The following is a 57,671-nucleotide window of genomic DNA, read 5'->3' on the forward strand; positions in this document are numbered from 1 at the left end:
TCGTCGAGGAGCAGCAGGCGCTGTTCGAGGCGCTGCCGACCGACGACAAAGAGAAGCAGCTGTATGCCGACGTCACCACAAAGCTGACCGCCTATTTCGACGCGCGCAAGGAAATCGATGCCGCGCTTGAAGCAGGCGACTACGTGCTTGCGCAGTCGGTCTCGGACGAAAAGTCGCGCCCGCGCCGCCGCGACCTGTTCGCTGCACTGAAGGCGCTCAACGAGCACAGCGTCAACGTACTGAACGAAGAGATCGCCAATGCCGACGCCGGCTACCGCGCCAGTGCGCGCGCCATCGTCGCGGGCATGATAGGCCTGACGCTGCTGGCGATCGGCCTGGGCTGGATCATCGCGCGTGCCATCGTCAAGCCGGTCGACGAGGCCGTGCGGGTCGCCAACGACGTGTCCGCCGGCAAGCTGGACGGCCGCATCGACACGTCGCGCAAGGATGAGGTCGGCCAGTTGCTGTCCGCCATGCAGCGCATGCAGATGCAGGTCGTTTCGGTGATCGGCGCGCAGGGCGAAATGGCGCGCCGGCACGACGAAGGCCAGATCAGCTACCGCATCGACGACGGCGATTTCCCCGGCGAATACGGGCGCATGGTGCGCGACACCAATGCGCTGGTGGCACAGCACATCGGGGTGAAGATGCGCGCCGTGGATGTGATGCGCCGCTACGCCGTGGGCGACCTGTCGGTGGACATGGACCGCCTGCCGGGCGAGAAGGTGGTCATCACCGAAGCGATGGACATGTGCAAGGCCAATCTGTCCGCGATCAACGGCGAGATCAAGCGTCTGGCCAGCGCCGCCGCAGCCGGTGACTTCACCCACCGCGGCGACGCCGAGAAGTACCAGTACGACTTCCGCGACATGGTCGAAGGCCTGAACCGCCTGATGGAGACCACTGACGGCAACCTGGCGGACGTATCCGAGCTACTGCAGGCCATCGCACGGGGCGATCTGACCGCACGCATGGAAGGCGACTTCCACGGCGTCTTCGCCACCATGCGCGATGATGCCAACGCCACCGTCGCCCAGCTGACCGAGATCGTCGGCGGCATCCAGATGGCGGCCACCAGCATCAATACCGCCGCCGGTGAGATCGCCTCCGGCAACAACGACCTGTCGCGCCGTACAGAGCAGCAAGCTGCCAACCTGGAAGAAACCGCCGCCTCGATGGAGGAACTGACCTCCACCGTGCGCCAGAACGCCGAGTCCGCCCGCCAGGCCAACCAGTTGGCCATCGGTGCCGCCGGCGTGGCTTCACTCGGTGGCGATGTGGTCGGCCAGGTGGTCACCACGATGCGCGACATCGAGCAGTCCTCCAAGAAGATCGCCGAGATCATCTCGGTCATCGATGGCATCGCGTTCCAGACCAATATCCTGGCGCTCAATGCTGCCGTTGAAGCGGCACGCGCGGGCGAACAGGGCCGCGGCTTCGCCGTCGTCGCCTCCGAGGTCCGTACGCTGGCCCAGCGCTCGGCCAATGCCGCCAAGGAGATCAAGGGCCTGATCGAGAACTCGGTGGATCGCGTGGCCGACGGCTCGGCGCTGGTGAATCAGGCCGGCACGACGATGGGCGAGATCGTGGCCTCGGTGCAGCGCGTGACCGACATCATGGCCGAGATCTCCGCCGCCTCGCAGGAACAGTCGGCCGGCATCGAGCAGGTCAACCAGACCATCACCCAGATGGACGAGACCACCCAGCAGAACGCTGCACTGGTGGAGGAAGCCACCGCCGCCGCGCGTTCGATGGAAGAACAGGCCGGTGCACTGACCCAGAGCGTGTCGGTGTTCAAGCTGCATGCCACCGTCAGTGCCCCCGTCCGCCAGGCCATCGCGGCGGCCGCGGCACCGCGGCCGGTCGCACCACCGAAGGCCGTGGCCCGCAAGCCGGTCGCCCGCAAGCCCGAACCGGCACTCGCCGACGGGGACTGGCAGGAGTTCTGATCGCGCATCGGAACGCGCGACTGAAGCACCCCGCACGGCCCGGACTTCCCGGGCCGTGCCTGTCTGGGCTACCCCGTTCGCACAGGTATCCGCATTTACCGTTCGTCGGGGAAATCCCCACGGGGGCTCAATGACCGAACTGTGACGCCGATATCGGATCAGCTACCACCACAACCCGCCCTGCCCCCATGAATCGACTGAAGCGCCTTTCTCTCGGCAGCAAGCTCGCCCTCCAGGTCACCGTCGCCGTGGCCGTCGTCCTCACCCTCCTCGCCGCCGTCGTGCAGCGGCAATCCAGCCGCGCCATCGAGGCGCGTGCCCTGGCCGACCTCGACGTAGCCGCGCAGGTGATGCTGGAATCCATCGCCCTCTACGACAGCACCCTGACCGACGCCACGCAGCGGATGGCCATGAGTTTCCGCGCTGCCCTGCCTTCCGGCGACGTGTCGATCGATGCCGGCCGCACCACGCCGATCGGCGACTTCGAGGTTCCCGAACTGCGCTTCGGTGCGCAGCCGATCAACCTGGACTTCACCACCGTCGACCGCTTCACCGAAGCCACCGACGTGGTCGCGACCCTCTTCGTGCGCCAGGGCGACGATTTCATCCGTGCCACCACGTCGCTGCGCAACACCGAGGACGAACGCGTCATCGGCACCGCGCTGGACCACAAGCACCCGGCATACGCACTGATCCTCCAGGACAAGCCCTACACCGGCCGCGCGCGCCTCTTCGGCCGCGACTACATGACCCACTACGAGCCGCTGCAGGATGCGGAAGGCAACACCATCGGCATCCTGTTCGTCGGCCAGAACTACGGCGATGGCCTCGCGGCGCTGAAGGACAAGCTGCGCAACACGGCACTGGGCGAAGCGGGCTATTTCTTCGTGGTGGATATCGCTGAAGGCGAGCACCACGGCACGCTGGCCGCGCATCCCGCCAGCCAGGACGCGCTGTACTCCTCGGTGGTGGACGCCGGCTCCGTGCCGGAGATGAAGGCCCTGCTGGCGAAGGACCATGGTCACACGGTGCTCGACATCGCACCGAAGGCCGGCGAAGGCGCCGTGCCTGCACTGATCGCGGTGAAGCAGTTCGCCCCGTGGAAGTGGGCGCTGGTGGCCGTGGAGCCCCGCTCCACCGTGGTGGCCTCCAGCCACGCATTGACGGTCATCATTCTGCTGCTGTCGCTGCTGGCGCTGGCGGTCATCGCGACGCTGACCTGGCTCGGCGTGCGCCGCGTGGTCTCGCGTCCGCTGCGCGGTGCAGTCGCCATCGCCGAGGAGGTGGCCGCGGGCAAGCTGGACACTCGCATCGACACCTCACGCCACGACGAGGTCGGCCAACTGCTGTCGGCCATGCGCCATGTGCAGACCCAGGTCGTGTCGGTGATCGACGCACAGACCGAGATGACGCGCCGCCACGACGACGGCCAGATCAGCCACCGCATCGACGACAGCGCGTTCCCCGGCGAGTACGGCCGCATGGTGCGCGACACCAATGCGCTGGTCGCTTCGCACATCGCGGTGAAACTGCGCCTTGTCGAGGTGATGCAGCGTTACGCCATCGGCGACCTGTCGGTGGACATGGACCGTTTGCCCGGTGAAAAGGCGGTGCTGACGCAGACGATGGATGCCACCAAGGGCAGCCTGTCGGCCATCAATGGCGAGATCAAGCGACTGGCGCTGGCCGCCGCCTCGGGCGACTTCAGCCAGCGCGGCGACGTGGGCAAGTACCAGCACGATTTCCGCGAGATGATCGGGGGACTCAACCAGTTGATGGAGACCACCGACGGCAACCTCGCCGAGGTTTCCGAACTGCTGCAGGCCATCGCACGGGGCGACCTGACCGCACGCATGGAAGGCGACTTCCACGGCGTGTTCGCCACCATGCGCGACGATGCCAACGCCACCGTCGCCCAGCTGACCGAGATCGTCGGCGGCATCCAGATGGCGGCCACCAGCATCAACACCGCTGCAGGCGAGATCGCATCGGGCAACAACGACCTGTCGCGCCGTACAGAGCAGCAAGCCGCCAACCTGGAAGAAACCGCCGCCTCGATGGAGGAACTGACCTCCACCGTGCGCCAGAACGCCGAGTCGGCCCGCCAGGCCAACCAGCTGGCCATTGGTGCAGCATCGGTCGCTTCGCAGGGTGGCGAGGTGGTCGGTCGTGTGGTCACCACGATGACCGACATCGAGCAGTCCTCCAAGAAGATCGCCGAGATCATTTCGGTCATCGATGGCATCGCGTTCCAGACCAATATCCTGGCGCTCAATGCTGCCGTTGAAGCGGCACGCGCGGGCGAACAGGGCCGCGGCTTCGCGGTGGTCGCCTCCGAAGTGCGTACGCTGGCCCAGCGCAGCGCCAATGCTGCCAAGGAGATCAAGGGTCTGATCGAGACCTCAGTGGACAAGGTCGCCGGGGGCTCGGCGCTGGTGAACCAGGCCGGCACGACGATGGGCGAGATCGTGGCCTCGGTGCAGCGCGTGACCGACATCATGGCCGAGATCTCTGCGGCCTCGCAGGAACAGTCGGCCGGCATCGAGCAGGTCAACCAGACCATCACCCAGATGGACGAGACCACCCAACAGAACGCCGCACTGGTCGAAGAAGCTACCGCCGCCGCCCGCAGCATGGAAGAACAGGCCGGTGCACTGACCCAGAGCGTGTCGGTGTTCAAGCTGCAGGCCGCCTCCCGTGCCCCGGTGCGCCAGGCCCCGATGGCCGTCGCTGCATCGCGGCAGGTGGCGACACCGAAGGCCGCAGTCCGCAAGCAGCCCGCACGCAAACCGGAACCCGTGCTTGTCGAGGGAGATGGCGAGGGTTGGCAGGAGTTTTGAGCGGAGAATGCGGTCACCCTTCACCACGCACACGGCCCGGTACTCCCGGGCCGTGTGCGTTGATGGTCCTCCGCAGTCACCCCCTAAAGATGCTGCAACGCCCGCCGATACAGCCTGTGACGCCTTCCCTGCCCAGACGCTTTCCGACGCCCGCATGACCGAGCCCAGCGACGCCCCTCTGGCCGATCCCGTCAGGTACGACGAAGAAGAAAAGTACCTGGTGCATGGCGAATACGAGATCCGGCAGATCCTGCAATCGCTGATCGCCAGGCGCGCGCTCGTCAGTGGCTGCGCGATGCCACGCAACCACACCTTTCCCACCTCCATCATCGAAGTACTGGAGGACGAAGACGGCGTCCTGATCGACGGCAGCGCATCGGAGACCATCAACCGCAGCATCGAGGAAGCGCGCCACGTCTCCTGCGTCTCCCGGCTCGACCGCATCCACGTGCAGTTCAAGCTCCATGACCTGCAGCGCGTGCAGAAGGAAGGCCAGGTGGCCTTCCTGGCGCCGCTGCCGGACAGCATCCTGCGCCTGCAGCGTCGCGAGTTCTACCGCCTGCAGGTGCCGGTGACGCAGCCCATGGAGTGCGCCGTCGCCGAGCGTCACCCGGACGGCGAGACCACCTACCGCAACTATCGCGTGCTGGACATCAGCGGCGGCGGCATCGCGCTGGCCGTGCAGGCCGAAGAGCCGACGCTCCGCCCCTACAAGGAATTCCCCGGCAGCCTCCTGCACCTGCCCGACAGCGGCCCGCTGTGCATCCGCCTGATGGTCAAGAGCCTGCATCGCCAGCTCAACCAGAACGGTTCCGAAAGCTGGCGTGCCGGCTGCCAGTTCACCGACCTGCCGCGCGGGGGCGATGCGCTGATCCAGCGCTACATCTTCCGCCTCGAACGCCAGCGCAGCGCCCGCGAACGCGGCGCTGCGTGATCTGCGTCCGCCTTCCGGACGCCTTTCGTCGGTTCTGGCCGACACCCGCTCAACCTCCCCGCGCACGCGCCGATACCTCCCTGTAACGGTCCTGCATACCGGCGTCACGGCGATCCAAGGCCGTGCTTGCACTCGCAGGCATCGCCAAGCCGTACCGTCCAGTCCGCAAGAGGCCCGCATGTCATCCACTCCCTCCCGATCCTCCTCCCGCAGCATCGCCACGCGCGTGATGTACGGCACCGCCTTGGTGGCCCTGCTCGCCTTCGGCGTTGCCGCCGCGGCCAGCTACCTGCGCAGCAGCCAGTCCCTGCTGGCCGGTGCGCGGACCACGATGGAAGGGCTGGCGAACCAGGAGGCCCAGCGCATCTCGGGCGAACTCACCCGCGCCTTCGACGGCAACGATGCGCTTACGCATGCATTGCTCGCCCAGCGCGGGGGCGACGGCATCAGCCGCAGTGCCGCCAGCGCCATCTTCAAGCGCCAGCTGGAAGCGCACCCGGAATGGGTCGGCGTCGGCACGCTTTGGGAACCCGATGCCTTCGACGGCAAGGATGCGGACCACATCGGCACCGAAGGCCACGACGACACCGGCCGCTTCATGAGCTACTGGGCATGGAGCAACGGCGCCCCGCTGCTGGAAGCCCTGCGCGACTACGAAGTCCCCGGTGCCGGCGACTGGTACCGTCGCCCGCGCGAACTCAAGCGTCCGGTGGTCGCCGAGCCCTACGTCTACAAGATCGCCGGCAAGGACGTGCTGATGACCACGCTGTCCACGCCCATCCTGCAGGACGGCGACTACCTCGGCGTGATGACCGTGGACTTCGCGCTGCAATCGCTGCAGGAGCGCATCGCGAAGCTCACGCCGATGGATGCCGGCTTCGTGCGCCTGCTCACGCCGGCCGGCGTGGTCATCGCGGACAAGGATGCCGCCTCGGTCGGCAAGCCATATGCAGGCGCCCACGCTGCCGACGTCATCAAGCAGGTGGCCGCCGGCAAGCCGGTGTTCCGCGAGGCGACCGATGCCGCGGGTGAAACGATGATGGAAGCCTACGTGCCGCTGCAGATCGGCGCCGCGCAGGAGCGCTTCGCGCTGGGCGTGGTGGTGCCGCGCGCGGTGCTGATGCGCGAAGCGCGTGCCGTGCTGTGGACGGTGGTCGCCGTGGGCGCGCTGGGTGCTGTGTTGCTGTGCGGCGCCGTGTTCTGGCTGCTGCGTCGCCAGGTCGGTGTGCCGCTGGCCGGCGCCGTGCGCGTGGCCGACGATATCGCAAGCGGCAAGCTGGACAGCCAGATCGATGTCGGTCGCGACGACGAGATCGGCACCCTGATGAAGGCCATGCGCAGCATGCAGGGCAACCTGCGCGAGCGCATCGAGCGCGACGCCGTGGTGGCGAAGGAAAGCCTGCGCATCCGTACCGCGCTGGAGGATGTGACCACCAACGTCATGATCGCCGACGCCGACCGCACCATCGTCTATGCCAACCGACCACTGATGAAGATGCTGGCCGACGTGGAACAGGACCTTCGCCGCGACCTGCCCGCCTTCGATGTGCGTACGGTCATCGGCAGCAGCATCGACATCTTCCACAAGAAGCCCGAGCACCAGTCGCGCATGCTGGCCCAGCTGCAGGGCACGCATCGCGCGCAGATCAGCGTGGGCGGCCGCATCATGCAGCTGATCATCAACCCCGTGACCGACGGCAAAGGCCAGCGCATCGGCTACGTGGTCGAGTGGGCCGACCGCACCGCCGAAGTGATGGTGGAACAGGAAGTGACGCGCATCGTGCAGGCGGCCGCACAGGGTGACCTGAGCGGGCGCATCTCCGAGTCGGGCAAGCAGGGCTTCCTGCTGGCGCTGTCGCAACAGTTGAACGGCCTGCTGGTCGCCATCGCGGGCAGCGTGGACTCGGTCTCCGGCGTGCTGCAGTCGCTGTCCAAGGGCGACCTGACCGCGCGGATGGAAGGCGACTTCCACGGCGTGTTCGCCAGCATGCGCGACGATGCCAATGCCACCGTCGCCCAGCTGACCGACATCGTCGGCCGCATCCAGGACGCGTCCACCAGCATCAATACCGCGGCCGGCGAAATCGCATCAGGCAACAGCGACCTGTCACGCCGTACCGAGCAGCAGGCGGCCAACCTGGAAGAGACCGCCGCTTCGATGGAGGAACTGACCTCCACCGTGCGCCAGAACGCCGAGTCCGCCCGCCAGGCCAACCAGCTGGCCATCGGTGCCGCCGGAGTCGCCTCGCAGGGCGGTGAAGTGGTCAGCAAGGTCGTCAGCACCATGACCGACATCGAACAGTCGTCGAAGAAGATCGCCGAGATCATCTCGGTCATCGACGGCATCGCCTTCCAGACCAACATCCTGGCGCTCAATGCTGCAGTTGAAGCGGCACGCGCGGGCGAACAGGGTCGCGGCTTCGCGGTGGTCGCCTCCGAAGTACGCACCCTCGCCCAGCGTTCGGCCAATGCCGCCAAGGAGATCAAGGGCCTGATCGAAACATCGGTGGACAAGGTCACCGATGGTTCGGCGCTGGTGCACCAGGCCGGCGCGACCATGAGCGAGATCGTGGCCTCGGTGCAGCGCGTGACCGACATCATGGCCGAGATCTCCGCCGCCTCGCAGGAACAGAGCGCCGGCATCGAACAGGTCAACCAGACCATCACCCAGATGGACGAAACCACCCAGCAGAACGCGGCACTGGTGGAAGAAGCCACCGCCGCTGCCCGCAGCATGGAAGAACAGGCGCAGGCACTGGCCGAGGCGGTGTCCACCTTCCGCCTGGACGGCCATGGCCGTGTCGCGCGGCTGGTGCACGAACGCGTGACCCGCATCGCGGCCGGCACCGCGCCGCGGGGCGTTGCCGAACCGCATCCGTACTGAACCCCTAAAGAAACCCGTCCCGGGGCCGATCTAGGCCATGACCGGTTCCGTCCCGGGAACCCCGACACCTTCACCGGCTGCAACAGGAGCCCGACGAATGAGCGACAAGAAGACCCAGGCCGCGGCGAGCGCGGACGAGTTCCTCAGCTTCACCCTGGGGGACGAGCACTACGGCGTGGACATCCTGAAGGTCCAGGAAATCCGCGGCTACGATTCCGTGACCCGCCTGCCCGATGCCCCGGACTACATCAAGGGCGTCATCAACCTGCGCGGCACCATCGTGCCGGTGATCGACCTGCGCCTGAAGCTGCGCCTGAAGGATGCACGCTACGACGCCTTCACCGTGATGATCGTGCTGAACGTGGAGGACCGCGTGGTCGGCATCGTGGTGGACAGCGTGTCGGACGTGATCGCGCTCAGCGCCGAGCAGATCCGCCCCACGCCGGAATTCGGCGCCAGCGTCGATACCCGCTTCATCTCCGGCATCGGCACCGTCGATGAACGCATGTTGATCCTGCTGGACATCGAGACGCTCATCGACAGCGCCGACCTGGGCCAGCCGCTGCCGGAACAGGCCGCCGCCTGACGCATCGCCCTCGCGGTACGCAACGCGTGCATCCCCGGGGACCGCAGGCCGCAAGGCGTGCGGTCCCTTGCGTTTGGGCGGCCGCCGGCATCCGGACTCCCCGCCTTTCGTCGTAGGGGCGCGAAAAACCACTGAAATTCCGCCGACCCGGGCCGCTATCAACGGTGAGGGCAATCCGCCCCCGCAATCCGCATGCCCAGGCCACCCGGCCTGTCGCCAGAGACCCCGCCATGACGTTCAACGCCAAGATCGCCGCCCTGCTCTCCAACCTGCCGCTGAAGCGCAAGTTCCTCATCCAGACCGCGCTGGTCGCCATCGGCACCATCGCACTGGCCGTGGTGGCGGCGCGCATGCAGTACCTGGATCTCACCGGAACGCGGCAGGCCGGCCTGAAGGCGCAGACCGAGATGGCGCTGGGCGTGATCGAGGGGTATGCGAAGCAGGTGCAGGCCGGCACCCTGGATGAAGCCCAGGCGAAGGAAAGCGCGCTGGCCACGCTCGCCTCGATGCAGGCGAACAAGGGCGTGGACTACTTCTTCGTTACCGACGAAGCACCGACCATGCTGATGCACCCCACCCGTCCCGACCTGATCGGCAAGCCGCTGGACGACGTGCTGAGCCCGGATGGCAAGCGCATCTTCCCCGAGTTCGTCCGCGTGGCGCGCGCAGGCGGTGGCCATGTCGACTACAGCTGGGCCAAGGCGGGCGAGGAAGACCCCGTGCCGAAGACTTCCTATGCGGCGCTGTACCAGCCGTGGGGCTGGGTGATCGGCACCGGCGTCTACATCGACGACACCCAGGCGCAGGCACTGCAGTTCACCTTCATCATGACCATCGCCGGCGGCCTGCTGGTGCTGCTGAGCATGGCGATCGGCTGGGTGATCGGGCAGTCGGTGCTGGAACCGGTGGCGCGCGCCCTCTCCGCCATCCGCGGCGTCTCGCGTGGCGACCTCAGCGTCCGCACGGGCCACCACGGCCGCGACGAAGTGGGCCAGATGCTCAAGGCCACCGACGAAATGGTGCACATGCTGGAACGCTTCTCGCAGGAAACGCACGTGATGATCCGCCTGCACGAAGCCGACGACATCAGCCATCGCATGCCCGAGGATTTCCCCGGTGTGTACGGCGAGCTGGCGGGCGGCATCAACACCATGATGTTCGAGCACCTGGACGCCTTCCGCGATGCCATCGGCATCCTCGAGCGCTACGCCAACGGCGACCTGAGCCAGGATGCGCGCCGCCTTCCGGGCACGCGTGCGTTCCTGCATGAAGCGATGGACGCAGCCAAGCAGAGCCTGCTGGCCATCAATGCCGAGATCAAGCGCCTGGCGCAGGCCGCTGCGGCGGGCGATTTCAGCGCCCGCGGCGACGAGGCGCGCTTCCAGCACGACTTCCGCCAGATGGTGCAGGGCCTGAACGCGATGATGGCGATCAGCGACCGCAACCTGGCCCAGTTGTCCGCGCTGCTGCGTGCGATCGCCGATGGCGACCTGACCGCCCGGATGGAAGGCGACTTCCACGGCGTCTTCGCCACCATGCGCGATGACGCCAACGCCACCGTCGCCCAGCTGACCGAGATCGTCGGCGGCATCCAGATGGCGGCCACCAGCATCAACACGGCGGCCGGTGAGATCGCATCGGGCAACAACGACCTGTCGCGCCGTACCGAACAGCAGGCCGCCAACCTGGAAGAGACCGCCGCCTCGATGGAGGAACTGACCTCCACCGTGCGCCAGAACGCCGAGTCCGCCCGCCAGGCCAACCAGCTGGCCATCGGCGCCGCTGGTGTCGCCTCGCAGGGTGGCGAGGTGGTCGGTCGCGTAGTCATCACGATGACCGACATCGAACAGTCGTCGAAGAAGATCGCCGAAATCATCTCGGTCATCGACGGCATCGCATTCCAGACCAACATCCTGGCCCTGAACGCAGCCGTGGAAGCCGCCCGTGCCGGCGAACAGGGTCGCGGCTTCGCGGTGGTCGCTTCGGAAGTGCGGACGCTGGCCCAGCGCAGCGCCAATGCCGCCAAGGAAATCAAGGGCCTGATCGAGACCTCGGTGGACAAGGTAGCCGATGGCTCCAAGCTGGTGAACCAGGCGGGCGCGACGATGGGCGAGATCGTCGCCAGCGTGCAGCGCGTGACCGACATCATGGCCGAGATCTCGGCCGCCTCGCAGGAACAGTCGGCCGGCATCGAGCAGGTCAACCAGACCATCACCCAGATGGACGAGACCACCCAACAGAACGCCGCACTGGTCGAAGAAGCTACCGCCGCTGCCCGCAGCATGGAAGAACAGGCCGGTGCGCTGACCCAGAGCGTGTCGGTGTTCAAGCTGCAGGCCGCCTCCCGTGCCCCGGTGCGCCAGGCCCCTACGGCTGCCGCGGCATCGCGGCCGGTGGCGACGCCCAAGGCCGTGGCCCGCAAGCCGGTCGCCCGCAAGCCCGAACCGGCACTCGCCGATGGGGACTGGCAGGAGTTCTGAGCCGCCGGGCGCGCCCGGCGCGCGCCCTGTTCCGTGACCGCCTTCAAGTAACCCGGACTCCGGCCGATATGTCACCAGAAGGCCCTCTTCCCTGGCACCCGATGACCGTCGCACCCTCCGCCACCGACGACGCCAGCCGCTGCACGCAAGTGCGCCGCGAGGACACTGCATGCTTCGCCGCACGCTGACTTCGCTGACATCGGTGCGCGACACACAGGCGTCCACGGATCTCCCCACGGAGAGCCTCTGGCACGTGCTGGAACAGTCCGTCGACGCCGCGTTCGTCATCGACGGGCGCCACCGGGTGGTGCTGTTCAATCCGGCGGCGGAAGCCCTCTGGGGCTGCCTGCGCGAAGATGTGCATGGCATGCCGTTCACCCGGTTGCTGTCCAGCCCCCAGGCGGACAACACCGCCGACGCCGCGCTGGCGCAACTGCTCGGCAGCCATCGGGATGCTGTGCTGCATCGGCCCGACGGCAGCGAGGTCGCCTGTTCGGTCTCCATGTCGAAGGTGCAACTGGGCACGCAGGTCTTCCACACCGCCTTCGTGCGCGACACCAGCGACCAGAAGCGCCAGCTCGAGCGCCTGCGCCAGTTGTCGATCGTGGTGGACAAGAGCGACAACGCGATCTTCGTGAGCGCACCAGACCGCGAAGTGGTCTACGTCAACAGCGGCTTCACCCGCATGCTGGGTTACCGGCTTGAAGAGCTGCGCGGGATCAAGCCCTCGCAGCTGCTGTCCGGCGCGCATACCGACGCCACCCTGGACGATCGCATCAGCCAGGCGATGAAGGCCGGCGAAGGCCTGCAGACGGAAGTGCTGCTGTACACCAAGTCGGGCCGCCCGCTGTGGCTGTCGGCCGCGATCAACCCCGTGCACGACGAGGACGGGACACTGCTGGGCCTGGTCAGCGTGCTGAGCGACATCACCCAGACCAAGATGCACCAGGTGCTGCACAACAAGGTGCTGGATGCGCTGGTGCACGAATGGAGCGTGGCCGACGTGATGACGCTGATCTGCCGCGAGGTGGAGCACATCGCGCCGGAACTGACGGTCTCCATCATCACCGTGGACAACGAGGGGCTGATGCACGCCCTCGCCTCGCCCAGCCTGCCCGAAGCCTGGGCACGCAAGATCGACGGCATGGCGATCGGCCCGCGTGCCGGCGTGTGCGGTGCCGCCGCCTGGCGGGGCCGCGCGGTGCTGGTGAAGGACATCGCCAGCGATCCGCTGTGCGCCAACACCCGCCACCTCACCTCGCCGCTCGGGCTGCGCGCCTGCTGGACCCATCCGATCAAGTCGAGCAGCGGCCGCGTGCTGGGCACGCTGTCGTTCTACTACCGCGAGAACCGGGGCCCCGACGAGCTGCACGAACGCCTGGCCGATACCTGCCTGCATCTGTGCTCGCTGACCCTGGAGCGGGAGCAGACCAACGAACGCGTGCACCAGCTGGCGTTCTACGACACCCTGACCGGCCTGCCCAACCGCATCATGTTCAGCGCCAAGGCCGAACAGGCGCTGGCCAACGTCGCCCAGGTGAACGGCACCGCCGCGGTGCTCTTCATCGACCTGGACCGCTTCAAGCGCGTGAACGATGCGCAGGGGCACGCGGCCGGCGACGGCCTGCTGCGCGATGTCGCCGCGCGCCTGAGCGAGGAACTCGGCGGCATCAACATCGTCGGACGCCAGGCCGGCGACGAATTCGTCGCGGTGCTGCCGATGTGCAGCACCGAGCATGCCGGCAGCGTGGCCGAGCGCCTGCTGGGGGCCATCGCGGCGCCGACCGCCGCCGGCCTGATGACCCTGCACCCCAGTGCCAGCATCGGCGTGGCGATGTTCCCGGACGACGGCCGCGACATCGACCTGCTGGTGCGTCATGCCGACATGGCGATGTACCGCGCGAAAACCGATGGCGGCGGCAGCTTCCGCTTCTTCAGCGTCGACATGAACCGGCTGGCGCAGGAGCGCGTCTCGCTGGAGACCGCGCTGCGCGAGGCGCTGCGGCTGGACCAGCTGAAACTGCAGTACCAGCCCCAGGTCGGCGGCTGCGACGGCAGGCAGCTGTATGGCGTGGAAGCACTGTTGCGCTGGCACCACGCGGAGCTCGGCGTGATTCCGCCCGCGCGCTTCGTGCCGGTGGCCGAAGAATGCGGACTGATCGCCGATCTCAGCCTGTGGGTGCTGCGCCAGGCGTGTGCGCAGATGGCCGACTGGCAGCAGCGCGGCATCGACATCCCGCGCGTGTCGGTGAACGTCTCCGCGATCAATTTCCGCGATCCGGAGCTGTCCCTGCAGATCTCCGACCTGCTGGACGAGCATGGCCTGGAGCCGGGCGACCTGACGCTGGAGATCACCGAAAGCGTCATGCTGGACCCGGACCCGGACGTGCTCGAGAACATCGAGGCCATCTACGTGCTGGGCGTGCGGCTGTCGCTGGACGACTTCGGCACCGGCTACTCCAGCCTCAGCCACCTGCACCGCCTGCCCATCAGCGAACTCAAGCTGGACCAGAGCTTCGTGCGCGACATCGACACCAGCGCCATTGCGCGCACGCTGACCTCATCGGTGCTGCGCATCGGCGAAAGCCTGGGCATGAAGGTGGTCGCCGAAGGCGTGGAGACCGAATCGCAACACCGCTTCCTGACCGAGCAGCGCTTTCCCGTGCTGCAGGGGTATCTGTTCTCACCACCGCTGCCACCCGGTCCGCTGGAACAGTGGCTGGAAACACAGGGCTACACCGCAGCCCGCGAAGTCGAAACCGAAGCCGGCGCACCCGGGTAAGTGCAGCGCCGCGCGACCGGTGTTCGCCCCGACCCCCGGAAAGTGTGACCCAGCGCCCAGTCGCGCACACGGACGATCCCGCACCACGCCTTCGCCTCAAGTTTGGCCAAGGCGGGCCGATCTCAGGCAGTGAGTCGTTACCCCTCTTCTGTCCATCCGGAGTTACTGGAATGAAAATCGCATCCGCCCTGACCCTGTCCATCGCCGTCGTCGGCGCCGCCCTGCTGATGCCCGCGACGCCGGCCAACAGCCAGTCGCAGGTCGACAACGCGATCCCCGCCGACATGGCCGCACGCTTCGCGGGCAAGAACGGCACGGTGTGCGGCAAGGTGGGCAAGGCCCGCTTCGCCGAGAATTCCGAAGGCACGCCGACCTTCCTGTACATGGGCGGCAACTTCCCGCGCCATACCTTCACCGCACGCATCCCGGGCGATGCCCGCGCCAAGTTCAAGCCGGCCCCGGAAGAACTGGAAGGCAAGGACGTCTGCGTGATCGGCGCCATCGAGCGCGACAACTCGCGCGCCGAAATCGTGGTCAGTTCGCCGGCCAACCTGAAGCTGGCGACGATCCGCTGATCCGTTCCAACGGCAGGGCGCCACGCCCTGCCCGCCCTGGTCGCACCTGAGAGCGGCGCGGCACGCCACCGGTAAAGGAAAAAGAATCCCATGCAGCGGATCAAGAACCTCAAACTGACGACGAAGATGATGCTCGCCTTCGGCGCCGTGCTGGCGCTGATGCTGGTACAGGGCATCGCCGCTTTCGTCGGCCTGAACTCGTTGAACGGCGCCACCACCGAGGTGACCGGCAACGTCCTGCCCAGCGTGAAGGCCGCGGGCGACCTGCAGAACCTGATCGGCGAATACCGCACGACCTCTTACCGGCAGCATGTGCGCGCCAGCGACGCCGTCAAGGCGGAAGCCAAGACGCTGGCCGCCCAGACCGAGAAGAAGATCGAGCAGTCCATCAAGGACTACGCCACGCTGATCATCAGCCCGGACGAAAAGAAGGCCTACGACACCTTCGTCAAGGAGTGGAAGGCAGCCAAGCAGTCGTATGCCGAAGTGCAGGAGATGCTGGACCTCGGCCTGCCGGACGACGCCGTGGACACCTTCATCGGCACCACGCGCGACCAGCACCGGAAGGCGGTCGCGGCACTGAACACGTTGGTCAACGTGGTCGACCAGCAGGCCAAGACGGCCAGCGCCAGCGCCGACAGCACCTTCGCTGCTTCCAGCACGCTGATGGTCATCATGCTGCTGGTGGGCATCGTGGGCGGCCTGGCCCTGGCCTGGTTCTTCGCCCGCGCCATCGCCGGCGCCGTCGGCGAAGCCGTGCGCGTGGCCAATGATGTGTCCGCCGGCAAGCTGGACGGCAAGATCGATACCAGCCGCCAGGACGAAGTGGGCCAGCTGCTGACCGCCATGCAGCGCATGCAGACGCAGGTACAGTCGGTGATTTCCGCCCAGAGCGAAATGGCCGCGCGCCACGACGAGGGCCAGATCAGCTACCGCATGGACGACAGTGCGTTCCCGGGCGAGTACGGCCGCATGGTGCGCGACACCAACGCTTTGGTCGCCTCGCACCTGCAGGCCATCGGCGACGCGCTGAAGATCATGCAGCGCTACTCGATCGGCGACCTGAGCCTGGACATGCCCAAGCTGCCGGGCGAGAAGGCCAACCTCACCGAGACGATGGACGCCACCAAGGCCAACCTGTCGGCGATCAACGGCGAGATCAAGCGCCTGGCGATGTCCGCTTCCTCCGGCGATTTCAGCCAGCGCGGCGACGTGGACAAGTACCAGTACGACTTCCGCGACATGATCGACGGCCTGAACCAGCTGATGGAAACCACCGACGGCAACCTGGCCGAGGTCTCCGAACTGCTGCAGGCCATCGCACGCGGCGACCTGACCGCACGCATGGAAGGCGACTTCCACGGCGTGTTCGCCACCATGCGCGATGACGCCAACGCCACCGTCGCCCAGCTGACCGAGATCGTCGGCGGCATCCAGATGGCGGCCACCAGCATCAACACGGCGGCCGGTGAGATCGCATCGGGCAACAACGACCTGTCGCGCCGTACCGAACAGCAGGCCGCCAACCTGGAAGAGACCGCCGCCTCGATGGAGGAACTGACCTCCACCGTGCGCCAGAATGCCGAGTCGGCCCGCCAGGCCAACCAGTTGGCCATCGGCGCCGCCGGTGTCGCCTCGCAAGGCGGTGAAGTGGTCGGCAAGGTCGTCACCACGATGCGCGACATCGAGCAGTCGTCGAAGAAGATCGCCGACATCATCTCGGTCATCGATGGCATCGCCTTCCAGACCAACATCCTGGCCTTGAACGCGGCCGTGGAAGCCGCCCGTGCCGGCGAGCAGGGTCGCGGCTTCGCGGTGGTCGCTTCGGAAGTCCGGACGCTGGCCCAGCGCAGCGCCAATGCCGCCAAGGAGATCAAGGGCCTGATCGAGACCTCGGTGGACAAGGTGGCCGATGGCTCCAAGCTGGTGAACCAGGCGGGCGCGACGATGGGCGAGATCGTCGCCAGCGTGCAGCGCGTGACCGACATCATGGCCGAGATCTCCGCCGCCTCGCAGGAACAGAGCGCCGGCATCGAACAGGTCAACCAGACCATCACCCAGATGGACGAAACCACCCAGCAGAACGCCGCGCTGGTGGAAGAAGCCTCTGCCGCCGCCCGTTCGATGGAAGAGCAGGCACAGGCGCTGAGCGAGTCGGTGTCGGTGTTCAAGCTGCATGCCCACGCCGCCCCGACCGCCGCGGTCGCCAAGCCGGCCAAGGCAGCAGCCCCGGCTCCGTCCAGGCCCGCGCCGCGCGCCGCCACGCCGTCGATGCTGGAGCCCGCCCTGGCCGATGGCGACGACTGGCAGGAATTCTGAGGCACGCGGTTTGCATCGCATCCCGGCAACAGCTCCCTTTCCCTGTCCCTGCGGCAGGGAAAGGGTCCCGCCACGCCCCTAGCCTCATCCGTCCCGTCGAGAATCCGATGTCCGTCAGTACCCGCTCCCCTGCTCCGGCTGCCACGACACGACGGACCCCTGCGCCGCTTCCCGCCGACGACGGCGCGGCAGGATCGGCAGGACGCGATTTCGAGTTCGACGACCGCGACTTCCGTCGCGTGGTCGACCTGATCCGCCAGCGCGCCGGCATCGCCCTGGCCGACGGCAAGCGCGACATGGTCTATGGCCGCCTGTCGCGCAGACTGCGCGCCTTGGGCCTGCGCAGCTTCAAGGATTACCTCGACCAGTTGGAACGGGACGGTGGCGATGAGTGGCAGGCGTTCACCAACGCACTGACCACGAACCTCACCTCGTTCTTCCGCGAGCCGCACCACTTCGAGCGGCTGCAGGAAGAACTGGCGAAGCACCGGAACGACGGCCCGCTGAAGATCTGGTCATGTGCCGCGTCCACCGGCGAAGAGCCCTACTCCATCGCCATCACCGCCTGCGAGGCCTACGGCACGCTGACCCCGCCGGTAAGCATCCTGGCCACGGACGTGGACACCCAGGTGCTGGCCACCGGCGAACGCGGCGTCTATCCGGTCGAGCGCATCGCCGGCCTGGACGACACCCTGAAGCGGCGTTATTTCCAGCGCGGCAGCGGCCCCAACGAAGGCAAGTGCCGCGTGCATCCGGCCCTGCGCCAGCTGATCGCGTTCCGCCCGCTCAACCTGCTGACCGCGCGCTACGACGTGGCCGGCCCGTTCACCGCGGTGTTCTGCCGCAACGTGATGATCTATTTCGACAAGCCCACCCAGCGCGGCATCCTGGCGCGCCTGGTGCCGCACCTGGCCGAAGACGGGATGCTGTACACCGGCCACTCGGAAAACTACCTGCACGCCGCCGACATCATCCAGCCCTGCGGTCGCACGCTGTACCGCCGCGCCGGGACCGGCGCATGAGTTCAGCCGCCGCCTCGTTCGCCGACGGCAGCGTGATGCGCTACCACGACGCTCGCTTCAAGACCGAAGCGGCCAAGCTGCTGCCCACGCAGTACCTGGTGGTGGACAACGACACCGCGCTGGTCACCGTGCTGGGCTCGTGCGTGGCCGCCTGCATCCGCGACCCGCTGCTCAAGCTGGGCGGCATGAACCACTTCCTGTTGCCGGACGGCAACGTGGGCGATGGTGCGCCCGCGCGCTACGGCAGCTTCGCGATGGAACTGCTGATCAACGACCTGCTCAAGCGGGGTGCCGCGCGCAACCGCCTGGAGGCCAAGGTCTTCGGCGGTGCCAACGTGCTGAAAGGCTTCACCAGCAACCCGGTCGGCACGCGCAATGCCGAGTTCGTCCGCAAGTACCTGGATGCCGAACGCATTCCCGTGGTCGCCGAAGACCTGCGCGGCATCCATCCGCGCAAGGTCTGGTATTTCCCCAACACCGGCCGCGTGGTCGTGCAGCGCCTGCCGCATGCCCATGATGCCGAGGTCCTGGCCGCCGAATCCGCCGCCCGCGCCCGCCTGTCGAGGGCGCCGGTCACCGGAGGCGTGGAGCTGTTCTGATGAGTAGTCCTTCCTCCTGCAAGGTGCTGATCGTCGATGACTCGGCGGTCGTGCGGCAGATGCTGACCGAGATCCTCTCGCGCGATCCGGGCATCGAAGTCGTCGGTTCCGCCGCCGATCCGCTGCTGGCCCGCGACAAGATCAAGCGCCTGAATCCCGACGTGATGACGCTGGACGTGGAAATGCCGCGCATGGACGGGCTGGCGTTCCTGGAGAACGTCATGCGCCTGCGGCCGATGCCGGTGGTGATGATTTCCTCGCTGACCGAGCGTGGCGCCGACACCACGCTGCAGGCGCTGGCGCTGGGTGCGGTGGATTTCGTGTCCAAGCCCAAGCTTGACGTCGCCAGCGGCTTGCAGGCGTATGCCGACGAGATCATCGCCAAGGTGAAGGCCGCCGCAAAGGCGCGTGTCCGCCCGCTGGCCCGCACCGGCGCCCCCCGCGTCGGCCTGGATACCGCACTGCCATCCCCTCCGGCCCTGCGCTTCCGCACCACCGACCGCCTGATCGCCATCGGCGCCTCCGCCGGTGGCACCGAAGCCCTGCGCGTGGTGCTGGAACAGATGCCCGCCGACGCGCCGGCCATCGTGCTGACCCAGCACATCCCGGCCGGTTTCAGCCGCGCCTTCGCGGAACGGCTGGACCGTCATTCGGCCATGGCCGTGCGCGAGGCCAGCGATGGCGAAGCCATCCTGCCCGGCCACGCCTACCTGCCCCCTGGCGGCCAGCACATGCGGGTCATCCGCGACGGTGCGCGCTGGCGCTGCCGGATCGACGACGGCCCGGCGGTGAACCGGCACAAGCCGGCGGTCGACGTGCTGTTCCGCTCGGTCGCGCAGAGCGCGGGCGGCAACGCGGTGGGCGCCATCCTCACCGGCATGGGCGACGACGGTGCGCGCGGCCTGCTGGAAATGAGCCAGGCCGGCGCGCCGACCCTGGTGCAGGACGAAGCCACCAGCGTGGTCTGGGGCATGCCCGGCGCCGCCATGCGCTTGGGCGCCGCCAAGGAAGCCCTGCCGCTGGAACGCATCGCGCAGCGCCTGCTGGACCTGGCGGCAGCGATCGCCTGAGGCGCTGCGCCGTTGCAGGAGCGACGTAAGTCGCGACCGCACGGCCGACGCTACCCTGGCTCGCGATACAGGCAAGGGGCTGTGGCGGGCGAGCATCCCACTCCGTCAATGCCAATGGCCCCTCCCTGCGGCGGTCGCGACTCACGTCGCTCCTACAGAAGGTCGCAACGCCCGTCACAGATCGCGGGGGATCGAAAAACCACCCGATTTCCCGCCTAAAGAGCCGATCCCTACGGCCGATACTCAACAGTGAGCTTCATCAGAGAGCACCCATGTACTCGCGCATCCTGGTTCGTCTTGCGGCACCCCTCATCCTCACCCTGCTGTTCCCGCTGTCGGTCGCCTTCGACTGGCCGAACGCGCTGCAGTGGGCCCTGCTGACTTCGCTGACGCTGGCCTGGCTGATCTTCGCCTGGCTGACGGCCGTCAACAGCCACGTGGTGTCGCCCGAGCACGCCACCGTCATCCGCGAACAGGATGCGCTGCTCACCGAGCTGCGCCGCTTCGTCAACAACGAGATCGAAGGTTCGCGCAGCGAGATCGACCGCGCCCGCGAGCTGATCCGCGAAGCCGTCAGCAACCTCGGCGGCAGCTTCGATGCGATGAACCGCAAGTCGCGCGAACAGAGTGCCGCGATCTCCCGCATCATCGACCGCAATGGCGAGGGCGACCGTGCCGGCGTGGACGTGGCGCGCTTCGCGCAGAACGCCAGCCAGCGCATGGAACAGCTGGTGGAGGCGCTGGAGCAGGTCGCCGGCCAGAGTGGCACCACCGTGCACCACATCGACGACATGGCCCAGCACCTGGACGGCATCTTCTCGCTGCTGGAAGACGTGAAGTCCATCGCCGACCAGACCAACCTGCTCGCGCTGAATGCCGCCATCGAGGCCGCCCGTGCCGGTGAGGCCGGTCGTGGCTTCGCCGTGGTCGCCGACGAAGTGCGCAACCTGTCCGAGCGCTCCACCGCGTTCAACGAACAGATCCGCAAGCTGGCGCACAGCTCCAAGGAATCCATCGCCAAGGTGCGCGACACGGTCTCCAACATGGCCTCGCGCGACCTGGACCGCTCCCGCGAGGCGCGCTCCGAGGCCGCCGGCATGCTCAACCAGGTGGCCGCGATCAACGCCTCGCTGGGTGATGGCATGCGCGAAGTCTCGATGTGCGGCCATGCCATCGACGCCAGCGTGGCCGATGCCGTCCGCTCGCTGCAGTTCGAGGACATCGCCACCCAGTCGCTGGGAAGTGCGAACACCCACCTTGACCGCCTGACCGCGATCAACAAGGAAGCCCTCGCCCTGCAGGAACTCCTGCACCGCTCCGGCGGCGCGACCGACAACGAACTGCTCAGCGCACTGCGCCTGATCGGCAACCGCCTGCGCGATCAGCGCACCGAGTGGGAACGCCCGCCGCACAAGCCGGTCGCACAGCAGAACATGGGTGCCGGCACGGTGGAACTGTTCTGACCGCGACAGCGTCCGCACACCACTAAATCCCGACGGGGCGACCAGGATCTGGTCGCCCCGTCGCGTTCCGGGCGGCGGCATGCCCGGCTGCGGATCGCCACTGGCATACTGCAGGCTGATCGCACCGCTGCTGACGATGTCGAACCCGCCGCTTCCCTCCCCCTTGTTGCTGCAGTTGTTCCGGCTGCAGGAAGCCGAACGCCTCCAGGTGGGGCGCGCCCTGCACAACCAGGTCGGGCAGGCACTGTCGGCGATCAAGATGGGCGTGCACCTGGTGCAGTCCGAGGATGATCCGGCACAGCAGCAGGAAGACCTGCAGGACATCATCCGCACCTGCGACGAGACCGTCGCGATCCTGCGCGACCTGCATGCCACGCTGCACCCGCCCCAGCTGGAAGCGATCGGGCTGGAGGCCGCATTGCGCGCCGAGCACGAACGCGTGTTTCCCGGCACCGCGGTGACACTCGCTCCGTTGCCGAACATGCCTGCGGCCGACACGGCGCTGGTGGCGTTCCGGATCGCGCAGGTCGCCATGCGCGCGGTGGCGGGTGCGGGAGGCCGGCTGGCGCTGGCGCTGGCCGGCGACGCCGATGCCGAGGGCGGACTCGCCGTCACCCTGGATGCCGATGTCGACGCGGCATGCACCGAACTGCCGCTGCTGCAGGCCCTGGCCGCGACGCTTGGCGGCGGGCTGGAATCCAGCAGCGGCGGGCGCGGCAGCCGATGGCAACTTCGCCTACCCTATGCGCCTGCACCCGTGACGCCCACCGACGCCGCTTGAACACCGAGCACGCCCACCTGCCCCGCCTGCCCCGCCTCGGCGCCGGCGAACCCGACCTGCAGCGGATGGTCGACACCGCGAATGCGGACGGCACGCCGTTGATGCTGCTGTACCTGGACATCGACCACTTCCGCTCGATCAACGAGAACATGGGCGTGGAAGTCGGCGATGAAGCGCTGGCGATCCTCAGCGACCGGCTGCAGCGGTCACTCGGCCCGGAAGCACGCGCCTGGCGCCATGGCAGCGACGAATTCATCGTGGCGGTGCCGCGCCTGCCGGGCACGCTGCCGCCGGAACGCTTCGGCGATGCCCTGCGCGAGCAGATCGAATTGCCGATGACGGTGCTGCCCTACACGCTGTTCCTGACCGGCACGCTCGGCATCGCGCTGTGCCCGGAGCATGCGGACACCGCCTCCGGCCTGCTGCAGTGCGCCGAAAGCGCGATGGAACAGGCCAAGCACGAGGGCATGAACCTGGTGCGCCTGTACCGGCGCGGCGCCGCGATCACCGCGCGCAGCGACAGCATCATCGCCCGCCAGATCGTCAACGCCATCCAGCACAACGAACTGCGCCTGTTCTACCAGCCGCAGATCAACGCCCACGACGGCCGCGTGGTGGGCATGGAAACGCTGCTGCGCTGGTACTCGCCCGCGCTCGGCCTGCTGGTGCCGGAACGCTTCATGCACGTGGCCGAGAAGCTGGGCGTCATCGTGCAGATCGGCGACTGGGTGCTGCGCAATGCCTTCAAGCAGGCACGCGTCTGGCGCGACTGGGGCTTCGACGATTTCGAGATCGCGGTGAACGTGTCGACGCTGCAGCTGCTGCGCCCCAGCTTCGTGTCCGAAGTGCTGGAGGCCATGCAGGAGGCCGGCATCCCACCGCAGATGGTGGTGCTGGAAGTCCGCCAGAACGCGCTGGCCAAGGACATGAACCTGGTCCACCGCACGCTGGCGCAACTGCACCACGAAGGCGTGCGGCTGACGCTGGACGATTTCGGCATGGGCGATTCCAACCTGGACTCGCTGGTCCGCTTCTCGGTGGACAAGATCAAGATCGACCGCAACTTCGTGAAGGGCGTGCCGTCCGGCAACCGCGAGGTGGCCATCACCTGCGCCATCATCGCGATGGGCCACCAGCTGGGCATGAAGGTGATCGCACACGGCGTGGAGACCGACGTGCAACTGGGATTCCTGCGCAGGAACCAGTGCGACATGTTCCAGGGCCACCTGTTCGGCGAACCGATGTCGGCCGAAGATGCCGGCGCGGTGTTGCGCCGCCGCTACCTGCGCGCCGATGCCTTCGCCGCCACCAAGCCCGATCGCACCCTGCTGCTGCTGGACGACGAAGAGAACATCCTGCGTTCATTGGTGCGCCTGTTCCGCCGCGACGGCTACCGCATCCTGGCCGCCAGCAACGTCACCGACGCATTCGAACTGCTGGCGACCAACGACGTGCAGGTGATCCTGTCCGACCAGCGCATGTCGGACATGAGCGGCACCGAGTTCCTGGGCCGCGTGCGCATGCTGTATCCGGACACGATACGCCTGGTGCTGTCGGGGTACACCGACCTGGCCACGGTGACCGAGGCGATCAACCGCGGCGAGATCTACCGCTTCCTGACCAAACCGTGGAACGACGACGACCTGCGCGAACACATCCGCCAGGCGTTCACCACCTACGAGCACCAGCCGCACCATCGTGCGCATGCCTGAGATCCGCACCGGAACACAGGACGGCTGGTGCGTGTACCTGCTGGAGTGCCGCAATGGCGCGTACTACGCCGGCATCACCAACCGGCTGGACGCGCGCTACGCTGCGCATGTGGCGGGTACGGGCGCCAAGTACACGCGGGCGAATCCGCCGGTACGCGTGCTGGCGAGCCGCGATTATCCGGATCGCAGCGCAGCGTCGCGCGCGGAAGCACAGCTCAAGCGGATGCCGCGCGCGAAGAAGCTGGCGTTCTTCGATTCGCCCTCTGCAGGAGCGACGTAAGTCGCGACCGCGGAAATCAAACACTCTGCGAGTGGTTCATCGCACGAACCCACGCTCGCGACCACCGCATTGTTCCGGTCGCGACTTACGTCGCTCCTACCGTGATACGCGTCAATCGCTCATGCCGCGTCGACGGCCGGCTGCCGGATCGGCAGCATGATGCGGAAGCAGGCGCCGGAGCCGGGCTCGTTGCGCACTTCGATGCGGCCGTTGTGCTTCTTCACGATGCCGTAGGAGATCGACAAGCCCAGGCCCGTGCCGCTGCCCACCGGCTTGGTGGTGAAGAACGGGTCGAAGATGCGTTGCACGATGTCGTCGGGTATCCCATGGCCGCTGTCCTGGATCTCGATCCAGACTTCGTCGCCCTCCACGCCCGTGGCGACGGTGATCGTGCCGCGCTCGTCGATGGCATGACTGGCATTGAGCAGGATGTTCATGAACACCTGGTTCAATTCCGACGGCCGGCACTGCACCAGGGGCAGCTTGCCGTAGTGCTTTTCCAGGGTGACCTTGTACTTCAGCTCGTTCCAGATGATGTTGATGGTGGAATCGAGGCCGGCATGCAGGTCGGCGGACTTCCAGCTGTCGTCGCGGCCCGAGTAGGAGAAGTCCTTCAGGTTGCGCACGATCGCGGTGACCCGTTCGATGCCCTCGCGCGACTCGGACATCAGCTGCGGCAGGTCGCCGGTGATGAAGTCGATGTCGTAGCGCGCGCGCAGGTCCTCGATCTCGGGCAGCATCGCCTTCGGGTCCGGCAGGCGCAGCGCGCGCTCGTAGACTTCGATCAGCGAGAACAGGCTGTGCAGGTACTCCTGCAGCGAGCCGAGGTTGGAGTGCACGTAGCCGATCGGGTTGTTGATCTCGTGCGCAACGCCGGCGGCAAGCTGGCCGATGGAGGCCATCTTCTCCGACTGCACCAGCTGTTCCTGCGTGCCGGCCAGGCGCACCAGCGTCTGCCGCAGCTGCGCGTGCCGGCGCTGGAGTTCCTGCTGGCGCGCGTGCGCTTCGCTGACGTCGTGGAAGACGATCAGGCAGTGGCCGCCGCCCGGGTTGTCATGGAAGTACGCGCGTACCTGCAGCACCAGGCCGTCGTCGAGGGCCAGGTCGCCGTTCCAGCGGCCGGACTGGCGCGCGGTGGGAATGGCGTCGGGCGGCAGCAGCCGCGACAGGGCGCCGAGCACATCGGGAGCATCCTGCACCAGTGCGCGCGCCGCCGCGTTGGCGTGCAACGGACGGGCGTCGCCACGGCACAACAGGTAGCCGTCGTCCATCAGTTCGGCCAACGCCTTCAGATCGGCGAAGGTCGGGACGTCATCCGCAGTGCAGGCTCTGGACGGTGGGTTCGAGGGAGGTGCGGTGGCCAAGGACGCATCGGGCGGCGGCGATGGGGCACCAGTATCCGGCGCGGCCGCTGGAGCGGCAAGTTGCGGCGTCGCAGTTTGCGGATCCGGCACCAGGCTCAGGCAACCGCGAGCGGGCGGGTGGCGGAGAGGGTCGCGGTCTGGCCCTGCGCGTCGTAGGCGCCGCTGCTCTCTGTGCGACCCAGATGGCGCAGTGCCCAGTTCACTTCGCGGCGGCGCCGGGCCAGCAGGATGCCGTTCGCATGGTTCATCTCGGCAAGTTCGGCGAGCCGCCCCTGCAGTTCATCGGGAAAGCCGAAGCCGGCCGCGGCCGCCTCCAGCGCGCGCAATGCCTCCAGCTTCTCCTGCGTTGCGCGCACCAGTGCCTCGACATCATGCTCGAGGATGGCGCGACGCTCCTCTCCCAGTGCCGCGGAGAGTCGCTGGAGGGGGGCCGGTGTCATCGCGATCAACCGCCCAGTTGGTCGTCCAGTCGCAGCATCCCGTCGGCAATGGCCTCGGGATTGACCTTGTACGTGCCGGCCTGCAGCGCTTCGCGCACGGCCTGCACGCGGGCATTGTCGATGGCAGGCGCAGTGGACAGCTCGCGCTGCATGGCCTGGAGGCTGGCGGCCTCGCCGGTCAGGCGCAGGCTGTCACCACCGGCGCTGGCTTCCACCGGCCTGGAACGGTCGGCACCCGCGTTGGCAACACGCCCGCTGACGGGACCGGTGGTGCGTACGGCGGCGGGGGGAGTGCCTTCGATTTTCTGGCTCATGTCGGTTCACCTGTAACAGGGTTCATGGGAGATATCGGCCGCGACTGATCCGACTTTAGTGACGGATGCCGCATTTCCGAGAAAGGACCCGATGCTGCCCGGTTTCCTTCCACCCGCGTTCGGTATCGGCCGCCCCCTGAACAACTTGAGGGCGATGTCGCACATTTTTCATCGGTTGACCCAGACGTCGCCGCCCGGGCCCACCACGCCCTGCACCACCCGGCGCGAGGACAGGTTCTCCACGGTCACCCGCTCATTCTCGCCGGCATCCGCCAGCGCCTTGCCGGCCACGCGCACTTCCACCCCGCCGCGACGGGACACCAGCGCCACGTTGTCGCCGCGGCGGACCAGGCGCTGGGCGACCAGATCGGTGGCCGACAGTACCGTGCCTGCCGACAGCATGCGCCGTGCCACGCGGCCCAAGGCCTGGGATGGATCAGCAACGGCGGTGCCGACGATGCGCGACGCGTCGCGGGTTTCGGGAATGAACGCGTCGGCGGTGATCGTTTCGCCCGGCGCGATGCCGCGGCTCAGCACCAGTACGGTCTGGCTGCGGCGTACCCGCACCGGCACGAACAGGCGCCAGCCATCCGGGCAGCTGACTTCCACGCTGTGGCTACCTTGGACGCGTGCCACCAGCGATGCGTCGCAGCGTGGCAGGCGCAAGGCGGCGTCCAGTGTGGCCTCGGCCTCGCTGCCGGCAGGCAGGGCGCCCAGGGCGGCCGCCTTGATGCTGTCCACGGTCTGGAAGTCGGCCGCCAGCACGGTGCATGCGGTCAGGCCGCCGATCAGGGCGAGGGTCAGGCGCAGCATGGGCGGGATCCGGAGGTTCATCGGCCGGGAGGCTGCAAGGGGCGTGCCAGAGCCTGACTCTCTGACAACACTCCCCTCTCCCTGTGCAGGCGGCGAGAAGGAACAAGCAACGACGCTCAAGCACCCCTCGAAGATGCCGATATGCTGTGCATGACCCAGGATCTGCTCAACCGCATCGACCAGCGCACCCGCCTGGCCGGCCACAACCGCCTCGCCCTGCTGCTGTTCCGCCTGGGCGGGCGTCAGCTTTTTGGCGTCAACGTCTTCAAGGTGCAGGAAGTCCTGCGCCGGCCCGATCTGTTCCAGTTGCCCGGATTGCCCACCGAATTCGTCGGCGTGGCCGACGTGCGCGGCCGCTCGGTGCCGGTGCTGGACCTGGGCCTGAGCATCCGCCACCCCGAACGCGACCCGAATCCGGAGAACACCCCCAACTACCTGGTGGTCACCGAATTCAACCGCTCCGTGCAGGGCTTCCTGGTCAGCGGGGTCGAACGCATCGTCAACATCGCGGTGGAAGACATCCACCCGCCTCCGGAACTCGGCGCCGAGAACAGCTACCTGACTGCCGTGACGCGCTTCCAGGGCGAACTCATCCAGGTGATCGACGTGGAAAGCGTCCTGGCCGACATCTGCCAGTCGCGCATGGACGCCACCCTGGCGCCGGAGATGGCCCTGCCCGCGGACGCACCGCCGCTGCAGGTGCTGGTGGTGGACGACTCGCGCGTGGCGCGCTCGCAGATCCGCAGCGTGCTGGAGCAACTGGGCGTGACCACCACCCTGTTGTCCGATGGCCGCCAAGCGCTGGACCACCTCTTGCAGGTACACGCCGCCGGCGAGAATCCGGCCGAGCGCTACGCCATGGTCATCTCGGACATCGAGATGCCCGCCATGGACGGCTACACCCTGACGACGGAAATCCGTCGCCATCCCGGCCTGGCCGGCCTGTACGTGCTGCTGCACACCTCCCTCTCGGGCGTGTTCAACAACGCCATGGTGGAACGCGTGGGCGCGAATGCCTTCGTGGCGAAGTACAGCCCGCACGAACTGGCCGAGCACGTGCTGTTCCGCCTGAACCAGGTGGTTGCGGCGCAGATGGCGGCCTGATCGTCGTCCCAGCGAACGCTGGGACCCATTTGCTTTTCCCACGGAAGAGGCAAGAGGCAAAGGGCAGGATCAAGATGGATCCCAGCGTTCGCTGGGATGACGGCACAGGGAATCACTGCCTGCCGGGATGCCGACCTGCCCCGTCCTGGCACACGCCTTGCAGCATCCCCGGCAACGGTCTGCCGGAGCGGTGCCATGTCCAATCCCATCTCCAACTACCTGGGTGTCCACGGAGCGGCCCTGCCCCTGCGCGAGCAGCGCATGCAGTTGATCGCCAGCAACCTGTCCAACGCGGACACGCCGAACTACAAGGCGAAGGACCTGAACTTCCAGGCCGCGCTGGAGAGCGCGGCGGCCAAGGCCTCCTCTTTGCTGACCACCAGCGAGCAGCACCTGACCCTGCTCGATGCCACCCCGCGCATCTTCGAACGTGCCGGCGTGCAGCCCAGCCTGGACGGCAACACCGTCGACGCCGATACCGAACGCGCCGCCTACGGCCGCGCGGCGCTGGAATACCGCGCCTCGCTCAGCTTCATCGAATCCAAGGTGCGCACCATGCTCACCGCGATCACCGGCCAGTAAGGGGACGCGCCATGAGCAACCTGCCCATCTTCGACGTCGCCGGTTCCGCGCTGCAGGCGCAATCGGTGCGCCTGAACACCATCGCCAGCAATCTCTCCAACGCGGATTCCATCGCATCCTCGCCCGAGGCGGTCTACAAGCCCATCGAGCCGATTTTCCAGGCGCGCCCTCTGAATGCGGACGGCTCGCTGACATCGGTGCAGGTGAAGGAGATCACCCAGAGCGAAGCACCGCCGATCAAGCGCTACGAGCCCGGCCACCCGATGGCCGATGGCGATGGTTACGTCTACGCGCCCGATGTCGATCCGGTCGCGCAGATGGTCAACCTGATCTCGGCATCACGCGGCTACCAGGCCGGCGTGGAAGTACTGAACACCGCCAAGGAACTCGCCCTGGCCACCCTGACCATGGGCCGCTGACGCCCTGCCACCGAGCGACCACGCACATGACCACCATCAATGGCGATCCGTTCGCCGCCATCAACAACGCCACGTCGGGCGCTGCCACGACCAAGAAGGCCGACACGCTGGGCCAGGCCGACTTCATGCGCCTGATGACCGAGCAGCTGAGCCACCAGGATCCGCTCAAGCCGCTGTCCAACAGCGAGTTCGTCGCCCAGCTGGCGCAGTTCTCCACCGTGCAGGGCATCAGCGAACTGAACACCACCGTCGGCGGCTTCACCTCGGCGCTGACCGGCGACCAGGTGCTGAAGGGCGCCGCATTGGTGGGTCACGCCGTCGTGGTGCCCTCCGACTCGGTCGCGTTGCCGGCCACCGGCAATGCCAGCGGCCTGGTGATGTCGCCCGGCGCAGGCAAGGTCACGTTCGAGATCACCGATGCCAGCGGCGTGGTGGTCGACACCCTCGACGTCGAGTCCACCGGCAAGGGCGAAACCGCCTTCACCTGGGACGGAATCAAGGCCAACGGCGAACGCGCCGCCGCCGGTGCGTACTCCATCAAGGCCACGCACACCGCCACCGATGGCACCGGCACTGCGCTCAACACCTACGTCGACGCCACCGTGGACAGCGTGACCATCGGCTCCGACGGCCTGTACCTCAACCTGCCCGGCCTGGGCACCGCTCCGCTCGACTACGTGCTGCGCATCGGCAAGTCGGCGTCCTGACCCCCTCACTCCCACCGCATCCTGCAAGGAGTCATCCATGGCTTTCAACAGCTCGCTGTCCGGCATGAGGGCGGCCAACGCCGACCTCAACGTCACCTCGCACAACATCGCCAACGTCAACACCACGGGCTTCAAGGAGTCCCGCGCGGAGTTCGCCGAGGTGTTCTCCACCACCGGCTACGGCCTGCTGCAGAACGGCATCGGCGCGGGCGTGCGCGTGACCAACGTCGCGCAGCAGTTCTCGCAGGGCGACATCAACCAGACCGGGCGCTATCTGGACCTGGCCGTGGACCGCGAAGGCTTCTTCACCGTCAGCAACAACGGGACGAACGTGTATACCCGCGCCGGCAACTTCCAGCGCGATCCGAACGGCTACGTCACCACGCCGGACGGCTACCGCCTGCAGGTGTTCCCGCCGCGCGCCGATGGCATCGGCTTCGACACCGGCAACCTGGTCGACCTGCAGTTGCTGACCACCGACAGCGCGCCTGCGCCCACCACCAACGTCGACCTCGGCGTCACCCTGCCCGGCAATGCCGCGCAGCCGACGATCGCCCCGTTCTCGCCCACCGACAGCGCCAGCTACAACGAGACCACCTCGGTCACCGTCTACGACTCGCTCGGCGTGGCCCACCAGCAGGCCGTCTACTACGTGAAGACGCCGACCCCGAACCAGTGGCAGATGCACGTATACGTGGACGGCACCTCGATGGGTGCACCGACCAACGTGCAGTTCGACAACAACGGCACGCTGACCGCGCCGGCCAACGGCCTGGTGACGCTGTCGCCGTTCACGCCCAGCACCGGCGCGGGCGTGCTGAACATGACGCTGAACATCAGCGGCACCACCCAGTACGGCGAACAGTTCGCCAAGCGCATCCAGAACCAGGACGGCTATGCCACCGGCAAGCTCAACGAGTTCAGCGTCTCGCCGGAGGGCGTGGTGTATGCGCGCTACTCCAACGGCGTGGACCGCGCCATCGGGCAGGTGGGGCTGGCCAACTTCACCAACCCGCAGGGGCTGGTATCGCAGGGCAACAACACCTGGACACACAGCTTCGCCTCCGGTGAGCCGCGCATCGGGGCGCCGGGCACCTCGGACTTCGGCCAGGTGGCCTCCGGCGCACTGGAAGCCTCGACCGTGGACCTGACCGAGCAGCTGGTGAACATGATCGTGGCGCAGCGCAACTTCCAGGCGAACTCGCAGATGCTGTCCACGCAGGACCAGATCACCCAGACGGTCATCAACATCAGGTGATTCGTGATGCGTGAGGGGTGATTCGCAAAAGAGCTGACATCTGAAGAACGGCAAGCCGGCTCGCCGTCAGCACCCGCGACAGATCCCGCTCCCGCCCTTACCAATCACGATTCACCAATCACCCATCACGAGCCTTCCATGGACAAAGCCCTCTACGTCGCAATGACCGGTGCCCGCGCTTCGCTGCAGGCGCAGGGCACGGTGTCGCACAACCTGGCCAACGTGGACACCAAGGGCTTCAAGGCCGCGCTGGCCGGCACCGAGGCATTCAAGATCCAGGGACAGGGCTTTCCTTCACGCGTGGACGCGATGCTGATCGATCCCGGCTTCGATTCGCGGACCGGTTCGCAGATGGTCACCGGCCGCTCCCTCGACGTCTCACTGCAGCCGAACCGCTGGCTTGCCGTGCAGGCAGCCGACGGTGGCACGGCCTACACGCGCAATGGCGAGCTCAGCGTCACCCCGAACGGCCAGCTGGTCACTGCCGGCGGTCGGGCGGTGCTGGACGACAACGGCAATCCGATTGCTGTACCGCCCGCGCAGTCCATCGACATCGGCGCCGATGGCACGGTATCCATCGTTCCGCAGGGCGAAGGCCCGCAGACGATGGCTGTTGTCGGGCGCATGCGCGTGGTCCAGGCGACGCCGCAGCAGTTGTCGCGCGGTGGCGATGGCCTGATGCGGCCCTCCGATCCGCAGGCACCGGCATTGCCGGTCGCCAATGGCAACAGTCTCACCACGGGCGTGCTGGAAGGCAGCAACGTGGATGCAGCCGGTGCGCTGGTGCAGATGATCCAGTTGCAGCGGCAGTTCGAGATGCAGGTGAAGGTGATCCGCAGCGGCGACGAGATGGCGCAGTCGTCGAACCAGTTGCTGCGATTGGGCGGTTGATCCCTTTCTAGCCCCTCTCCCTGCGGTAGAGGGGTTGGGGTGAGGGCTAACGGAGCCCGTGTCTTCAGGCCGCCATCGGCTGTCACCACATCCGCGGCGAACCTTTGGTTCGATGGCCTTGCGGGATGGATTTACTTTTCCGACGCATGGTGCCGCTCGCCGCGGGGGCCCTACTTTTCTTTGCTTGTGCAAAGAAAAGTAGGCAAAAGAAACACACCCCGGCGGTCCGCCCGCCGCTGCGCGGCGGGTTCGCAGTCCCGGCGGGAATTTTCGGACAGGGCATCCTGCCCTGGCCGAAAACGGCGCACATCCCTGTGCGCCGCCCCTGCGGGGTTTCATCCGCCGCGACTGCCGGACCTAAGGGGCCCCAAGAATCAAAGTCGAGAACTCCGCGCGTGCTTTTGCCGCTGCTTCGGGGTCCCCATGAGGCACGGCGAGTGGGCCGGGTACAACCCGAAGGGCGCCGTCATGGATGACGGCGTTTTCGTATGGCACATGGATGTGCCTTACGAAAATTCCCGGACCGCTCGCGGACCCGAAGCGCAGCGGCGGGCGTGCCGCCTGGGGCGTGTTTCTTTGGTTCCTTTCTTTGCACGAGCAAAGAAAGGGACGCCCCCGCGGCGAGCGGCGCCATGCCTGACCCAAAGCCCCGCCTACGAAAGACGCACTCAACACGTTCATCATGAGCGTGCGTTTCGAGTGAGCAGCGGATGCGGAGACGTCGCTGATGGCCGGGGTAGACCGGCTTCGTTGCCCCTCACCCCAACCCCTCTCCCGATGGGAGAGGGGCTTGAACAGGCCCCGCCGCCAGAAAAATGCCGGCATATGGTCCGAGGCCATGCCCACGGTCCCACTTCGGCGCCGCTCCCCGCGCCAGAACCACGACACCCGTTTCGGCACAGGACTTGCCTGAGAGGAGGCGAGGAACCGCATCGCGCGATTCCACCCCTTTCACCGCGAGGAACCACGCCATGAACCAAGCCCTCTGGGTCGCCAAGACCGGACTGGATGCGCAACAGACGCGCATGTCCGTGGTCTCCAACAACCTGGCCAACACCAACACCACCGGCTTCAAGCGCGACCGCGCCAGCTTCGAAGACCTGTTGTACCAGCAGGTGCGCCAGCCCGGCGGCTCCACCTCTTCGCAGACCCAGCTCCCCTCCGGCCTGCAACTCGGCACTGGCGTACGCGTCGTATCCACCTCCAAGGATTTCCAGCAGGGCAACCCGCAGCAGACCGGCCGCTCGCTGGACGTGATGGTCAACGGCCGCGGCTTCTTCGAAGTGCTACTGCCCGACGGTTCACCGGCCTACACGCGCGACGGCTCGTTCCAGATCAATGCACAGGGTGAACTGGTCACCAACAGCGGCTACCCCGTGCAACCCGGCATCCAGGTGCCCGAGGGTGCGCAGTCGATGACCATCGGCAACGACGGCACCGTCAGCGTGACCATGGCCGGCCAGGCGCAGGCACTGGAAATCGGCTCGCTGACGCTCACCGATTTCGTCAATCCGTCCGGCCTGCAGGCCAAGGGCGAGAACCTCTACGTCGAGACCACCGCGTCCGGTCCTGCGCAGAACGGCACCCCCGGCCTCAACGGCCTCGGCAGCCTGGTGCAGGGCTCACTGGAAGGCTCCAACGTCAACGTGGTGGAAGAGCTGGTCAGCATGATCGAAACCCAGCGCGCCTACGAAATGAACGCCAAGGCCATCTCCACCACCGACTCGATGCTCGGCTACCTCAACAACAACGTCTGACCCACGCATACCGGGAATCGCCATGAAGCGCTCCACGTCCGCCACCACCCTCGCCTGCGCGCTGATGCTGCTGCCGGGCTGCGCACGCTACTACGGCGACGTGCGCCCGTACGCGCCGATGCAGCCCATCCAGCCCATCGTCGCCGCGCAGGCACCGGCCACCGCGGGCTCCATCTACCGCGCCGGCCCCGGCCTGAACCTCTACGCCGACCGCCGCGCGCGCGACGTGGGCGACCTGCTGACGATCAACCTGGTGGAGAACACCGCCGCGCAGACCTCGGCCACCACCTCGGTCGACAAGAGCAGCGAGATCAGCATGGCCGCGCCCAACATCGCCGGTGCCCCGGTCACCTGGAACGGACGCGACATCCTCAGCGCCTCGGTCAATGGCGACCGCGGTTTCAGCGGCGCCGGCAACAGCGCGCAGAGCAACCGCCTGCAGGGCAGCGTGACCGTCACGGTGATCCAGCGCCTGCCCAACGGCAACCTGGTCGTGCAGGGCCAGAAGAACATGCGCCTGAACCAGGGCGACGAACTGGTGCAGATCCAGGGCATCGTGCGCCCGGCGGACATCGGCACCGACAACACCATCGCCTCCAGCAAGGTCGCCGACGCCCGCATCGCCTTCGGCGGCCGCGGCGCCATCGCTCAGTCCAACTCGATGGGCTGGCTGGGCCGGTTCTTCAACTCGCCCGTCTTCCCCAACTGAGCATCGCGCCATGGATACGCCCAACGCCGAACGCTCGAACCCCGCGCCCGCGAAGAAGCCGCGCCGCATCGATACCTATACGCTGCTGGGCCTGCTGGCATGGATCGGGCTGGTGCTGCTCTGCCTGGCACCCGCCGCGCGCGCCGAACGCATCAAGGATCTCGCCCAGGTCGGCGGCGTGCGCAGCAATCCGCTGGTTGGCTACGGCCTGGTCGTGGGTCTGGATGGCAGTGGCGACCGCACCAGCCAGGCGCCCTTCACGGTGCAGAGCCTGAAGAACATGCTGGGCGAACTGGGCGTCAACGTGCCGGCCAACGTCAATCCGCAGCTGAAGAACGTGGCGGCGGTGGCGATCCACGCCGACCTGCCTGCCTTCGCCAAGCCGGGCCAGCCGATCGACATCACCGTGTCCTCCATCGGCAACGCCACCTCGCTGCGCGGCGGCAGCCTGTTGATGGCGCCCTTGCGCGGAGCCGATGGCGAGGTCTACGCGATCGCCCAAGGCAACCTGGTGGTCGGCGGCTTTGGCGCGCAGGGACGCGATGGCTCGCGCGTGTCGATCAATGTCCCCAGCGTGGGCCGCATTCCCAACGGCGCCACGGTGGAGCGCGCGGTGCCCAACGCTCTGGACACCGGCGACGGCACGATCACGCTGAACCTGCATCGCGCCGACTTCACCACGGTCTCGCGCATGGTCGCCGCACTGGAACAGAACTTCGGCGCGGGCAATGCCTATGCGCTGGATGCCGTCACGGTCGCCGTGCGCGCGCCCGCCGACGTGTCCCGCCGCATCAACTTCCTCGCCCAGGTCGAGAACCTGGAACTTACGCCCGGCAGTGCGCCGGCCAAGGTGATCGTCAACGCGCGCACCGGCACCGTGGTGATCGGCGCGCAGGTGCAGGTGATGCCGGCGGCGGTGACGCATGGCTCGCTGACGGTGACCATCACCGAATCGGCCAACGTCAGCCAGCCGAATGAATTCTCGCGCGGCGGCAACACGGTGGTGACACCGCAGTCGACCGTCTCCGTCAGCCAGGAAGGCAACCGGATGTTCAAGTTCGAGGGCGGCACCTCGCTGGACGAAATCGTCCGCGCCGTGAACGAAGTCGGCGCCGCGCCCGGCGACCTCATCGCGATCCTGGAAGCCCTGAAGCAGGCCGGCGCCCTGCGGGCAGAGCTCGAGGTGATCTGACATGGCCAGCACGCCCATCGGCGCACTGAATTCTCCCTTGCCGCTGGCCGACGCCAGTGGCAAGCCCGACAACGCCCGCATCCACGATGTCGCGCGGAAGCTGGAAGGCCAGTTCGCACAGATGATGATCAAGTGCATGCGCGAGGCAGGCTTCGGGGATTCGCTGTTCCCGGGTGAAAACCAGGTGTTCCGCGACATGTACGACCAGCAGATCGCCAAGGCGATGAGCGAAGGACGCGGCCTCGGCCTGGCACCGATGATCGCGCGCCAGCTGGGCGCCACCGATGCGACTGCGCCTGCCGTGCCCGCCAGCACCGCGTTGTCGGCCTACAAGCGGCTGCTGCCGGGCAACGAGGCCGATTCCATGCTCGACGCCATCGCCGGCCGCGGGATCGGCAGCACCTCTGCGCGCGGCGATGCCGGCATACCGGCCACGATCACGCTGGACACCATCACCGTGCGTCCCGATGCGGCCTGCGACGAAGTCGAGAGCGTGGCGTCGGCCGACCCGTCGAAATACGCGCGCAACACACCGGAACGCTTCGTCGCCGAGATCTGGGACCACGCCAAGCAGGCCGCGAAGGAACTGGGCGTGGATCCGCGCGCCCTGGTCGCGCAGGCCGCGCTGGAAACCGGCTGGGGCAAGCGCCAGATCAGGACCGGCGACGGCGACAGCGCGCACAACCTGTTCGGCATCAAGGCCACCGGCTGGAAGGGCGAGCGCGCCCGTACCGCCACGCACGAGTACAGCAACGGCGTGAAGCGCAGCGAGACGGCGGATTTCCGCGCGTACGCTTCGCCCGCCGAGAGCTTCGCCGACTACGTGCGGCTGTTGAAGAGCAATCCGCGCTACCAGCAGGCCCTCGCCGCCGGCAAGGACATCGCCGGTTTCGCCCGCGGCCTGCAGCGCGCCGGGTACGCCACCGACCCCACCTACGCCAACAAGATCGCGTCGATCGCCAACGGGCCCACGCTGGGCAAGGTGTTGTCGGCGATCGGCGACACCGTCGGCGGCAAGGTCGGCGGCTTCGTCGGCAACGCCATCGGCAACGCACTGCAGCGCTGATCCAGGGAGCACGCATGTCCAACCTTCTCGCCACCGGCAGCAGCGCCCTCCTCGCTTTCCAGCGCGCCCTGTCCACGGTCAGCCACAACGTCGCCAACATCAACACGCCGGGCTACTCGCGCCAGCGTGCCGAATTCGAAGCGCGCGACGGCACCTTCTTCGGCCAGGGCTACCAGGGCAACGGCGTGCAGATCGTCGACGTGCGCCGCATGGCCGACTCGCTGGCCACCTCGCGCCTGCTCGACAGTGGCGGCGAACTCTCGCGCCTGCAGCAGTTGTCGGTCCTCTCCACCCGGCTCGACCAGCTGTTCTCCGAGAAGGCGACCGGCATCAGTGCGCCGTGGTCCAGCTTCTTCGATTCGGTCAGCGCGCTGTCCTCCAACGCCGCCGGCTCCGCCGACCGCGAAAGCGTGCTGGCGCAGGCGAATGCGCTGGTCACCCGCTTCCGCCAGATCGACCAGCATCTCGACGGCCTGGATACCGAAGTCAATGCGGGCCTGACCGCCGCCACGGGCGAAGTGAACCGCCTGGCGAAGGAGATCGCCCAGCTCAACGGCCAGATCGGCGGCAATACGAATCCCTCCGGCGACCTGCTGGACCGCCGCGACCAGCTCATCAGCGAACTGGTCGCCTTCACCGGTGGCAACGCGGTGACGCAGGACGGCGGACTGGTCAACGTCTTCAGCGCCGGTGGTCAACCGCTGGTGGTCGGTGCGAGCGCCAGCACGCTGGTCACCGTGCCCGATGCGTATCGTCCCGAGCGCCTGCAGGTGGCGCTGGAAACCAACGGCCAACGCATCACCCTGGACAAGCGCGCGCTTGGCGGCCAGATCGGCGGCCTGATCGAATTCCGTACCACCGTGCTTGATCCGGCCGTGGCCGAACTGGGGCGCGTGGCCACCTCGCTGGCGCAGACCTTCAATGAAGGACATCGCGCCGGCATGGACCAGTACGGGCAGATCGGCGGCGATTTCTTCAGCCTGCCCGCGCCGCGCATTTCGTCGCATGCGGGCAATGCCGGCAACGCGGTGCTGCAGACATCGATCGGCAGCGTATCGGCGCTGAATGCGCAGAATGTGTTGTTGCGCTTCGACGGCGGCGCGTGGGTGGCGACGCATCCGGAAACCGGCGCGGCCATCGCCACCACCGGTACAGGCACCGCCGCCGATCCGCTGGTGGTGAACGGCATCGAAGTGGTGCTGGCCTCCGGCGCGCCGGCCACCAACGACCGTTTCCTGCTGCAGCCCACGGCCGGCGCCGCCGGCAACCTGGGGGTCGCGATCACCGATCCCGGCCGCATCGCGGCCGCCACGCCGGTCAAGGCCACGACCGACATGGCCAACACCGGCAGCGGCAAGCTGAGCGGACTGAAGGTGACCGACGCGGCCAACGCTGGCCTGCTGGCGCCGGTGGACATCGAGTTCATCGACGCCACGCAATACACCATCAATGGCACCGGCCCGTTCCCCTACACGCCGGGGCAGACGATCGCATCGAACGGCTGGAGCCTGGTGCTGGATGGCGCGCCTGCGGCGGGTGACACCTTCAGTGTCGGACCCACCGGCGCCAACTCCAGCGACAACGGCAACGCCAAGCTGCTGTCGAACCTGGACGACGCGCGCGCGCTCAACGGCGGCACACTGACGCTCAACGGCGCGATCGGCGGCCTGACCACGCAGGTCGGTTCGGCGGCGCGCCAGGCGGACTATTCCGCGCAGGCGCAGCAGGTCATCCATGACCAGGCGCAGGCCGCACGCGATGCGGTTTCCGGCGTCAACCTGGACGAAGAAGCCGCCGACCTGATGCGCCTGCAGCAGGCGTACCAGGCCGCGTCGCAGATCATCGCCACCGCCGACACCCTGTTCCAGGCGCTGCTGGGAGCCACACGCCGATGAACTACCGTATCTCCACCGGGATGATGTACCAGCAGTCGATCAACACGATGCTGGCCAAGCAGGCGAAGCTGGCGCATACCCAGCAACAGCTCTCCAGCGGACAGCGCCTGGTCACCGCCAAGGACGATCCGGTCGCCGCCGGCACCGCCGTGGGACTGGACCGTGCGGTGGCCGAACTCGAACGCTTCGGCATGAACGCCAGCGCCGTGCAGAACCGCCTGGGCCTGCAGGAGAACGCGCTGACCCAGGTTGGCGATGCGATGGCGCGCGTCAACGAGCTCGTCATCCAGGCCAACAATGCGGCCATGGGCGACGACAGTCGCCAGGCGATCAGCACTGAGCTGAAATCGATCTATGCCGGCCTGCTGGACCTGGCCAACAGTACCGACGGCGCCGGCCGCTACCTGTTCGGCGGCACCAGCGACGGCAGCGCGCCGTTCGCCATCGCCGGCGGCAACGTGATCTACAGCGGCGACCAGACCCAGCGGCAGGTGGAAGTGGCGCCGGACATGTTTGTCGCCGACACCCTGCCCGGCAGCGAGGTGTTCCTGCGCCTGCGCACCGGCGATGGCCGCATCGACGGTCAGCCGGCTGCCGGCAATACCGGCACGGGCTTGCTGATGGGCTTCAGCGTGACTGATTCCACGGCCTGGGACGGTGACACCTACACGCTCAGCTTCGGCGCGGGCAATACCTACCAGGTAGTCGATGGCGGCGGCGCGGTGGTCGCCACGGGTGCGTATGCCAAGGGCGAGAGCATCGCCTTTGCCGGCGTGCAGATGAAGATCGACGGCCAGCCCGCCAATGGCGACAGCTTCACGCTGGGGCCGGCCGGCTCGCGCGACATCTTCGCCACCGTGCAGGGCCTGATCGACACGCTGGAGACCAGCCCCACCACCGACACCCAGCGTGCCGTCATGCAGAACAGCCTGCAGGCAGCCATGCGCGATATCGCTACCGCGCAGAGCAGGATGATCGACGCGCGCGCCAGCGGCGGTGCACAGCTGTCGGCCATCGACGACGCCGCTGCGCTGCGCGAGGCGAACAACGTTACCTTGCAGGGCACGCTGTCCACCCTGCGCGACCTGGACTGGGCCGAAGCCATCGGCCGTTACCAGATGGAAAACACCGCCCTGCAGGCCGCACAGACGGTCTTCATGCAGATGCAATCGCTGTCGTTGTTCAAGCTGATGGGCTGACGGCGGCGCCCAAACTTTCATGCAGTCCTTGCCTTCACGCCGCGCTCCCTCGCGGCGTTTTTTTGTATCTCCCCTTCTCCCCGCCTGCGGGGAGAAGGTGCCCGGAGGGCGGATGAGGGGCCGAGCGCTGTAATTCATCGGGCGCAGCACTCTCGCCTCTCCGTTCGCCCCTCACCCGCCTTCGGCACCCTCTCCCCGCTGCGCAGGGAGAGGGGAACTTATCGGCCGCACCCGGAACACCACGCTGATCCGCGGCCCCTGCTGCCGCCGCGTCTTCGGTATGCCGTGTTCGTGCGTGCTCTGCGAGGCATGGCTCATCGACAGCACGCTGCCAGGCGCGAGGTCGACCGCCAGCGTCTCGCGCCTGCCCGCACGGGCACGGATCAGCATGCGCCGCGGTGCGCCCAGCGAGACCAGCGTGATCGGATGGCCGGCCGCCACCGTGTGCAGCTTGTCGCCGTGCATGGCGACGCTGTCGTCGCCGTTGCGGTAGAGGTTCATGCCGATGCGCGAGTACGGTGCCAGCGCCTTCGCCTGTACGCAGGCCAGCAGCGCCGCCAGCGGCAGGTCGTCCGGCAGCGCGTCCACGGGATAGTTCGCCAGCAGCCGCGGCACGTCGACGATGCGGTCGTACATCGGGCGCTGGAGGTGCGTCCACGCGGCCTGGGCGAGGAGGATGTCGAACCAGTGTCCTGCCGTGACGGGATCGATCACCCCGGGCCAGTAGCGGATGCCGCCCTCCGCGTCGTCCACCAGCGGCACTACGCCGGGTGCGAACAGATCGTCGGTCAACGTGGACAGAGCGTGCATGGCGGCCTCAGTGGAAATCGCGCGAAGAGGTCTGCAGTTCGCCCAGCAGATGGCTGAAGTCGTGCAGGTCGTGGGCGATCAGATGGCGCACGCCATCGACATGCTCCCAGCGACCACGCACACCCAGCAGGCGCGCACCCAGCAGGGCCTTGCGCCGGCGTTCGGCGATGCGTGCCCAGACCACGACATTGACCACGCCATGCTCGTCTTCCAGGGTGACGAAGATGACGCCGCTGGCCGTACCGGGCCGCTGGCGCTGGGTGACGATGCCGGCCACATGCACACCACGCCCGTGCGGCAGGTCCTGCAGCTGGCGCGAATCGACCACGCGCTGCTGGCGCAGGCGCTCTCGCAGCAACGCCAGCGGATGCACGCCCAGCGTCAGTCCGGTGACGCGGTAATCCGACAGCACGTCTTCGACCTGGCTCGGCGCGGGGAGCACGATGTCGTCCTCGTCAGGACTTCCCGGCAACAGCGGGCGCTGGCGCTCGATGCCGGCCGCCGCCCAACGTGCAGCATGGCGATGGCCTGCAAGCGACTGCAGTGCGCCCGCTTCTGCCAGCGCACTGCGTGCCTTCTCGTCGAGACTGGCGCGCAGGCACAGGTCGCGTACGTCGGTAAAAGGTCGCTGTGCGCGAGCGGACATGATCGCCTTGCCCACCGTTTCCGATAACCCGCTGACCTGGCGAAAACCGAGACGCACCGCGGCTTGCCCTCCTCGAACGGCATCGCTTCGCATCCGGCCGCCTTCCAACGTGTTGTCCCAGTCACTGCAGGCCACATCCACGGCACGGACTTCAATACGCGGCCGCCCCGCCGAATGACCCCGCCGCGCGTCCTGCACGATCTGGCTCGCCGAGTAGAAACCCATCGGCTGCGCGTTGAGCAACGCACACACGAACGCCGCCGGCTCATGCCGCTTCAGCCAGCAGCTGATGTAGACCAGCTTGGCGAACGAAGCGGCATGGCTCTGCGGGAAACCGTAGGAACCGAAACCCTTGATCTGCTCGAAGATCTGGTCGATGAATTCGGAGGAGTAGTCCTTGTCCTCCATCAACCGACGGATCTTGTCGCGGTGCGGCGTCATGTCGCCGCCTCTGCCCCACGCCGCCATCGAACGGCGCAGGCCATCGGCTTCCGAAGGCGTATAGCCGGCATGGATCACCAGTTCCATCACCTGCTCCTGGAACAGCGGGATGCCCAACGTGTTGCCGAGGATGGCCTCGATGCCCTCGGACGGATACGTCACCGCTTCTTTCTTCTGCCGGCGCCGCAGGTATGGATGCACCATGCCGCCCTGGATGGGGCCGGGACGGACGATGGCCACTTCGATCACCAGGTCATAGAAATTCTTCGGTTTCAGCCGCGGCAGCATGCTCATCTGCGCGCGCGATTCGATCTGGAACACGCCGATGGTGTCGGCGGCCTGGATCATCGCGTAGGTCCGCTTGTCTCCCGGCGGCAGTCCGGCCAGGTCGATCGTGTAGCCGTGGTGCTTCGCCACCAGGTCCACGGCCTTTTTGATGCAGGTAAGCATGCCCAGTGCCAGGCAGTCGACCTTCAGCAGCTTCATCGTCTCCAGGTCGTCCTTGTCCCACTGGATGATGGTGCGGTCGTCCATCGCGGCGTTTTCGACCGGCACGACTTCGGACAGCGGCCCGTCGTTGATGACGAAGCCGCCGACATGCTGCGACAAATGGCGTGGATGTCCGCGCAGCTGGGTGGTCACCGCCAGCACGCGATGGATCAGCGGGTTCTCCGGATCGAAGCCGGCTTCGCGCAGGCGCTGTTCCATCGGCGTCTCGCCATTGCCCCAGCCGAAGCACTCGGCCAGCAATGCGATCTGGTCCGGCGGCAGGCCGAAGGCCTTGGCCACGTCGCGCACGGCGCTCTTGCCGCGATAGCGGATGACGGTGGCGGCCAACGCCGCACGGCGGCGGCCGTATTTGCCGTAGACGTACTGCAGCACTTCCTCGCGTCGCGCGTGCTCGAAGTCGACGTCGATGTCCGGCGGCTCGCCGCGCTCCTCGGACAGGAAGCGCGCCATCAGCAGCCGGCTTTCTGCGGGATCAACCACGGTGATACCCAGCGCGAAGCAGACGGCCGAGTTGGCCGAGGAGCCGCGCCCCTGGCACAGGATGTCCCGCGACTTGGCGAAGCGGACGATGTCTTCGACCGTCAGGAAGAATGCTTCGTACTTGAGCTTGGCGATGAGGGCGAGTTCCTCGTCGATCTGCACAACGATGGCCGGCGGGACGCCATCCTTCCAACGCTCCCGCATGCCCTGCTCGGTCAGCGCGCGCAGCCAGCTGGCCGGCGTATGACCGGCCGGCACCAGTTCGGCCGGATAGCGGTACTTCACCTCCTCCATCGAGAACGTGCAGCGCTGCGCCAGGGCCACGGCGTTTTCCAGCAACGCCGCGGGATAGATGTTGCCCAGCGCCCGCCGCGTGCGCAGGTGGCGCTCGCCGTTGCGGAACAGATGTTCTCCGCACTCCGCCAGCGGCAAGGTATGGCGGATCGCCGTCATCGTGTCCTGCAGCACCCGCTGTCGACGCACATCCATGTGCACATCGCCGCTGGCGATGGTCGTCATCGACATCCGTACGGCCAGATCCAGCAACTGCTGGAGGCGCGCCGCGTCGTCCTGCTCACGGTGCAGTTCCACCGCCAGGTGCACACGCGCACCCAGCACCTGCTGCAGCCAGCGCCCTTGCGCATCGTCCGGTGTGCGGCATGGCAGCCACAGCGCGAACAGACCGCCGGCCTCCGGTTCTTCGTTCCCCAATACCCGTTCCACATCCTGACGCGTGAGCCGGTACGTGCCCTTGGGTGCGGCACGGCGTGCGGTGGTGATCAGTTCGCACAGGCGCGTGTATCCGTGCAGGGTTTCCACCAGCAACGCGCACTTCAGCCCACACGCCAGGGTGAATTCGCTGCCGACGATCAACTTCAGCCCGGTGGCGCGCGACGCCTCCAGCCCACGCACGATGCCGGCCAGCGAGCATTCGTCGGTGATCGCCAGGGCCTCGTAGCCGCAGTGCTTCGCGCGGACGAACAGGTCTTCCGCGCTGGAAGCGCCACGCAGGAACGAGAAATCCGACAGGCAGTGCAGTTCGGCGTAGGCCGGCAGACTGTCGTCGGCCAGCGCGTCGTCATTGGCGGCCGCGTGCACCCGCAGCCGATGCGCGGTCTCCCAGGCGCGCGGCACGTGGGCACCCGGGTAGTCGCCGCGCTCCTCGTCGCGGCTCACGCGAACCACCCATGCAGCATCCAGCCGCCCTGCTCGCCGGGCGGCGCGAAGGCCCAGGCGCGCTGGCCCTGCGAGGTCTCGAGCACGTAGTAATCGCGGCGCGCGTCCTCGCCATCCCACCAGCCGCTTTCCAGCCGCTCCGGGCCGGAGACGATGCGCGGATGTGGGTCGCGCAGCGGCACCGGCTGCGGCAGCAGCCACGTCGGCCGTGGCGGACGTATCGGCGCCTGTTCGATGCGGCCGCCATCGCCCTGCATGCGTCGCCACGCGCGTTCCGGGCGCGGATCGCCCGCAGGCGCCACGCGGTGCACCGCCTCATCGCCCAGGCGCGCGCGCAGGCGTTCACGCAGCTGCGGCCACGGCAACTGCTGCTGCGGTCGTGTATCGAACAGATCGCGCGCCGCCGGCACGAACGGTGGCAGCTCGCGTGCCAGCAGGCGCACGCCGACCACCGGCTGCGCGATCTGCACGCGCTCCAGCCGATTGCGGGTCAGCTCGAACAGCATCGCCGGTTCGCGTTCGGCGGCCAGCAGGCCTACGTCGACATCGGTATGGCCTTCCTCATGTTCCAGCCGCAGCACGAAGCGCTGCACGCCACCATCGCGGATGGACAGATAGGTGCACAGGTCCCCGATCAGCCGGCGCAGCGGGAACAGCAACGCCATGTGGCTCTCGACTTCGTAACCCAGTTCGATGCGCGCATCGAAGTGATCCGGCGGCGCGTAGTAGGCCAGCGGATCGTCGGCCTGGCCGTACAGGCGGTCCAGGTGTTCCAGCACCGGCAGGCCGAAGCGGCGTCGCAGGCTGTCGCGCGGCAACCCACGCAGCGTGCGCAGGTCGCGGATGCCCATGCGGTGCAGGCGCTCGCCGGCGTCGTCCGGCAGGCGCGCGCGCCGCACCGGCACGCGGTCCAGCATCTCGGCCATCGCCGCTGGCTGCATCACCGCCAGGCCATCACGCAGGCCGGCGAGCACATGCGCCGCGCGCGGCGTGGGCGCCAGCGCGAGGCGATGCTGGAAACCCAGCAGCCCCAGTTCCTCGCGCAGCCGCGCCTCGATGCGCGGCCACGGTCCCAGCAAGCGAAAGCTGGCGCGCACCTCCAGCACCAGGCACCCCGGCCACTGCGCACTGACCAGCGAACTGTGGCGATACGCCCAGGCGGCGAGGAAACGCTGCCAGCGCGCTTCGGCCGGCGGGTCGTGTTCGACCATCGCGAAGTCCGGCAGCAGCGCGTGCGCGGCGGTCAGGCGCATGCCGGCTCGCAGGCCCGCCTGCGCGGCCGACGCATTCACGGCATGCAGGGTGCGCAGTTGCGCGGCGCCACCGATCAGCGCCAGCGGCGCGTCGGGATCAGGCAAACGCCGGAGGACGGCGTCCAGCGCCAGCTGCGGCAGCAGTACACAGGCCCAGAGCATGCGCAGGCCTCAATGCGCGAGCAGCGCGAAGGGCTGCGCGGGCGCCGGGCCGCCGCGGCATTTGCGCACCTGCCAGTGCGTGCCGCCCTGCGCGTCGCGGGTGGCCTCCACGCGCAACGCGGCCGCCGACGGATTGGCGGCATGGCGGCGGTCGCGCAGCGCGAAGCCCAGGCACTCGCCGCTGTCCGCGGCCACCTGCAGGCGGCGCAACGCAGGCCCATCCGCCTGCACCGGCCACCCCAGCACGGCAGCGCAGGCGCCGCTGCGCAGGCATTGTTCGAACGCCCACAGCGCATCGCGCGGCGCTGCTTCCACGATTTCCAGCAGCGCCAGGTCCACGCCGGCCGCCTGCCACGCGGGGGCATACGGAATGTAGGGCGGTGCGATCACCGCCACCGGATTCCCCGCCTGCGTGAGCCGCGCCAGCGTGGGCAGCAGCAGCGCCAGTTCGCCCACGCCATCGGCGGGCAGGAGCAGTTCGGTCAGCGCACGGCGTGGCCAGCCACCCTGCGGCAGCAAGGCGTCGAGCGCAGCATGGCCGGTGGGCTCGCCATCGGCGGCGATGGCTGCGCTGCGGCCCGCGTGCCACAGCGTGCGCGCGGCCAGCAGCGTGTCGAGGGCGACAACCGCACCCATGTCAGCCGCGCCTTACCAGGCCGCAGTACACGCCTTCGATGGCAAAGTCCTGCCCGGGCTGCACGTCGATGGGCGCATGCGCGGGATTGCGCGGCAGCAGGCGGATGCGGCGGCGTTCGCGCTGCAGGCGCTTGATGGTCAGTTCGCCGTCGATGCGCGCCACCACGGTCTGCCCGTCGCGCGCGTCGGGAGTGCGGTGCACGCCGACAAGATCACCATCGACGATGCCGTCGTCGATCATCGAGTCGCCCTGCACCTTCAGCAGGTAGTCCGGCTGCGGCGAGAACAGCCGACGGTCCAGCCACAACTGCTCATCCAGGCCGATATCGGCTCCGATCGGTTGGCCAGCGGCCACCCGACCCAGCACCGGTAGCGGCAACAGATCGGCCGTCCCACCCGGCAGGCGCAGGCCGCGTTTCTGTCCCGGGGCCTGCTCCAGCAGACCATCGGCCACCAGGGCCTGCACGTGCTTCTGCGCGGCATTGCGCGAGGCGAAGCCGAAGGCGTCGGCGATGTCCGCCAGGCTGGGCGCGCGCCCGGCCGCCAACTCACGACGCAGGAAAGCCAACACGGCGGCACGTTGGGGAGGCAGGTCGACGGCATTCATAGGTGTACATTTGTACACCCAAAGGTCTCGCATGGCGAGAAAAGAGATGCGGCTTGCCTCCAAGCCTCATACGCCTCAATATAACTTCAGTTATAACGTCAAAGAGGCAGCCATGAAGCTCAAGATCACCACGGTCGGCAACTCTGCCGGTGTCATCCTGCCCAAGGAGCTCCTGTCGCGCCTCCGCTTGGACAAAGGCGATGAACTCCACGCGCTCGAGACGCCCGACGGCATCCGCCTGACCGTCTACGACCCCACCTTGGCCGAGCAGATGGACGTGGCCGAGCAGGTGATGCGTCGCCGCCGCACCCTGCTCAACAAGCTGGCCCAGTGACGCAGCGCTCATGATCGTCTGGATCAGCCGGGCCTTGGCCCTGGCCATCCATGACCGCCAGTTGGCCGAGCATGGCGGCGCCACCGGCATACGCGACGAGGGATTGCTGGAATCGGCGCTCGCACGCCCCAGGCAGTTGCACACCTACGGACAGCCTGTGCCGGACCTGGCCGATCTGGCGGCCGCCACTGCCTTCGGCCTGGCGCGCAACCCTCCCTTCCTGGACGGCAACAAACGCATGGCGGCCGTGGCCTGCGAAGTCTTCATCGTGCTCAATGGCGCCACCCTGTCGGCCGAAGACCACGAGCTGTATCCGCAGTACCTCGGCTTGTCCGAAGGCAGCCTCGGCGAGGACGAATTCGCCGCGTGGCTGCGTCCGCGGATCATCGCCAGGTCTCCAGGCAAAGTGCAGGAGCCCTCTCCCGCCTACAGCCCCTGACAGCGACGCACACTCGCCGTCGTCCCAGCGAAAGCTGGGACCCATCTTGCCGTTGCCTTCCCTGACATGCGGGAAGGACGGACATCAGGGGTAATGGATTCCAGCTTGCGCTGAAATGACGGCCAAGACCTCCCAAACGGCCGCGTTCCACGTGACGGACGCATGGAGTCGCAGGCGGTCATGTCGTGCGCAGGAGCGCACGTGGCATCGGATGAAACGTCAGGCGGCCTGTTCCTCGGCGCGCTCGACCATGGTCTCGGCCATCTGCCGCCAACTGGGCAGCTGGTCGAGCACGCCCAGCGACTTCAGGTAACCCTCATCCACCGGCTCGTTGCTGGCCAGGGCACCGGCCACATGCACGGCGCCCGGCACCCAGAAGCTGCGCAGGCTGGAGCGCTGCGGCTGACGATGGAAGGCCACCGCTTCCACGATCGGCATCGGCAGGCCCCACAGGCCCAGCAGGTAGGCGCCGGCCTCGGTGTGGCCGGGGCGGTCATCGTCCTCGGCGGCCGGCGTATCGCGCTCGTCGCGCACGCCCGGCAACAACAGGCCGATATCGGCGAGCAAGGCCGCCGTGGCGCCGAGCTCGGAACTGGTGCGCGGCAGGATCTTCGCCGCCAGCCGCGAAGCCAGCAAAGCGCGTTGCTGCAGGACACTGCGATCGACGTTGGAGGCGGTCTTCATCGAGAACACCTCGCTGGCCAGCACCAGGTCACGCAGTGTGCCCAGGCCCAGCCGGGTGACCGCAGCGCGCAGGTCGGTGATGGAACGGCCGTTGGAAAAATAGGCCGAGTTGCACAACTGCAGCACCTTGGCCGCGATGGCGGGATCGCCGGCCACCAGCGTGGCGATGTCATTGGCGGTCCCTTCGTCCTCTTCCAGCGCACGCGTCAGCGCGAAATACAGGTGCGGCGGCGATGGCAGGTGTTCGACGCGGCCGATGGCGCGGCGCAGGCGCGGGCTGTCCAGCAGGTCGCGCAATTCTTCCAGGCTGTGGATCGCCTCAAGCACCGTTTCCGACGACAGCGGCAGCGGCAGGAAGCGGTGTGCCACGCCGATCAGCTTGATCGGCGCCGCCAGGCTCTCCGCAGCGCCTTCCAGCAGCGCGATGCGGATGGTCTCCGGACGCAGCGTGCGGATCTGGCCGAGCAGCGTGGCCGGTGGCAGGTCGGCGAGCGCCGGGCCCGCCATCACCACGTCCACCGGGCCATTGGCGACGGTATACATCGCCGACTTGGCGTCGGCGACGACCTCCACGGTCCATTCGTCCCCCATGTCGCCGATGTAATCGGCCAGGTCGTCAGGCAGGCAGGCGGTGTCGCCAACATACAGAATGCGCAAAGCACTTCCCCTTGGATCGTTCTTGCAAGCTTCAACGCGCACCCCCTGCTTGCGGAGGCGCGGACCAGATGAAATCTAGCAAGGATGTCGGCCGCGGCCGGGAGTTCTTGAATCGCGATGCGGAGAATGCGCAGTCCTTCACATTCCGCTGTCGGTGGATTCCCGACAGCGCTGCGACTCGGAAGCGGAACGTGCCCAGCGCTGCGGCCCGCGATTGTCGAGGTTGAGGTTCCAACGAAGCGCGTGCGCTCGGAATCGAGTCCACGTCGTTGTCGTTGCAGCGCTACAAGAAGCCGAAGTACTCCCAGGGGAAGTACTCCACTTCCACCTGCGCTTCCAGCGCGCCGCCGGTGACGTTGCCACTGTCCTTCCTTGTGTACGCCAGCGCGGCGTACATCGCCCGTGTCCCGACAGCAACCACGCATACTGGCCGCGCAGCATGGAAGGCCATTCGTCCCTGGAAAAGCGATCCCGCAGAAAGCCGATTCTGCGCAGACCAGCAAGCCGGGGACAAAAGGGATGGCGCATGGGGCGACTCCTGCGGCAAAGCGGACAGGCATGGCGTCATCGCCGACACCCCGACCCTGCCAGCATCCGTTCGGCGGGGGGGCGATCACGGAGGATCGCAGGCGAACGCTGGCCCCACGGCCGGTGTCCCGGCATCCGGCTGCGCCAGATGCAGCAGCAGGTGTGCCAGCGTCACCACGTCCTGGAAGTTATGCAGCAGCACGCGCCTGAGCAGGCCCGCGTCGCCACCGCGCAGGTACTGCAGCCAGGCGCCCGGTGCTTCCGAGCCCGGCAGGTCGTCCTCCCGCACGATGCCCAGCGCATTGCGCTCGATGGTGGCCAGCCGGCAGTTCTCCCACACCCCGCGATAACGGCGACGCGTGGGGAACAGCAGGTCGAGATGCTCGATGCCTGCCAGCGGCGCGCCCAGTCGCGCCAGCCGGTAGCGCGTGGCCAGCAGCGGTGAGTCATAGCAGCGGCCGTTGTAGCTGACCAGTCGTGTCTCTTCGCCCAGCCAGCCGGCGAACGCGCGCAGCATCGCCGGCTCGGCGGACAGATGGGTGATCAGCATCTGGCGAATACGCAATCCCCCGGGCACGAAATCCGACGCGCCGATCATGAAGGCTCGCGTGCCTGTACCACCGGACAGGCCGGTGGTTTCAGTGTCGAAGAACAGCATGCCATGCGTCGACAGGGGGCCGGTCCGCGCGAACGTACCGTCGACATGAGGCATCACGCTGTCGAAGGGCAGGATCTGTTCGAGTCGCAGCAACCCGGGCGCGATCTCCTCGCCCGGCAAGGCGCGATCGCATGCACCTACGCCGATGGACGGACGTGTGCGTTCGCGAATGCCCAGCATGCGGCGCAGCCCAGGCAAGGGATCGTGCACCGGCGGCGCCTTGCTGGACTGCGCCCCGGGACTGTCATGCCCGGCCTGCCGTCGCAGCCGCTGCAGTTTCTCCAGGCTGACGCTCATGCGGCATCCAGCATCCGCAGCACGCGTGCCGCCAGCGCGCGCGGCGTGGTTTCGGCGTGCTCGTCGTTCGCCAGTACCGGCCCCACGCAGGCGGGACAGCCGGCCCTGCAGTCGCAAGCCGCCACCAGCTGCGAGGCACGCTGGACCAGCTCGCGCTGTCGCTGCCACAGCGGTTCGCTCAGTCCGATGCCGCCGGGATAGTTGTCATACAGATACACGGTGGGCACGAAACGTTCGCCCGACACCGGCGACAGCACCTGGCTTTCCGTTCCCCGCAACTGTCCGCGGCCCTGCGTGTCGGGCAAGGCGAACCACGCACCGTCGCCATCGCCTACCGCCTTCTGCAGGTCGCGGCCTTCGGCCATCACGGCGACGGTGGCGGCGATGTGCAAGGCGTAGGCGGCACCGAGGAAGCCATCCAGCGCTTCCTGCCGCGATTCGAACGCCGACTCCAGCAGTGCCGGCGGCAACTGCCACCACAGGCTGGTGGTGTGCATCTCCTGGTCCGGCAGGTTCACCGGGCCGTAGCCGATGTTCTCGTGCGTGTAGTAGCGAATCTTCTTGTAGCCGGCCACGCGCCGCACCACGTGCACTTCGCCGTGGTGGCAGGTGCCCTGCCCCGCGATGCTGCCATCGAAACGCTCCAGCACCTTCAGCTTGGTGTAGTCGATCGCATCGGTGTAGTAGTCCACGTGCGTACGGGTGACGTAGGCCTTGCGCCCTTCCCAGTCCAGTCGCTCCACCTGGTACGGCGTGGACTGGATCATGTGGATGGCACCCTCGTACAGCGTCAGCGGCGCGGCGCTGAAATCCACTTCGGCGATGATCACCTGGCGCCCATCGGTGCGGTCGACGACGACGAAGTTGCCGTCCGCCACCGAGCGCAGGCTGACCGCATTGGCCGGGTAGCTGTCGGCGATCCACTCGTAGCGGTCGCCTTCGCGATGCACCACGCTGTCCTCGTCCAGCAGCTGCAGGAACGGCGACGGATCGACCGGCCCGAACGGCTCGCCGGCGAGGAACGGCAGTTCGAACGCGGCGCAGCGCACGTGGTCCAGCAGGATCATCGGCTGGTCCGGGGCGATGCGCGCGTGTTCCGGCGGGCTGTCGGCGAAGAACTCCGGATGCCGTACCACGTACTGGTCCAGCGGCTGCGAACTGGCCACCAGGATGCCCAGCGAGGCCTGTTGTCGCCGCCCTGCCCGCCCGAAGCGTTGCCAGGTCGCCGCGATGGAACCCGGATACCCGTTCAGCACCACCGCATCCAGGCTGCCGATGTCCACGCCCAGTTCCAGCGCGGACGTGGAGATGATGCCGTCCACGCGGCCATCACGCATCGCGCGTTCGGCGTCGCGGCGCTCGGTAGGCAGGTAGCCGCCGCGATACGCCCGGATGCGCGCCGGCTTGCGCGGATCGTGGTCGAACACGTCCTTCAGGTACTTCGTCAGCACCTCCACCATCGTGCGCGATTGCGCGAACACCAGCGTCTTCAGGCCCGCCTTGATCGCCAGCCGCGCGATGCGGTTGCTCTGCGAGCGCGCGGATGCCCGCAGGCCGAGATCGGGATTCACCACAGGCGGATTCCACAACAGCACGTGCTTCTCGCCGGTCGGCGCGCCGGATTCGGTGATCGCATGCACCGGCAGCTCCAGCAACGCCTCCGCGTGCGCCTGCGGATTGCCGATGGTGGCCGAACAGACGATGAACTGCGGCGTGGCGCCGTAGAAAGCGCATACCCGCTTCAAGCGCCGCAGCACGTTGGCCACGTGGCTGCCGAACACACCGCGGTACGTGTGCACTTCGTCGATCACCACGTAGCGCAGGTTCTCGAAGAACTGCGCCCACTTGGTGTGGTGCGGCAGGATGGCCTGGTGCAGCATGTCGGGATTGCTGACCACGATGTCGCCATGCAGGCGGATCGCCTGGCGCGCATCGCCCGGCGTGTCGCCGTCGAAGGTGAACGCTTTCAGACCGAGGTCACCGGCGCGACTGAGTTCCAGCAGTTCCGCCACCTGGTCCTGCGCCAGCGCCTTGGTCGGGAACAGGTACAGCGCCTTGCCCCTGCGCGCCAGCGCCGAGGCCACCACCGGCAGCGTGTAGCACAACGACTTGCCCGATGCGGTCGGCGTCACGACGGCCAGATGTCCACCCGCCTGCACATGCCGCCATGCCTCGGCCTGGTGCGAATACAGACGCCCGATGCCACGCGCGCGCAGTGCTTCGGCCAGTTCCACGGGCAGATCCGGCGGCAGCGGCTCGTAACGCCCTTCACGCCCCGGAATGACGAACTGCCCGGTCACGCGATCACGGTACTTGCCCGCAAGCCGCTCTGCCAGGGCACGGCCATCGGCTGCGGCCACGGGCAGCAGCGCTGCATCGGTGGCGTGCTGGCGGATCAGGGACGTCTGGGTGGGCATGGCGGTCTCTCGGCGGCGTGTGCGCCATCAGAACCGCGCCGCGTCTCAATCCCTGAGACTGACTGCCTGCTGACAGGCGGCCCCTGTCTCAGCTTTGTGATCGGAGTTTGAAGGCATTTCTCACCCGTGGGTAACGTCTCCCGCGATACCACGTCACCGTGAACCGGAGACGCCCATGAACCGCCACCTCTATCGCGAACAGCTCGACACGCTTCGGCAGGCACCCCGTCATGCCAGCGCCATGGCCGACGATGCATTCACCGCATTCACGGCCTACGACTATGGCCGTCGCCGCCGCCTGCATCCGGATGTCGCGTGGGAAGATGCCTGCCGTGCCTACGCGTTCGCGGCGGCCTCGCATGCGGACCATGCCGGGCAGCTCGACCTGGACACGGAACTCGAACTCGAGGACCACTGGGAACGCCTGCGTGGCGATGGCGGTCCGGACTGGCCGGTCGCGCGTACGCTGTTGCGCGAGACGTGGCGCTGGCTCGATGAACACGGCGCGGGTGCGACCCGCATGCATTGAATCATCCACGCGTTGCAGAAGACGACGAACGGTAGGCCGGCCATGGCACGACCCGCCGTCTTCAACAACGCAGGGGCACGATAACGACAAGATCCGGCAGGGTCGTGGACCACGCATCTCCTTCGGGGAATGGGGTGACACGTTGCCACAGGGGCCGCGCGCAGTCAGGGACTGTCGCGACGGGGTCGCGCAGACGGCTGTCATGTACAGGTAAGCCGCGTTTCATCCACAAGGTCCACGCTCGGCCATGGTCTTGCGCCATGGAGGGGACCTCATGTCTTGCCTGCCTGATCCGTCCGCGCCCGCGTGGATAGATGATGCGATGCCCTGTGCCGTCATCGACATCCACTCGGAACTGCGCTTCTGGGAAGAAACCTACGCGCGCCAGAGCTTCCACCGCCCGGGGACCCCGTTCCGCCACTACGTGCCCACGCTGAAATTCGCTTACGACATCTACCTGCTGTCGCACAGGCGATCGCTCGAAGAACTGCTGCCTTCGCTGCCCTCCCGCTACGAGGCGGGCATCGTGCGTGGCGTCCGGCTGGACTGGCCGTTGGCGCATGCGGTCATCGCACGCGTATGGGAGCGGCTCAATGCGCCGCTTGAAGAAGATCCCCCGCTGTTCGCCCCGCCACCGACAACCGTCGTGGACGAGCGCGCCTTGTTGGCAGAGGCGATGAACAAAGCGGGCACCCGTACCATCACGCAGCGAATGCAAAGGTGAACGTAAAAGGCGTTGTGCGGTTAAACGCGGGTTAAAACACTCTTTATTTCACTTAAGCATCACTGCGCGGAACAAAAAATCCTCGTCGCCACCACCACGCCGACCGGGGATCACCAATGGCCAGCCTGCATCATCGCAACGCCCACGCCACCGCTCAGATCGTCGACATCGATGCCGAACTCGCCTACTGGAAAACGCGGCTCAACGAAGACACGTTCCAGGTGGTCGGAGCCACGGTGGGTGACCTGGAGCAGTGCCTGAAAGTCGGCTATGACGCCTACCTGCTGCACCATCGCCAGGACTTCGACGACATCGCGCCCTCGCTACGCGACCGCCTGCAGCGCTACTGCCCGGATACGCCGATCGGCTGGTACCGTGCGCAGCCGATCATGCGCGCGGTATGGCAACGGCTGAAGCCTGCCGTCGCGATGGGCCACGCCTGATCCTCGATGCGCCCTGCCCATGGGCGGGGTACGCCTAGCTGCGCAGACCCAGCGCGTGCTCGATTGCGCTGAACAAGGCCTGGACCTGCACCGGCTTTGTCAGTGTCGCCGCGCAGTCGTGACCGCCGTCCGGCGTGCCCGGCTCACGCAGGCGGATCACCGGACCGTCGAAGCCGGCTTCCTGCAACACTGCCAGCACGTCCGCGGCGGACAGCAGCAGGATGTCGTCGTCGATGATCGCCAGCTGCGGCAGCCCGTCACGCGCAATCTGCTGCAATGCATTCGCACCGTCAGGCGCCATGATCGGATCATAGCCCTGGCTGGCCAGCGCGTTGCCCAGCAGTGAGAGGCGCGTGGCATCGCCATCGACCAACAGGATGCGGCGACCCTCGCCATCCCGGAACGCCGCGTCTTCCGTGCCCGACCAATCGTCGACAGCCGGAGCCGGCAGGTGCAGCTCGAACGCGGTGCCCTGCCCTTGCGCGCTGTTCACCTCGATGCGCCCGCGCACCGATTCGACGATGCGCTTGCACGACATCAGGCCCAGGCCCGTGCCGCTGGCCTTGGTGGTGAAGAACGGCGTGAACAGCTGTTGGCGGGTGGCCTCGTCCATGCCACTGCCTTCATCGGAGACACGCAGCACCACGTAGTCCTGCCCGTCGTCGGCCACCGTCTGCGTCGCCGACAGGGTCAGCTGCCCGCCGCGTTCGGCCATGGCCTGGATGCCGTTCAAGCAGAGGTTGATCAGGCACTGCTGGAACTCGGTGTAGTTGCCTTCGATCAGCAGGTCCTCCGGCGGCAGCTCCACCGTCAGCCGGACCTGCCGCGACAGGCTGCCCTGCAGCAGCAGTTGCACCGCGCTGAACAGCGCCGCCACGCTGATGGTCTCGCTGGCCTTGCGCGAACCGCGCACGAACGACAGCATCGAATCGGCCATCTCATGCCCGCGCTTGCCGCTTTCGGAGATCACCGCGCCCAGGCGCAGGATCTTCGGATCGTCGCTGTAGGTCGACAGCAGGTCGGGCACGATCAGCAGCGGCTGCAGGATGTTGCGAAGGTCGTGGCTCAGGCCCGCCGCCAGCATGGCCAGGCAGTCCAGCCGCTGCGATCGCATCAGTTCGCGCTCGGCATGTTCGCGTTCGCGCTCGCTGCGCGCCTCGCGGATGGCGCGCGCCACCGCCGACGGCAGCCGTGCGGGCGTATGCTTGAGCACGTAGTCGCTGGCGCCTTCCTGCAACGCCTTGACCGCAGCTTCCTCGCCGATGGTGCCGGAGAAGAACACGAACGGCAGCCGCGGATCATGTGCGCGCAGGATTTCCAGAGCCTGGTAACCGGAGAAGCCGGGCAGCTCCATGTCCGAGAGCACCAGGTCGAATGGCGCACCCGCCAGCGCCGCGCGCAGGTCCTCGGCTGCATCCACGCGCACGAATTCGGCATCCAGTCCGGCCTCGTGCAACTGCTCCATCAGCAGTTCGGCATCGAGTTCGGAATCCTCGACCAGCAGGATGCGGACAGGTCCCAGCGGTGTTCCCGATTGCGGCACGGATCAGTCTCGCGGCAGGGTTTCGTTGATGACTGCCCAGAACGTGCCCAGCGTCTTGACCGCCTGGAAGAACTGGTCGATGTCCACCGGCTTGACCACATAGGCGTTCGCGCCCAGGTCCCAGCTGCGCGCCAGATCGCTTTCCTCGCGCGAGGACGACAGGATCACCACCGGCAGGTGCTTCAGCTTCTCGTCGCCGCGGATGGTCTTCAGCACCTCGAGCCCGTCCATGCGCGGCATCTTGATGTCCAGCAGCAGCACCGACGGAAGGCCGTCTTCACGCTGGGCGTGCGCGCCGCGGCGCAGCAGGTAGTCCAGTGCTTCCACGCCGTCCTCGACGTGCACGATGGGATTGGCCAGGTTGGCCTCGCGCAGCGCGTCGATCGCCATTTCGGCATCGGCCAGGCTGTCTTCGGCCAACAGGATGGTGCGGATGGCGCTCATGCGTCTCTCTCTCTGGAAAGCGGAGCGTCGAGCGCCGCGGGAAGGGTGAAATAGAACGTGGCGCCCTGGTCGGGCACCGACTCGGCCCAGATGCGGCCACCATGCCGGCCGAGCACACGCCGGACACTGGCCAGGCCAATGCCCGTGCCGGGAAAATCGCTGGCCTTGTGCAGGCGCTGGAACACGCCGAACAGCTTGCCGGCGTACGCCATATCGAACCCTGCGCCGTTGTCACGTACGCTGAACAGGTGGCTGCCGTCACGCTGCAGCTGATGGCCCACCTCGACGATGGAGCGCTCGCGCTGGCTGCTGTACTTCAGCGCGTTGCCCAGCAGATTGCTCCATACCTGCCGCATCATGTTCTCGTCGGCCAGCACGATGGGCTGCGGCGCGATGCGCCATTCCACCCGGTCGGCGCGGCCTTCATTCGCCTCGTTGGCATCCAGCATGGCGCGCGCTTCGGCTACCAGCGACTGCATGTCCACGGCCTGAAGGCGCAGCGCGTTCCGGCCCAGGCGCGAGTACACCAGCAGGTCGTCGATCAACTGCGACATGCGGCGCGCGGAATTGCCGATCACGTCGAGGTAATGGCGGCTCTTGTCGTCGATGTCCTCGCCAAGATGGCGGCCCAGCTTGTCCGAGAAGCCGGCCACGTGCCGCAGCGGCGCACGCAGATCGTGCGATACCGAGTAGCTGAAGGCTTCCAGCTCGCGATTCACTTCCGACACCTGCTCCACCTTGCCTTCCAGCTGGCGGTTCAGCGCCGCGATTTCCTGCTGCGCCGTCTTCTGCAGCGAGATGTCGCTGACCGTCATCAGCACGGCATGCTCGTCCTCACCCGGCAGCGGCATGCGGCGCGCATTGAGCAGCACGGTACGCCGCACGCCATCGACGGTGTCCTGCTGCAGTTCGTAGTCCCAGAGTTCGCGCCCGCGTGCGAGCACATCGTCCAGGCGCTGCCGCATCACCTTGTCCTGCCAGGCCGTGCCCAGTTCATCGAGGCTGCCCGCCTTCACGCCCTTGCCCATGCCGTACAGCTCGCCGAAGGCGATGTTGTGCATCTTGATGTGCTGCTCGCCATCCAGCAGCACGATGGGTTCGCGCACGGTGTCCAGCATGACCAGCGCGCGCTGGCTGGCCTGTGCGATCCGCTTCTCCGCATTCAGCCGGCGCGCCACCTGGCGCCCCAGCGACAGCAGTACCAGCGCCAGCAGCAGCAATTGGGCACCCATGGCCACCAGCGCCAACCACTCCGCGCGCTGGCGTT

General features: G+C 67.4%; 48 protein-coding genes (2 of these 48 only partly in view). 33 read left to right on the forward strand and 15 right to left on the reverse strand.

What is annotated here, in order from left to right:
- The 16 genes from IB223_RS15590 to IB223_RS15665 form a co-directional block, all read left to right on the forward strand.
- On the forward strand, positions 1–1,949 hold the 3' portion of the coding sequence (locus IB223_RS15590) for a methyl-accepting chemotaxis protein (RefSeq protein ID WP_192202674.1). It extends 286 nt beyond the left edge of the window; only the last 1,949 of its 2,235 coding nucleotides appear in the window; its start codon lies beyond the left edge, outside the window; it ends in the stop codon at positions 1,947–1,949.
- Positions 1,950–2,137: 188 nt separating this feature from the next.
- Positions 2,138–4,789: a Cache 3/Cache 2 fusion domain-containing protein gene (locus tag IB223_RS15595; RefSeq protein WP_192202675.1), complete on the forward strand. Its 2,652-nt coding sequence runs from the start codon at positions 2,138–2,140 to the stop codon at positions 4,787–4,789.
- A 154-nt stretch (positions 4,790–4,943) separates the two neighbouring features.
- Positions 4,944–5,723 carry a flagellar brake protein gene (locus IB223_RS15600; RefSeq protein WP_192202676.1) on the forward strand — a complete coding sequence of 260 codons (780 nt, stop codon included), beginning with the start codon at positions 4,944–4,946 and terminating at the stop codon, positions 5,721–5,723.
- A gap of 178 nt (positions 5,724–5,901) precedes the next feature.
- Positions 5,902–8,607, forward strand: a complete 2,706-nt coding sequence (locus tag IB223_RS19040) for a methyl-accepting chemotaxis protein (RefSeq protein ID WP_343227210.1) — start codon at positions 5,902–5,904, stop codon at positions 8,605–8,607.
- Positions 8,608–8,704: 97 nt separating this feature from the next.
- Positions 8,705–9,193, forward strand: coding sequence for a chemotaxis protein CheW (locus IB223_RS15610; RefSeq protein ID WP_192202677.1), 489 nt, complete (start codon positions 8,705–8,707; stop codon positions 9,191–9,193).
- A gap of 230 nt (positions 9,194–9,423) precedes the next feature.
- Positions 9,424–11,673 carry a methyl-accepting chemotaxis protein gene (locus IB223_RS15615; protein WP_192202678.1) on the forward strand — a complete coding sequence of 750 codons (2,250 nt, stop codon included), beginning with the start codon at positions 9,424–9,426 and terminating at the stop codon, positions 11,671–11,673.
- Positions 11,674–11,842: 169 nt separating this feature from the next.
- Positions 11,843–14,455, forward strand: coding sequence for an EAL domain-containing protein (locus IB223_RS15620; RefSeq protein ID WP_192202679.1), 2,613 nt, complete (start codon positions 11,843–11,845; stop codon positions 14,453–14,455).
- Positions 14,456–14,625: 170 nt separating this feature from the next.
- The gene (locus tag IB223_RS15625; protein WP_192202680.1) at positions 14,626–15,030 is read left to right on the forward strand and encodes a hypothetical protein; all 405 of its coding nucleotides are present in this window, start codon (positions 14,626–14,628) and stop codon (positions 15,028–15,030) included.
- A 90-nt stretch (positions 15,031–15,120) separates the two neighbouring features.
- Entirely contained in the window at positions 15,121–17,349 is a 2,229-nt protein-coding gene (locus tag IB223_RS15630) for a methyl-accepting chemotaxis protein (RefSeq protein ID WP_192202681.1), read from the forward strand.
- A gap of 107 nt (positions 17,350–17,456) precedes the next feature.
- Positions 17,457–18,371, forward strand: a complete 915-nt coding sequence (locus tag IB223_RS15635) for a CheR family methyltransferase (protein WP_192202682.1) — start codon at positions 17,457–17,459, stop codon at positions 18,369–18,371.
- A complete protein-coding gene (cheD, locus tag IB223_RS15640) occupies positions 18,368–18,970 on the forward strand; it encodes a chemoreceptor glutamine deamidase CheD (protein WP_192202683.1) in 603 nt (200 codons plus the stop codon). The genes IB223_RS15635 and cheD overlap by 4 nt, the downstream gene beginning before the upstream one ends.
- On the forward strand, positions 18,970–20,040 hold the full coding sequence (locus tag IB223_RS15645) for a chemotaxis response regulator protein-glutamate methylesterase (protein ID WP_192202684.1): 1,071 nt from the start codon (positions 18,970–18,972) through the stop codon (positions 20,038–20,040). Before cheD ends, IB223_RS15645 begins: the two co-directional genes overlap by 1 nt.
- 272 nt (positions 20,041–20,312) lie before the next feature.
- Positions 20,313–21,503, forward strand: coding sequence for a methyl-accepting chemotaxis protein (locus tag IB223_RS15650; RefSeq protein WP_192202685.1), 1,191 nt, complete (start codon positions 20,313–20,315; stop codon positions 21,501–21,503).
- Between the two features lie 79 nt (positions 21,504–21,582).
- Positions 21,583–22,284 (forward strand): histidine kinase, encoded by a 702-nt coding sequence (locus tag IB223_RS15655; protein WP_192202686.1) that lies wholly within the window; start codon positions 21,583–21,585, stop codon positions 22,282–22,284.
- Between the two features lie 65 nt (positions 22,285–22,349).
- Positions 22,350–23,996 carry an EAL domain-containing protein gene (locus IB223_RS15660; protein ID WP_225591151.1) on the forward strand — a complete coding sequence of 549 codons (1,647 nt, stop codon included), beginning with the start codon at positions 22,350–22,352 and terminating at the stop codon, positions 23,994–23,996.
- Positions 23,989–24,276, forward strand: a complete 288-nt coding sequence (locus IB223_RS15665) for a GIY-YIG nuclease family protein (RefSeq protein ID WP_192202688.1) — start codon at positions 23,989–23,991, stop codon at positions 24,274–24,276. Before IB223_RS15660 ends, IB223_RS15665 begins: the two co-directional genes overlap by 8 nt.
- Before the next feature lie 119 nt (positions 24,277–24,395).
- Here IB223_RS15665 and IB223_RS15670 read toward each other — a convergent pair whose 3' ends face one another.
- From IB223_RS15670 to flgA, 4 genes are all read right to left on the reverse strand, one after another.
- Positions 24,396–25,547 (reverse strand): ATP-binding protein, encoded by a 1,152-nt coding sequence (locus tag IB223_RS15670; RefSeq protein ID WP_192202796.1) that lies wholly within the window; start codon positions 25,545–25,547, stop codon positions 24,396–24,398.
- Positions 25,548–25,735: 188 nt separating this feature from the next.
- Positions 25,736–26,080, reverse strand: coding sequence for a flagellar protein FlgN (locus IB223_RS15675; RefSeq protein ID WP_192202689.1), 345 nt, complete (start codon positions 26,078–26,080; stop codon positions 25,736–25,738).
- Between the two features lie 5 nt (positions 26,081–26,085).
- On the reverse strand, positions 26,086–26,394 hold the full coding sequence (gene flgM, locus IB223_RS15680; protein WP_192202690.1) for a flagellar biosynthesis anti-sigma factor FlgM: 309 nt from the start codon (positions 26,392–26,394) through the stop codon (positions 26,086–26,088).
- 168 nt (positions 26,395–26,562) lie between these two features.
- Positions 26,563–27,207, reverse strand: coding sequence for a flagellar basal body P-ring formation chaperone FlgA (gene flgA, locus IB223_RS15685; protein ID WP_192202691.1), 645 nt, complete (start codon positions 27,205–27,207; stop codon positions 26,563–26,565).
- Between the two features lie 150 nt (positions 27,208–27,357).
- Here flgA and IB223_RS15690 point away from each other — a divergent pair, with 150 nt between their 5' ends.
- The 12 genes from IB223_RS15690 to flgL all read left to right on the forward strand — a co-directional run bounded on the left by IB223_RS15690 (position 27,358) and on the right by flgL (position 39,986).
- Entirely contained in the window at positions 27,358–28,311 is a 954-nt protein-coding gene (locus IB223_RS15690; RefSeq protein WP_192202692.1) for a chemotaxis protein, read from the forward strand.
- 195 nt (positions 28,312–28,506) lie between these two features.
- Positions 28,507–28,893 (forward strand): flagellar basal body rod protein FlgB, encoded by a 387-nt coding sequence (gene flgB / locus IB223_RS15695; RefSeq protein WP_192202693.1) that lies wholly within the window; start codon positions 28,507–28,509, stop codon positions 28,891–28,893.
- A gap of 11 nt (positions 28,894–28,904) precedes the next feature.
- The gene (gene flgC / locus IB223_RS15700; RefSeq protein ID WP_142124952.1) at positions 28,905–29,312 is read left to right on the forward strand and encodes a flagellar basal body rod protein FlgC; all 408 of its coding nucleotides are present in this window, start codon (positions 28,905–28,907) and stop codon (positions 29,310–29,312) included.
- 26 nt (positions 29,313–29,338) lie between these two features.
- Entirely contained in the window at positions 29,339–30,019 is a 681-nt protein-coding gene (locus IB223_RS15705; protein ID WP_192202694.1) for a flagellar hook capping FlgD N-terminal domain-containing protein, read from the forward strand.
- Positions 30,020–30,056: 37 nt separating this feature from the next.
- A complete protein-coding gene (gene flgE / locus IB223_RS15710; RefSeq protein WP_192202695.1) occupies positions 30,057–31,277 on the forward strand; it encodes a flagellar hook protein FlgE in 1,221 nt (406 codons plus the stop codon).
- A gap of 138 nt (positions 31,278–31,415) precedes the next feature.
- The gene (locus IB223_RS15715) at positions 31,416–32,168 is read left to right on the forward strand and encodes a flagellar basal body rod protein FlgF (protein ID WP_192202696.1); all 753 of its coding nucleotides are present in this window, start codon (positions 31,416–31,418) and stop codon (positions 32,166–32,168) included.
- Between the two features lie 971 nt (positions 32,169–33,139).
- On the forward strand, positions 33,140–33,925 hold the full coding sequence (gene flgG / locus IB223_RS15720; RefSeq protein WP_185896369.1) for a flagellar basal-body rod protein FlgG: 786 nt from the start codon (positions 33,140–33,142) through the stop codon (positions 33,923–33,925).
- Positions 33,926–33,947: 22 nt separating this feature from the next.
- Positions 33,948–34,634, forward strand: a complete 687-nt coding sequence (flgH, locus tag IB223_RS15725) for a flagellar basal body L-ring protein FlgH (protein WP_192202697.1) — start codon at positions 33,948–33,950, stop codon at positions 34,632–34,634.
- Positions 34,635–34,644: 10 nt separating this feature from the next.
- The gene (locus IB223_RS15730; RefSeq protein ID WP_305079810.1) at positions 34,645–35,826 is read left to right on the forward strand and encodes a flagellar basal body P-ring protein FlgI; all 1,182 of its coding nucleotides are present in this window, start codon (positions 34,645–34,647) and stop codon (positions 35,824–35,826) included.
- A gap of 1 nt (position 35,827) precedes the next feature.
- A complete protein-coding gene (gene flgJ, locus IB223_RS15735; protein ID WP_192202698.1) occupies positions 35,828–36,892 on the forward strand; it encodes a flagellar assembly peptidoglycan hydrolase FlgJ in 1,065 nt (354 codons plus the stop codon).
- A gap of 14 nt (positions 36,893–36,906) precedes the next feature.
- The gene (flgK, locus tag IB223_RS15740; RefSeq protein WP_192202699.1) at positions 36,907–38,787 is read left to right on the forward strand and encodes a flagellar hook-associated protein FlgK; all 1,881 of its coding nucleotides are present in this window, start codon (positions 36,907–36,909) and stop codon (positions 38,785–38,787) included.
- On the forward strand, positions 38,784–39,986 hold the full coding sequence (gene flgL, locus IB223_RS15745) for a flagellar hook-associated protein FlgL (protein ID WP_192202700.1): 1,203 nt from the start codon (positions 38,784–38,786) through the stop codon (positions 39,984–39,986). The genes flgK and flgL overlap by 4 nt, the downstream gene beginning before the upstream one ends.
- Before the next feature lie 171 nt (positions 39,987–40,157).
- Here flgL and IB223_RS15750 read toward each other — a convergent pair whose 3' ends face one another.
- From IB223_RS15750 to lexA, 5 genes are read right to left on the reverse strand one after another with little or no spacing between them, the layout of a single operon-like run.
- The gene (locus IB223_RS15750; protein WP_192202701.1) at positions 40,158–40,796 is read right to left on the reverse strand and encodes an alpha-ketoglutarate-dependent dioxygenase AlkB; all 639 of its coding nucleotides are present in this window, start codon (positions 40,794–40,796) and stop codon (positions 40,158–40,160) included.
- Between the two features lie 7 nt (positions 40,797–40,803).
- Positions 40,804–44,049, reverse strand: coding sequence for an error-prone DNA polymerase (locus IB223_RS15755; protein ID WP_343227211.1), 3,246 nt, complete (start codon positions 44,047–44,049; stop codon positions 40,804–40,806).
- Positions 44,046–45,464, reverse strand: coding sequence for a DNA polymerase Y family protein (locus IB223_RS15760; RefSeq protein ID WP_192202702.1), 1,419 nt, complete (start codon positions 45,462–45,464; stop codon positions 44,046–44,048). The genes IB223_RS15755 and IB223_RS15760 overlap by 4 nt, the downstream gene beginning before the upstream one ends.
- A 9-nt stretch (positions 45,465–45,473) precedes the next feature.
- Entirely contained in the window at positions 45,474–46,100 is a 627-nt protein-coding gene (gene imuA / locus IB223_RS15765; RefSeq protein WP_192202703.1) for a translesion DNA synthesis-associated protein ImuA, read from the reverse strand.
- A gap of 1 nt (position 46,101) precedes the next feature.
- Positions 46,102–46,707 carry a transcriptional repressor LexA gene (gene lexA, locus IB223_RS15770; protein WP_192202704.1) on the reverse strand — a complete coding sequence of 202 codons (606 nt, stop codon included), beginning with the start codon at positions 46,705–46,707 and terminating at the stop codon, positions 46,102–46,104.
- Positions 46,708–46,819: 112 nt separating this feature from the next.
- Here lexA and IB223_RS15775 point away from each other — a divergent pair, with 112 nt between their 5' ends.
- A complete protein-coding gene (locus IB223_RS15775) occupies positions 46,820–47,041 on the forward strand; it encodes an AbrB/MazE/SpoVT family DNA-binding domain-containing protein (protein ID WP_192202705.1) in 222 nt (73 codons plus the stop codon).
- Positions 47,042–47,051: 10 nt separating this feature from the next.
- Entirely contained in the window at positions 47,052–47,480 is a 429-nt protein-coding gene (locus IB223_RS15780) for a Fic family protein (protein ID WP_192202706.1), read from the forward strand.
- A 219-nt stretch (positions 47,481–47,699) separates the two neighbouring features.
- Here the strand turns inward: IB223_RS15780 and IB223_RS15785 are convergent, their stop codons facing one another.
- From IB223_RS15785 to IB223_RS15795, 3 genes are all read right to left on the reverse strand, one after another.
- The gene (locus IB223_RS15785) at positions 47,700–48,821 is read right to left on the reverse strand and encodes an HDOD domain-containing protein (RefSeq protein WP_225591127.1); all 1,122 of its coding nucleotides are present in this window, start codon (positions 48,819–48,821) and stop codon (positions 47,700–47,702) included.
- Positions 48,822–49,434: 613 nt separating this feature from the next.
- Positions 49,435–50,304 carry a ribonuclease H-like domain-containing protein gene (locus IB223_RS15790; RefSeq protein WP_192202707.1) on the reverse strand — a complete coding sequence of 290 codons (870 nt, stop codon included), beginning with the start codon at positions 50,302–50,304 and terminating at the stop codon, positions 49,435–49,437.
- Positions 50,301–52,721, reverse strand: coding sequence for a DEAD/DEAH box helicase (locus IB223_RS15795; protein ID WP_192202708.1), 2,421 nt, complete (start codon positions 52,719–52,721; stop codon positions 50,301–50,303). Before IB223_RS15795 ends, IB223_RS15790 begins: the two co-directional genes overlap by 4 nt.
- A gap of 175 nt (positions 52,722–52,896) precedes the next feature.
- Here IB223_RS15795 and IB223_RS15800 point away from each other — a divergent pair, with 175 nt between their 5' ends.
- The 3 genes from IB223_RS15800 to IB223_RS15810 all read left to right on the forward strand — a co-directional run bounded on the left by IB223_RS15800 (position 52,897) and on the right by IB223_RS15810 (position 54,417).
- Entirely contained in the window at positions 52,897–53,250 is a 354-nt protein-coding gene (locus IB223_RS15800) for a hypothetical protein (protein ID WP_192202709.1), read from the forward strand.
- 322 nt (positions 53,251–53,572) lie between these two features.
- Complete coding sequence (locus IB223_RS15805) at positions 53,573–53,974, forward strand: hypothetical protein (RefSeq protein WP_192202710.1); 402 nt, start codon at positions 53,573–53,575, stop codon at positions 53,972–53,974.
- A 116-nt stretch (positions 53,975–54,090) separates the two neighbouring features.
- The gene (locus IB223_RS15810) at positions 54,091–54,417 is read left to right on the forward strand and encodes a hypothetical protein (RefSeq protein ID WP_192202711.1); all 327 of its coding nucleotides are present in this window, start codon (positions 54,091–54,093) and stop codon (positions 54,415–54,417) included.
- Positions 54,418–54,451: 34 nt separating this feature from the next.
- Here the strand turns inward: IB223_RS15810 and IB223_RS15815 are convergent, their stop codons facing one another.
- The 3 genes in view from IB223_RS15815 to IB223_RS15825 are tightly spaced (at most 3 nt apart) and all read right to left on the reverse strand, a layout consistent with a single transcriptional unit that may run on beyond the window.
- Positions 54,452–55,960: an ATP-binding protein gene (locus IB223_RS15815; RefSeq protein WP_192202712.1), complete on the reverse strand. Its 1,509-nt coding sequence runs from the start codon at positions 55,958–55,960 to the stop codon at positions 54,452–54,454.
- Between the two features lie 3 nt (positions 55,961–55,963).
- A complete protein-coding gene (locus IB223_RS15820; RefSeq protein WP_192202713.1) occupies positions 55,964–56,404 on the reverse strand; it encodes a response regulator in 441 nt (146 codons plus the stop codon).
- Positions 56,401–57,671, reverse strand: partial view of a sensor histidine kinase gene (locus IB223_RS15825; protein WP_192202714.1) — the 3' portion only. The gene runs 535 nt beyond the window's last position; the window shows 1,271 of its 1,806 coding nt (coding positions 536–1,806); the start codon falls outside the window, past its right edge; its stop codon occupies positions 56,401–56,403. The genes IB223_RS15820 and IB223_RS15825 overlap by 4 nt, the downstream gene beginning before the upstream one ends.

Source organism: Pseudoxanthomonas sp. PXM03 (genome assembly GCF_014852005.1).
Classification (GTDB): Bacteria; Pseudomonadota; Gammaproteobacteria; order Xanthomonadales; family Xanthomonadaceae; genus Pseudoxanthomonas_A.

Coding starts and splice junctions, on each gene's coding strand:
- IB223_RS15595 (WP_192202675.1), top strand. CDS start 2,138: ATGAATCGACTGAAGCGCCTTTCTCTCGGCAGCAAGCTCGCCCTCCAG.
- IB223_RS15600 (WP_192202676.1), top strand. CDS start 4,944: ATGACCGAGCCCAGCGACGCCCCTCTGGCCGATCCCGTCAGGTACGAC.
- IB223_RS19040 (WP_343227210.1), top strand. CDS start 5,902: ATGTCATCCACTCCCTCCCGATCCTCCTCCCGCAGCATCGCCACGCGC.
- IB223_RS15610 (WP_192202677.1), top strand. CDS start 8,705: ATGAGCGACAAGAAGACCCAGGCCGCGGCGAGCGCGGACGAGTTCCTC.
- IB223_RS15615 (WP_192202678.1), top strand. CDS start 9,424: ATGACGTTCAACGCCAAGATCGCCGCCCTGCTCTCCAACCTGCCGCTG.
- IB223_RS15620 (WP_192202679.1), top strand. CDS start 11,843: ATGCTTCGCCGCACGCTGACTTCGCTGACATCGGTGCGCGACACACAG.
- IB223_RS15625 (WP_192202680.1), top strand. CDS start 14,626: ATGAAAATCGCATCCGCCCTGACCCTGTCCATCGCCGTCGTCGGCGCC.
- IB223_RS15630 (WP_192202681.1), top strand. CDS start 15,121: ATGCAGCGGATCAAGAACCTCAAACTGACGACGAAGATGATGCTCGCC.
- IB223_RS15635 (WP_192202682.1), top strand. CDS start 17,457: ATGTCCGTCAGTACCCGCTCCCCTGCTCCGGCTGCCACGACACGACGG.
- cheD (WP_192202683.1), top strand. CDS start 18,368: ATGAGTTCAGCCGCCGCCTCGTTCGCCGACGGCAGCGTGATGCGCTAC.
- IB223_RS15645 (WP_192202684.1), top strand. CDS start 18,970: ATGAGTAGTCCTTCCTCCTGCAAGGTGCTGATCGTCGATGACTCGGCG.
- IB223_RS15650 (WP_192202685.1), top strand. CDS start 20,313: ATGTACTCGCGCATCCTGGTTCGTCTTGCGGCACCCCTCATCCTCACC.
- IB223_RS15655 (WP_192202686.1), top strand. CDS start 21,583: ATGCCCGGCTGCGGATCGCCACTGGCATACTGCAGGCTGATCGCACCG.
- IB223_RS15660 (WP_225591151.1), top strand. CDS start 22,350: ATGGTCGACACCGCGAATGCGGACGGCACGCCGTTGATGCTGCTGTAC.
- IB223_RS15665 (WP_192202688.1), top strand. CDS start 23,989: ATGCCTGAGATCCGCACCGGAACACAGGACGGCTGGTGCGTGTACCTG.
- IB223_RS15670 (WP_192202796.1), bottom strand. CDS start 25,547: ATGGACGACGGCTACCTGTTGTGCCGTGGCGACGCCCGTCCGTTGCAC.
- IB223_RS15675 (WP_192202689.1), bottom strand. CDS start 26,080: ATGACACCGGCCCCCCTCCAGCGACTCTCCGCGGCACTGGGAGAGGAG.
- flgM (WP_192202690.1), bottom strand. CDS start 26,394: ATGAGCCAGAAAATCGAAGGCACTCCCCCCGCCGCCGTACGCACCACC.
- flgA (WP_192202691.1), bottom strand. CDS start 27,207: ATGCTGCGCCTGACCCTCGCCCTGATCGGCGGCCTGACCGCATGCACC.
- IB223_RS15690 (WP_192202692.1), top strand. CDS start 27,358: ATGACCCAGGATCTGCTCAACCGCATCGACCAGCGCACCCGCCTGGCC.
- flgB (WP_192202693.1), top strand. CDS start 28,507: ATGTCCAATCCCATCTCCAACTACCTGGGTGTCCACGGAGCGGCCCTG.
- flgC (WP_142124952.1), top strand. CDS start 28,905: ATGAGCAACCTGCCCATCTTCGACGTCGCCGGTTCCGCGCTGCAGGCG.
- IB223_RS15705 (WP_192202694.1), top strand. CDS start 29,339: ATGACCACCATCAATGGCGATCCGTTCGCCGCCATCAACAACGCCACG.
- flgE (WP_192202695.1), top strand. CDS start 30,057: ATGGCTTTCAACAGCTCGCTGTCCGGCATGAGGGCGGCCAACGCCGAC.
- IB223_RS15715 (WP_192202696.1), top strand. CDS start 31,416: ATGGACAAAGCCCTCTACGTCGCAATGACCGGTGCCCGCGCTTCGCTG.
- flgG (WP_185896369.1), top strand. CDS start 33,140: ATGAACCAAGCCCTCTGGGTCGCCAAGACCGGACTGGATGCGCAACAG.
- flgH (WP_192202697.1), top strand. CDS start 33,948: ATGAAGCGCTCCACGTCCGCCACCACCCTCGCCTGCGCGCTGATGCTG.
- IB223_RS15730 (WP_305079810.1), top strand. CDS start 34,645: ATGGATACGCCCAACGCCGAACGCTCGAACCCCGCGCCCGCGAAGAAG.
- flgJ (WP_192202698.1), top strand. CDS start 35,828: ATGGCCAGCACGCCCATCGGCGCACTGAATTCTCCCTTGCCGCTGGCC.
- flgK (WP_192202699.1), top strand. CDS start 36,907: ATGTCCAACCTTCTCGCCACCGGCAGCAGCGCCCTCCTCGCTTTCCAG.
- flgL (WP_192202700.1), top strand. CDS start 38,784: ATGAACTACCGTATCTCCACCGGGATGATGTACCAGCAGTCGATCAAC.
- IB223_RS15750 (WP_192202701.1), bottom strand. CDS start 40,796: ATGCACGCTCTGTCCACGTTGACCGACGATCTGTTCGCACCCGGCGTA.
- IB223_RS15760 (WP_192202702.1), bottom strand. CDS start 45,464: ATGCTCTGGGCCTGTGTACTGCTGCCGCAGCTGGCGCTGGACGCCGTC.
- imuA (WP_192202703.1), bottom strand. CDS start 46,100: ATGGGTGCGGTTGTCGCCCTCGACACGCTGCTGGCCGCGCGCACGCTG.
- lexA (WP_192202704.1), bottom strand. CDS start 46,707: ATGAATGCCGTCGACCTGCCTCCCCAACGTGCCGCCGTGTTGGCTTTC.
- IB223_RS15775 (WP_192202705.1), top strand. CDS start 46,820: ATGAAGCTCAAGATCACCACGGTCGGCAACTCTGCCGGTGTCATCCTG.
- IB223_RS15780 (WP_192202706.1), top strand. CDS start 47,052: ATGATCGTCTGGATCAGCCGGGCCTTGGCCCTGGCCATCCATGACCGC.
- IB223_RS15790 (WP_192202707.1), bottom strand. CDS start 50,304: ATGAGCGTCAGCCTGGAGAAACTGCAGCGGCTGCGACGGCAGGCCGGG.
- IB223_RS15795 (WP_192202708.1), bottom strand. CDS start 52,721: ATGCCCACCCAGACGTCCCTGATCCGCCAGCACGCCACCGATGCAGCG.
- IB223_RS15800 (WP_192202709.1), top strand. CDS start 52,897: ATGAACCGCCACCTCTATCGCGAACAGCTCGACACGCTTCGGCAGGCA.
- IB223_RS15805 (WP_192202710.1), top strand. CDS start 53,573: ATGCCCTGTGCCGTCATCGACATCCACTCGGAACTGCGCTTCTGGGAA.
- IB223_RS15810 (WP_192202711.1), top strand. CDS start 54,091: ATGGCCAGCCTGCATCATCGCAACGCCCACGCCACCGCTCAGATCGTC.
- IB223_RS15820 (WP_192202713.1), bottom strand. CDS start 56,404: ATGAGCGCCATCCGCACCATCCTGTTGGCCGAAGACAGCCTGGCCGAT.